Below are 57671 nucleotides of genomic sequence, written 5' to 3'. Positions count from 1 at the left end.
AGGGAGACGAAGTTCTCCATCGTCGGGCCCACGTTGGGCGCCACCAGCGAGAAGCCGTCCGCCGCGCCCGTCTCGTACCAGAGCTGCATCTCGTCGGCCACGTGCACGGGGTCGCCGGTGGAGATGAACTGCATGTTCGCCAGGCCGCCGACGTAGGAGCGGTAGGCGATCTGCTCCAGCGTCAGGCCCTCCTCGCGAGCGATGCGGACGAACATCGTCGCCATGCCGACGCTGGCCGAGCGGACCTCGGGCAGCTCGTCGAACGGCAGCGGCCCGGCCGGGTCGTACCCCGACAGGTCGTGCTCGAGGACGCGGGAGAGGTGCGCGATCGTGTCCGCGCCCTCGGCGTGGAAGTCGTCGAGCAGGTGGCGCAGCTCGTGGGCCTCGGCCGTGGTCTCGCCGATGAACGGCGCGATCCCCATGATGACCTTGATGCCGTCGGGGTCGCGGCCGTAGGCGGCGGCGCGGCGCTTGATGTCGGCGTAGTACTCGCGACCGTGCTCCACCGTCGTGCCGGCCGCGTAGATCGCGTCGGCCCAGCGGGCGGCCAGGTCGCGGCCCTCGGCCGACTGCCCGGCCTGGACGATGATCGGGCGCCCGTGCGCCGGCTTGGCGACGTCCAGCGTCGCCTCGAGGTCCAGGTGCTCACCGTGGAAGGAGACGCGCTCCCCCGGTCCGTCGCCGTCGGGAGCCGCGTCCCAGAGCCTTGTCACGACTTCGAGGTACTCGCGGTAGCGGGCGTAGCGCACCGGCCGCGGGTTCTCGTTGGCCAGCTGGTAGTTGCGAGCCATCTCGTCGCCCTGGGAGGCGACGAAGTTGAGGCCGATGCGCCCGCCCGAGAGGTTGCTCAGCGAGGCGCCGCGGCGCGCGACCTCGTAGGGGTCGGTGTAGCTGGTCGACATCGTCGCGATGAGGCCCAGGTGGGTCGTGCTCGCGGCCAGCGCGCCGGCCATCTCCATGGCGTCCAGGCGGGTCGTCGTCGTGCTCGTCGGGCCCCACGTGTGGACCGGGCTGTCGGCGAGGAAACCCTGGTCGAAGAACCCCTTCTCCGCCCACTCGCAGGCGTGCTGGTAGGCCGCCAGGTTCGGGATCTGCGAGACGTCCGCCTGCGGGTGCCGCCAGGCCCCCGAGTGCCGCCCGTACTCCGTCAGGTTGATGCTCAAGTGCATCGTTCTCGTGGTCACGTCGTCTCGATCCAGGCTCGCGGGGGTCGTGGTCCCGACGGTAGGAATCTGCTGTTACGCGTCCGACGTGGCGGGGTGAAGCGTCGATTGCGCCACCCGCGGACCTTGGGCACGTAACCCCCGCCACACCCCACGACCGCGGTCGCTGAAACGATGCCGTGACCGACGTCGTGAGGAGACACCCGTGGACTTCGAGACCTTGCGCTGGGAGCTGGACGAGGACGGCATCCTGCTCCTGACCCTGCACCGGCCCGAGCAGCTCAACGCCTTCGACCTGACGATGGCCCGCGAGCTGCTGGAGGCGTTCCGCGCCGTCAAGGCCGACGACGCCGTGCGCGCGGTGGTCGTCACCGGTGAGGGGCGGGCGTTCTGCGCCGGCATGGACCTCACCGGCGAGGGCAACGTCTTCGGCCTCGACGAGACGCTCTCCCCCACTGCCGCCGACCTGCGCGAGCACCTGACCGAGGAGCCCTGGGAGAGCGGGGTGCGCGACACCGGCGGCAAGCTGACGCTGGCGATCCACGACTGCGACAAGCCGGTGGTGGCGGCGATCAACGGCGCCGCCGTCGGCATCGGCGCCACGATGACGCTCGCGATGGACGTGCGGATGGCCGGCAGCCGGGCACGCATCGGGTTCGTCTTCGGCCGGCTCGGGATCGTGCCCGAGGCCGCGTCCTCGTACTTCCTGCCCCGCCTGATCGGCCTGCCGCGAGCACTGGAGCTGGTCTATTCGGCCGACGTGGTGGACGCCGACCACGCCCTGGAGGTGGGGCTGGTGCGGTCCGTGCACGAGCCCGAGGACCTGGTGCCGGCCGCCGTCGCCCTGGCCCGCTCCTTCGTCGTGGGGCGCTCGGCCGCCGCGGTCGCGATGACCCGTCGTCTGATGAACGCCGGAGCGGGCGCGACCCACCCGCTGGAGGCGCACCGCCGCGATAGCCTCGCGATGTGGCTGGCGTCCGTCGGTGACGGCAAGGAGGGTGTGGCCGCCTTCCTGGACAAGCGCGACCCCACCTTCACCGGGCGTGCCACCGACGTGCCCGACCTGGGCTGACCCGGGTCCACCGACCCTGCCGCCGGTGCTGAGGCCGGTGCCAGCATCGGCAGGGTGAGCCCCTCCGTCGGCACCGACGACCCGAACCTCGACGGCCCGAACCTCGACGACCGGCGCCCCGACCAAGGGGGCAGCACGCTGCTCACGCCCGCGCCCTGGGTGCGGGCGGCGCGCCGGGTGCGCGACCGGCTGCCCACCGTCGACCCGGCACCGGCCGTCGGTGCCCTTCTCGGCCTGTGGGCCTCGCTCACCCCCTCGCTCCTGCCGCTGGGCCCCGTCCTCCAGGCGCTCGTCTCGGCCGTGTGCGCGTTCCTCGGCTACGGCGCCGGGGCGCTCGTCGGCTGGGTCGTGCAGGGTGGTCGCTCGTGGGGCGGGCCTCAGGCGCGGCGCCTGGCCCGACCCTGGATCGCCGGCCTCGGCGCCCTCGGGACGCTGGTGGCGCTGGTGCTCGGCCACCGGTGGGACGACCGGCTGCGCGACGCGGTGGGCGTGCCACGCGACGGCGTCGGTGCCGACGTGAAGCAGGTGCTGCTCACCGCCGTGCTCCTCGTCCTCCTCGTCGCGGCCGCTCGGGGCGTGCGCCGCCTGGGGGCGTGGACGGCCACGCAGGTCGGACGAGTGCTGCCGCCGCGCCTCGCGCTGACCGTGGGCGCCGCCCTGGTCGCTTGGGTGCTGTGGGGCCTGGCCACCGGCGTGCTCGGCGGCGCGGTCGTCGGGGCGCTGGACCGCACCTTCGCCGGCATCAACGACGACTACACCTCCGACGTCGACGCCCCCGCGGCCACCGAGCTCTCCGGCAGCCCGGACTCCCTGGTGGCGTGGGAGGACCTCGGCCGCCAGGGCCGCGTCTTCGTCACCAACGCGCTGAGCACCGAGCAGGTCGCCGCGTTCACGGGCACCGACGCCGAGCAACCCGTGCGCGCCTACGTCGGGGCGCCGGCAGGCAGCGACGAGCAGGACCTCGCCGCTCAGGCGGACCTCGCCGTCGCCGAGCTCGTGCGCGCCGGCGGCTTCGACCGGGCCGTGCTCAACGTCGCCACCGGCACGGGGCGCGGCTGGGTCAACGAGGACCAGGCCCGCGCCCTGGAGCTGATGTGGGGCGGCGACACCGCCACCGTCAGCATCCAGTACTCCTACCTGCCGAGCTGGATGTCCTACCTGGTCGACCAGGAGCGCGCGCAGGACGCCGGCAGGCTGCTGTTCGACGCGGTCTACGCACACTGGGTGACGCTGCCGGCCGACGCCCGCCCGCTGCTGGTGGTCAGCGGCGAGAGCCTCGGCTCGTTCGGCGGTGAGGCCGCGTTCAGCGGCGCGCAGGACCTCGCCACCCGCACAGACGGCGCCCTGTTCGTGGGTCCGACCGCCAACAACCGGCTGTGGTCACGCTTCACCACCGAGCGGGACCCCGGCACGCCCGAGGTGCTGCCCACCTACGACGGCGGGACGGTCGTTCGCTTCGCCGACCAGGAGTCCGACTGGACCGACCCGGGGCCCTGGACGGGCACCCGGGTCGGCTACCTCCAGCACGCCAACGACCCCATCACCTGGTGGGACTGGTCGCTGGCGTTCTCGGAGCCCGACTGGGCCGAGGAGCCCGCCGGGCGCGACGTGCTCCCCGAGACCGGGTGGCTGCCCGTGGTCACGATGCTCCAGCTCGCCGCCGACCAGGTGGTGGCGACCGAGGTGCCCGACGGCCAGGGCCACGAGTTCGGCCAGGCGCCGGCCCGGGCCTGGGCGCAGGTGCTGCCGCCCGAGGGCTGGACCGCGACGGACACGGAGCGGCTCGTCGCGACCCTCGCCGACCTCGAGGGCGACCTGCTGGAGTGAGCAGGCCAGGACGTCAGGCCCCGAACGTCCAGGTGATCTCGTGCCGGTAGGTCTCCCCCGGCCGCAGCACCGCGGACCCGAAGTGAGGGTGGTGCGGGGTGTCGGGGAAGAGCTGGGGCTCCAGCGCGATCCCGTCGCCCTGACGCAGCAGGGTGCCGTCGCGGCGCGGGTGCCGACCGTCCAGGAAGTTGCCCGTGTAGACCTGCAGGCCCGGCCGGTCGCTCCCGATCGTCACGCGGGTGCCGGTCCGCGCGGACGTCAGCGTCGCCACCGTGCGCTGCCCGGTGCCGCGCACGACCAGGTTGTGGTCCAGCCCCTGGGCCGCGGCCACCTGCGGGTGGCCTGACCTGGCGACGTCCCCCAGGCGTGTGGGCTCCCGCAGGTCGAACGGGGTGCTCTCGACGGGCTCCACCGGGCCGAGAGGGATGCCGGTGGCGTCCACCGGCAGGTAGCCGTCGGCGGGCACCTCGAGCAGCAGGTCGTCCACGCCGTGGCCGTCGAGGTCGAGGTAGAGGTGGCTGGTGAGATTCACGAGGGTGGGGGCGTCCGCCTCGGCGCCGAGCACCAGGCGGACGGTCTCGCCGGCCACCTCGTAGCGGGCGGTGACGGCGAGCCGGCCGGGGAACCCCTGGTCCCCGTCCTCGCTGACCAGGCCCAGCTCGACGTGGTCCGGGCCGTGGGAGAGCACGTCCCACGTCCGGGTGTCGAAGCCGGCCGGCCCGCCGTGCAGGTGGTGCCCGCGGTCGGAGGTGCCCACCCGCACCGCGCGGCCGTCGAGGGTGAAGGTGCCGTCGGCGATGCGGTTGGCGTACCGGCCGACCACGGCGCCGAGGAAGTAGCCGCCGTCGGCGTACTCCTGCGCGCCGGCGTAGCCGAGGGTGACGTCGCGGCGCACCCCGTCCCCGCCCGTCACCTCGAGACGGCGGACGGCGGCCCCCAGGTCGAGCACCTCCACCAGCGGCCCCGGGGCCGCACCGATGACGTGGGCGCGCACCGGGCGGCCGTCGTCCAGGGTGCCGAGGAGCCTGCCCCGCGGGTCGGGCACGCTCACACCGCCCGCACGGCGGTGCGCTCGACCACGAGGGCGGCCGACCAGCTCTTCATGAACGCCTCGAAGCCGGCGACGTCGGCGCGGTCGGGCTCGAGCGCGGTCGGCTCGTCGCCGAGCACGTGGGCCAGCCACGCGGTCAGGTCGAGGTCGCGCCGCTCGCGGACGCCGTAGGCGGCCAGCAGGGCGATGCCCCAGGCACCGCCCTCGGTGGCGCCGTCGGCCACGCTGACCGGGGTGTCCAGCGCCGCGGCGAGCAGCCGCTGGGCGACGCCGGGGGTCGTGAACAGGCCGCCGTGGGCGAAGATCCGCCCGACCCGCACGCCCTCGCTCTCCGAGAGCACGTCCATCCCCCGCCGCAGCGTCGCGAACGCGGACGAGAGCTGCACACGCATGAAGGTCGCCAGGCTCAGGGTGCTGTCGGGCCGCCGCACGACGAGCGGGCGGCCCGCCTCGAGCCCGGTCACCGGCTCGCCCGAGAGGTAGTTGTAGGCGAGCAGGCCACCGCCGTCCGGCGCCCCGTCCAGGGCGGTGCGGACGACGGCATCGAAGACCGTGCCGGGGTCGGCCGCAGAACCGACGGCCGCCGCGACCTCGTGGAAGAGCCGCGCCCAGGCCTCCAGCTCGCTGGCGCCGTTGTTGCAGTGCACCATCGCGACCGGGTCGCCGGCCGGCGTCGTGACCAGGTCGATCTCGTGGTGCCGCCCGGCCAGCGCGCCCTCCAGCACGACCATCGTGAAGATGCTCGTCCCGGCGCTGACGTTGCCGGTGCCGGGCGCCACGGAGCGGGTGACGACCATCCCCGTGCCGGCGTCGCCCTCGGGCGGGCAGACGGCCGCGCCCGGCTCGAGCGTCCCGGTGGGGTCGAGGAAGCGGGCGCCGTCCTCGGTGAGGTGGCCGGCGGGCTCGCCGGCTCTCAGCACCCGCGGCAGGAGCGGCCGCAGGCCCCCGCGCACGGCGGAACCGGCCAGCAGGGCGTCGGTGCGCTCCAGGCGGGCGGCGTCCCAGTCCCCGTCGAGCACCGGGAACATGCCGCTGGCGTCGCCGACGCCGAGCACGCGCTCGCCGGTGAGCCGCTGGTGCACGAGGCCGGCGAGCGTGGTCAGGTGCGCGAGGCGTCCGAGGTGCTCCTCCTCGTCCAGCACCGCCTGGTAGAGGTGCGCGACGCTCCAGCGCAGCGGGATGTTCACCTCGAGCGCGTCGCTGAGGGTGGCGGCCGCCCGGTCGGTGTGGGTGTTGCGCCACGTGCGGAAGGGCGTGAGCAGCGCGCCGTCGGCGTCGAGGGCCAGGTAGCCGTGCATCATCGCCGAGACGCCACAGGCGGCGAGCCGGGTCAGCGGGGTCCCGTGGCGGCGCTCCACGTCGGCCGCCAGCGCGGCGTAGGCAGCGCGGACGCCGGCCACGACGTCGTCCAGGTCGTAGGTCCACAGGCCGTCGACGAACCGGTTCTCCCAGGCGTGCGAGCCGGTGGCGATCGTGGCCTGGTCGGGCCCGACGAGCACGGCCTTGATCCGGGTGGAGCCGAGCTCGATGCCGAGCACGGCCTCCCCCTCGCGCACGGCCCGGGCCGCGGTGCTCTCGCTCATCAGAGCCGCTCGGCGAGACGGTGGTAGGCCGCGTTCCAGCGCAGCTCGCGCTGGAAGCCCCGCGTGGTGGTGGACCCGTCGATCGCCACGAGCTCGGTGGCCACCGCGTCCGCGAAGTCCTCGAGCACCTCGCGGTCGACCGCGGTGGAGAGCACGGTGTGGTGGGGCGCGCCGGCCATCAGCCACGCCTCGGCGGAGGTGGAGAGCGAGGGACGCGGCTCCCAGACCGCGCACGCGACGGGCAGCCGCGGCAGGTCCTCGTCCGGCTGCACCAGGTCGACCTCGTTGAGCGTCAGCCGGAACCGGTCGCCCATGTCGGAGATGCCGACGACGATGCCGGGGCCGCTGTCGGCGACGAACCGCAGGCGCACCGGGTCCTCGCGTCCGCCGATGCCGAGCGGGTGGACCTCGAGGGTCGGGGTGGCGCTGGTGATGGTCGGGCAGACCTCGAGCATGTGGGCGCCGAGGATCTTCTCCGAGCCGGGCACCAGGTGGTACGTGTAGTCCTCCATGAACGAGGTGCCGCCGGGCAGGCCGGCGCCCATGCTCTTCACGGCGCGCAGCAGCACCGACGTCTTCCAGTCGCCCTCGCCGCCGAAGCCGTAGCCGTCGGCCATGAGTCGCTGGACGGCCAGCCCGGGCAGCTGCCGCAGGCCGCCGAGGTCCTCGAAGTTGGTGGTGAAGGCGCCGAAGCCGCCGTCGGTGAGGAACCGCCGCAGCCCCACCTCGACGCGGGCGCCGTAGCGCAGGGAGTCCTCGCGCTCGCCGCCCGGCAGCAGGGCCGGGTCGACGGTGTAGAGGTCGGCGTACTCCTTGACGAGCGCGTCGACGTCGGCGTCCTCCACCGCGTCCACCACGGCGACCAGGTCGTTGACGCCGTAGGTGTTGACCGAGACGCCGAAGCGCAGCTGGGCGTCGACCTTGTCGCCTTCGGTGACCGCGACGTCGCGCATGTTGTCGCCGAAGCGCGCCAGGCGCAGGTTCCGCAGCTCGTGCCGACCGAGCGCCGCACGGACCCAGGCCTCGACCCGGCGTCCGACCTCGGGCGAGGAGACGTGGCCGGCGACGGTCTTGCGGGCCACGCCGAGGCGCGACTGCACGTACCCGAACTCGCGGTCGCCGTGGGCGGCCTGGTTGAGGTTCATGAAGTCCATGTCGATGGTCGACCACGGCAGCTCCACGCCGTGCTGCGTGTGCAGGTGCAGCAGCGGCTTGGCCAGCGCGTCGAGCCCGGAGATCCACATCTTCGCCGGGGAGAAGGTGTGCATCCAGGCGATCACGCCGACGCAGTCGGGGTCGCTGTTGGCGGCGAGCATCTGCCGGTGGATGGAGCCGGCGTCGAGCAGGACGGGCTGCCAGACGACCTCGACGGGCAGGCCCGGGCGGGCCGCGAGCCGCTCGGCGATCTCGCGGGACTGGGCAGCGACCTGGTCGAGCGTCTCGGGGCCGTAGAGGCCCTGGCTGCCGGTGAGGAACCAGACCTGGGGGCGGGCGTCGTTCACGGGGTTCTCCTGATCGGGCCGGTCGCGGTCAGCGCTGGCCGTAGACGTTCTGGTAGCGGTCGAAGAGCGCGTCGACCGCCGACTGCTCGATGGGCACCGGCGTGCCGAGGGCCCGGGCGTGGTGGACGGTGCGCGCCACGTCCTCGCACATGACCGCGGCCTTGACGGCGGCCCTGGCGGTCGGACCCACGGTGAAGACGCCGTGGTTGCGCATGAGGACGGCGGGCGAGCGGCTGCCGCGCAGGGTCTCGACGATCCCGCGGCCGATGGAGTCGTCGCCGATGATCGCGAACGGGCCGACGGGGATCTCGCCGCCGAACTCGTCGGCGCACATGGTCAGCACGCAGGGCACCGGCTCGCCGCGGGCGGCCCAGGCGGTGGCGAAGGTCGAGTGCGTGTGCACCACGCCGCCCACGTGGGGCAGGTGCCGGTAGACGTAGGCCTGGGCCTCGGTGTCGGACGAGGGGGCGTGCTCGCCCTCCACGACGCGGCCGTCGAGGTCGCAGACGACCATGTTCTCGGGCGTGAGGTCGTCGTAGGCGACGCCACTGGGCTTGATCACCAGCAGGTCGTGGCCGGGCACGCGGGCCGAGACGTTGCCGGCCGTCCACACGACGAGGCCGTAGTCGGTGAGGTGCCGGTGCAGGCCGGCGACCTCGCGGCGCAGGCCCAGGACGGTGTCGACGACGTCGGCGGTGATGCTCATGCGGGCTGCCCTCGGGGTCTCGATGGGGTGCCGGGGTCCCTGGCACCGTGTGACGTGGCTCATTGTGAGCGCTAACATTTCACCGCGTCAAGAGCTCGCCTCCCGCATCTCGACGGATCAGGCCCGCGCAGCGGAGTCGCGCACGACCAGGTGCGGCACGAGCAGCGGCACCGGGGTCGGCGGCCGGCCCGTCCCGCCCTCGATGGCCTGGAGCGCGAGCCCGACAGCACGCTCCCCCAGCTCGCTGAACCGCTGGGCGACGGTCGTGAGCGCCGGCCAGGTGTAGGCCGCCTCGGGGCTGTCGTCGAAGCCGACGACGCTGAGGTCGTCCGGCAGGCTCAGACCGGCGTCGTGCAGGGCCTTGAGCAGCCCCATCGCGGTGGCGTCGTTGGCGGCGAAGACGGCGGTCACGTCGTCGCCGGCCGCGAGCAGGGCGCCCGCGGCGTGGCCACCGGCCGCCGACCAGTCCCCCGCGAGCTCCGGGCCGGGCTCGAGGTCGCGCTCGCGGTGCGCGGCCAGCCAGCCCTCGCGGCGCTGGACGGCCTCGGCCCAGTCGAGCGGGCCGGCGACGTGCGCGACGCGGCGGTGACCGAGGTCGAGCAGGTGCCCGACCGCGGCGCGTGCGCCCGCGACCTGGTCGATCCCGACGGCCAGGTGGTCGCCGGGCTCGACGCCCTGCACGAGGACGAGCGGCACCGGGAGGTCCATCGCGCGGGCCGCCTCGATCGCCGGACGGTGCGCGGCGGCCACGAGGACGGCCTCGACCGCCTGGTCGAGCAGCCGCTCGACCGCGACCCGGACGGTGCTCGGCGAGACCGTCTCCAGCCCGACCAACGAGACGTCGTAGCCGACCTCCCGGGCCGCGGCGTCGACCGATGCGGCGATCCGGCTCGGACCGTGCAGCGCCAGGTGGGCCGAGACCATCCCCAGCCGCGCCGAGCGGTTGGTGACCAGGGCGCGGGCGGCCGAGTTCCGCCGGTAGCCCAGCTCCTTCATCGCCTGCTCGACCCGCTCGCGGGTCTCCGGCCGCACGAGCGGGGACTTGTTCAGCACGCGGGAGACGGTCTGGTGCGAGACACCGACGTGCGCCGCCACGTCGGCCATGCTCGGCGAGGAACGGCGGGCGGGCATGGGGGTCAGCCTAGGGCTGGGAGGACGCGTCGGAGCGGCGGTGGCTCCGTAACCGATGACCGCCGCCGGAGGGTTGCCCGCGCACCGCTGGTCAGGCCTGCGGCGGTGCGGCGCTGTCGCGGACGACGACAGCCGGCCGCTCGTTCGAGAGCCGACCGACGTTGTCGGCGTCCTCGATCTCGGCGCCGAGCAGCTGCACGGCCCGCGAGCCCAGGCCGTGGAAGTCCTGCCGGACGGTGGTCAGCGACGGCGCCCAGAGCTCGGAGAGCGGGTGGTCGTCGAACCCGACGACGCTGACGTCCTCGGGCACCCGGCGGCCGGCGTCGTTGAGGCCGCGCACCACGCCCATGGCGATCTCGTCGTTGCCGCAGAACACCGCGGTGACGCCGTCGTCCTCGGCGAGCCGCCGCCCGACGGCGCGGCCGCTGGCCGGCTCCCACGTCGCGTCCAGCGTCTCGGGCACCTCCTTGCCGGCGCGCCGCAGGGCACGTCGCCAGCCGGTGGTGCGGCCGTCCTCGCGTCGTGACGGCGGCACCCGCACGTGGTGGACGGTGGCGTGGCCCAGGTCGAGGAGGTAGCCGGTCAGCTCCTCCGCGGCCCGGGTCTCGTCGAGCATCGCCTGGGAGACGCGGGTGTCGCGCAGCCCGCTGACGGCCACGACGGGCAGCTTGTCGACCAGGCGGTCCAGCACGGCGACGCCCGGCGGGTCGAACTTGAGCACGATGACGCCCACGATCGGCTGGGAGAGCACCTGGGAGACGACGCGATCCACCTCGGCCGGCTCGTCGGAGTCGATCACCGAGATGATCGTGCTCAGGCCCTCGCGCCGGCAGGTGTTCTCGATGCCCCGCAGCGTCTCGGCGTAGCCGTACTGGGAGGTGTTGCCCGAGACGACGGCGACGGCCTCGGGGCGGGCCGAGGCCAGTGCCCGCGCGGCGAAGCTGGGGCGGAAGTTCAGCTCCTTGACGGCGTCGAGCACGCGCTCGCGCTTGCTCTGGCTGACGTTCACGTTGCCGTTCAGCACCCGGGAGACCGTGGGCACGGAGACGGACGCCAGCCGAGCCACGTCCGCCATCGTCGGCGCCTTGGTGGCGGGCAGGGGCCTCGTGCTCATCGCGTTCCCCGCCTCGTCATTTGACCGCTCCACCCGTGACGCCGGAGATGATACGCCGCTGCGCGAGGGCGAAGACGACGAGCAGCGGCAGGCTCATGACGACGATGTAGGCGAAGATCAGCTCCCAGTTCTGCAGGTACAGCCCCGAGCTGGCCACCTGGTAGAGGTTCAGCGGCAGGGTGTCGATCCGGCCGCCGATCACGAACAGCGCGTAGAAGACGTCGTTCCAGATGTAGAGGCAGATGAGGATCGTGGCGGTGGCCAGCACCGGCCGCAGCAGCGGGAAGACGATCTGGAAGAACACCCGGACCGGCCCTGCCCCGTCGACTCGGGCGGCCTCCTCGAGCTCGGTGGGGATCGTCCGCACGAAGCCGGTGACGAAGAAGATCACCGTCGAGAGGTACATGCCGCAGTAGACGCCGATCATGCCCACGGCGGTGCCGGCGAGCCCGAGCTGGCGCAGGAGCAGCACGATGGTGACGACCGCCGGCGGCAGCACGATCCCGCTGATGCACAGTGCGTAGACGACGGCCAGGGGACGCGTCGCCCGCCGGGCCAGCACCCACGACGCCATGGACCCCAGGACCAGCACCACCAGCACCGAGGGCACCATCACCAGCAGGCTGCCGAGGAACGCGCTGACCATGTGCCCGTCCTGCACCACCGTCGCGACGTTCTCCCCCAGCTGCCAGCGCGAGGGCGCGGAGAGGTCCGGGTCGAGCGCCTCGGCGTGGGGCTTGGACGCGGTGGCCAGGATCAGCCAGAAGGGCACGCCCAGCAGCAGCGCGACCGCGCCCAGCGCCACGACGGGCTGGCCGAAGCGGGCCAGCGGGCCCGGACGCCGCGGGCCGGTGGGGCCGGCCGGGGCCGCGGGAGCACGCCCCGGGGACGGGGGCAGGGACACGGCGCTCACAGGACACGCTCCCGTCGACGGAGGAGGTAGATCACCGGAAAGGCGAGGACCGCGACGACGAGGAAGAGCGTGAGGCTCATCGTGGTCGCCTGGGCGAACAGGCCCTGCCCGAAGGTGCGGAAGATGAAGATGTTGAGCAGCTCGGTGCTGCCGCCGGGCCCGCCCTCGGTCGTGGCCTGGACGATGTCGAAGCCGTTCATGGAGCCCAGCAGCGCGGTGGCCACGTTGAACGTGACGGCCGGGGCGAGCAGCGGGAACTTGATCTGGCGGAAGACCTGCCACGAGGAGGCGCCGTCGAGCCGTGCGGCCTCGAGGACGTCCTCGCTGATGGTCTTGAGGCCGGCGAGGTAGATAAGCATCGACAGGCCCATCCACTTCCAGGCGTGGACGAGGGCCACGACGACGACCGTCCAGGTGGTGCTGCCGAGCCAGGCCACGCTCACCTCGCCCGGCAGGACGAAGGAGAGCATCGCGTTGAGGCCGCCGTCCGGCTTCAGCAGCGCCTGGAAGACGTAGCCGACCGCCAGGGCGGACATGATCACGGGCACGAAGAACGCGACCCGCGCGAAGCGGTTGACCCGGGTGTCCCGCTCCAGGAGCAGGGCCAGCAGCAGGCCGAAGAGGTTCTGGAAGACCGCCACCAGCGCCGCGTAGATCACGGTGATCCGCAGGTCGGAGATCAGCGAGCCGTTGCCCAGCAGGTCACGGAAGTTCTCGAGGCCGACGAAGCTGATCTCGGTCTTGAAGCTCGACCAGTCCGTGAACGCGTAGACGAAGTTGAAGACCGTCGGCGCGATGAAGAAGACACCGAGCAGCGCGAGGGCGGGCACGAGGAACCACAGCGGGTGGTCCGACCGGGACGCCGGGCGCCGTCGGGGCGTGTGCCCCGGGTCGGCCTCCGTGGCCGTGGGGCGTTCCAGGATGGTGGTCATGGGTGGTTCCTCCGGGGTGCCGCCCGCCCGGTGAGGGGCGGGCGGCACCGGTGTCGTGCTCGGTGGGTCAGAAGCCCTCGGCGCCCTGCGCCTTGGCCAGCTGGGCGAACTGCTCCTGGGTCGCCTCGGCGACCTGCACGGGCGGCTTGGTGCCCTGGATCATGTCCGCCAGGTTGATGTACAGGTCCGGGTTCGCGATGGCCAGGGCCTGCATCGAGCCGGCGGAGTCACCGAGGGAGGCGCTCACGTCGAGCAGGGCCTGCGGGACGCCGTCGGGCGTGGGCACGCCGGGCTCCAGCGAGACGGTGGAGTTGGCCTCGACGAAGTCGCCGTAGCCGTCGCCCAGCCAGTAGGAGAGCAGCTGCTTGGCGGCCGACTCCTGCGCCTCGTCCCCCGTGGCGAAGGCGACCATCGCGTTGCTCTGGTCGGGGATGAAGGTGCCGACGTTGCCCTCCGCGGAGATGGGGAAGAAGCCGATCTTCTGGTCCAGCTCGTCGGTGTCGGCCAGCTGCTGGAGCTGGCTGAAGAAGGAGTTCACCTGGACGACCATCGCGGCGTCGCCGTCCAGGAGCGCCTTGCCCTGGTCCTCGAAGGTGGCGGTCTTGATGTCGCTGTTGAACAGGCCCTCGTCGATGAGGTCGGAGTAGGTGTCGATCGCGCCCTGGATCGTGGGGTCGGTGAAGGACTCCTCACCGGCGTTCACGCGGTCCCACAGGCCGTCGTTGGCGGCCTCGGCGAGCTGCACCTGGACCCACCACTGGGTGGCCCAGCGGTCCGCGCCCATCTCGAAGAACGGGGTCTCGCCCTGCTTCTTCAGCTCGCGGCCGAGCTCGACGAAGGAGTCCCAGTCGGTCGGCAGGTCGGTGATGCCGGCCTTCTCGAAGACCTCCTTGTTGTAGTAGACGCCCTCGACGGCCGGGGTGCTGATCAAGGCGGCGTAGCGGGTGTCGTCGAGGATGCCGGTGATGTCGCGCAGCGCCGGGTCGTAGTCGTCGAGGAACGGCGCGTCGTCCAGCGGCAGCAGGTTGGTCCGCGCGTTCAGCGCGGTCAGCTGCGAGGCGGTGGGCTGCCAGAAGGCGAGGTCGGGCATGTCACCGGTGGCGACCTTGGTCTGGACGCCCTGCTCGTAGGGGTCGGGGATGGTGACCACCTCGACGTCGGCCCCGGTGAGGTCCTCGAAGCCGCTGATGACGGAGTCGGGGAGCTTGTTGGAGTTCTGGGCGGCCCAGATCGTGAGCGTGGTGCCGGACAGGTCGGCGTCCTGCGCGGGCCACTCGCCGGAGGACGAGGCCGCGCTGCCGGAGCCGGGGTCGGAGCACGCGGCACTGAGCAGCACGACCGCCACGGCTGCGACGCCGGCGACCCGGCGCTTGAGGTTCGTCTTCACTCTTTTCCTCCAGGGTTCTCATCAGACACGACGTCGTGGCCTGATGGCGATGGGTTCCCCCGGCCTTCGGCCCGGGGCTGGATGCGGAAGGTCCGCGCCGAGACCGGGACGTCGGTGGCGACGAGCGCCAGCTCGCCGGTCTCCGGGTCCCAGGTGCTGCCCCAGGCCGGGAGCCCGGCCGGGAACAGCGTCTGCACCTCGAGGTCCTGACCTCGCAGGTGCGGGAGAGAGAGGGTGTGGCTGCGCTCGCCGGCGCGGTGCCACACGTGCAGGGTGGTGCCCGCCCCGTCCTCGAGGGCGAGGCTGACCCAGGGGTCGTCCCAGCCCGGCAGGCCGCCGGGCCAGCGGGGGCGCGTGCTGGGCAGGTCCTTGCGCAGCCGCTTGGCCGCCTCGACCGCCTCGACCACGAGCGCCTGCTCGGCCGAGGTCATGCGGTTGAGGAAGCCGGAGAGGTAGAAGCGGCCGGCGAGACCCGTGACCAGGCAGAAGGCGCTCTCCTCGGGGCTCATGCCCGGCTGGGGGTAGGCCCAGCTCGCGGCCTGCTCGGGGAGCAGCGCCAGGGGCGCGGCGGCCGCGATCGGCGGGTAGCGCCACGGCTCCTGCTGGTCCGAGGTCGACTGGAGGGCCAGGCGGGAGAGCATCGCGGGGTCCATCCGCATCGCGCCGGACCCGCAGTTCTCCAGGACCAGGTCGGGGTGGCGGTCGAGGACGCCGTCGAGCCAGGCCAGGTGCGCGCGGTTGTGTGCGAGCAGCGCGTCGCCGGTGGAGTCGGCGTCGCGGTCCGGGCCGGTGGCCGGGTCGATGTTGTAGTCGAGCTTGAAGTAGCCGACGCCGAAGTCGGCGACCAGGCGGTCGACCACCGCGTCCAGGTGCGCGACCGCGGCGGGGTGCCGCAGGTCGAGGTGGTAGCGGTCGTGCTCCACGACGCGCACCCCGTGTCGGCTGAAGAAGGCCTCCTCCGGCAGGCGGTCGGCCACCGGGCTGCGCACGCCGACCACCTCGGGCTCGAGCCAGAGCCCGGGCACCATGCCGTGCGCGCGGATCGCGTCGGTGACCTCCGCGAGCCCGCCGGGGAACCGGGTCGTGGACGGCAGCCACTCGCCCACGCTGTCCCACCAGTCACCGGTCTCGTCGTACCAGCCGGCGTCGATGCAGAAGATCTCCGCACCTGCCTCGGCCGCGGCCGTGACCAGCGGCAGCAGCCGCTCGGTGGTGGGGTCGCCGTCGATGGTGTTCATGTAGTCGTTGAAGACCAGCGCGAGGCCCTGGTTGTCGGGGTGCGCCCGGCGGGACGCGCGGCGGTGCTCGGTCATCTCCCCCAGCGCGGCCTCCAGGTCGGCGCCCAGCGCGACCGAGACCGGGACGGTGGTGAAGGACTCGCCCGGCGCCAGGACGCGGGTCCAGCCGCTGTCCACGTCGGTGGGGCCGGCCAGCGCGAGCCAGCAGCCGTCGGTGTCCTGGCCCACCTCCCAGCGCCACGCGCCGTTGTGCTCGACCTGCCAGGCCCAGGTCAGGCCCAGCTCGGCGGAGACCAGCGCGCCGTAGGGCAGGTCCGCCCCGGTGGACCAGGTGCCGTGCGAGCGCTGCACGAACGAGCCGCGGGGGTCGTGGCCGGTGAGGCCCTCCTCGATGGCCGGCAGGAGGTCGGCCAGCGCGGTGGTGGCCCAGCGGCCCTCGCCGAGCCAGTCGTTGCGGCCCACCAGCACCCGCCAGTCGCCGACGACCGGAGCCGGGTCGCCACCCAGCCCGAGGGCCAGGGAGGTGACCGAGCGCAGCACGTGGGGGGCGGTGCCGGTGTTCGTCACGGTGGTCTCGACCCGCAGGGCCGCGGCCTCGCCGACGACGCGGAAGGTGGTGGTGACCTCGAGGCCGTCGGCGGCGGAGGCCTGGACGACGGCGCAGGTCTCGCCGCGGGCGGCACGGTCGGCCTCGCCACGCTCGCAGCGCACGGCGCGGAGCCGGGAGCCGAGGGCGGTGCCCGCCAGGCGGCTCGAGGCGGGCACGTGGCCGTGCGCCACCGTCAGCACCTCCGCCAGCGGGACGGGGTGGGCCACCGCGACGCGGCGTCCGTGCAGGACGACGGCGGAGACGGCGGCCGGGGCGTCCTGCCCCAGGTCGATCTCGAGCCGGAGGCTGTCGGTGCCCCACTGGACGGTGTCGATGACGGTTCTCCTCGGTCGGGCCGGTTGCTCGTGCAGCCCGCTCTGTGGTGGCAGTCACATCAAGATAGCGCTTTCAAGAAAATCTGCAAGCGCTATCAGAAATCAATTTCAGAGAGATCCGCAGCACGGCCCCGACCCGACAGATGTCAGGCCGGGGCCGTGGGTCCGCCCGTCGGGCGGGGGGCTGGAGAGGCTCAGACGACGCGGTCGCCCTCAGCCGTCTCCAGGTCCGCCCAGACGTCCTGGGCGCGGGGGCCGACGAAGCGGTCGGCGCCGGGGCCACCGGCGAGGTCGTCCACGTCGCCGCCGCCGGCGAGGAGGTCGTCCCCGCGTCCGGCAGCCAGGTCGTCCGGGCCGTCACCGCCGACGAGCACGTCGTCGCCTCCCCCGCCGCGCAGCACGTCCGCACCCGCACGTCCGAGCAGGACGTCGGGGCCCTCGGTGCCGGTCAGGACGTCCGCGCCGGGCCCGCCCACGTGCACCTGCACGACCTCGCGCACCGTCTGGTCATCGAGGACGGCGGTCACCCTGAGGGCGGCCGTGCCCGCGTCCTCACCGCGCGGCACCAGGGCGAGGGTCCGGCTGCGCCCCTCGCCTCGCGGCTGCAGCGGCTGCTGCTGGAGCACCGGGTCGCCGGCGGAGGCGACCGTCACCGTCGCGTCCTCGGCCCCGTCGCCGGTCAGGGCGACCCGGTAGGTGACCCGCTCGCCGGTGACCCGGCCGGCCTCGAGCCGCACGCCCAGCGGCGTCGGCTCCCGCACCGTGCTGGTGGCGACCACCGCCCGGGCGAGGGTGACGGTGTCCAGGTCCGGGCCGTAGGCCTCGTCGTTGCCCAGCACGAGGTCGCCGCCGACGGTCGTGAGGGTCACGGGCACGGAGGTGTCCCAGAAGCTCGACCACGAGTAGTTGTGCCGGAACGGCACCCGCGTGCTCGAGCCCCCGACCTCGTCGACGTCGAGGAACCGCGAGACGACCTGGGGGTTGTAGTTGATCCCGCTCACCCGCTCGGCGTTGGCGTAGCCGAACGTCAGCACGTAGTCGTCGGCACCCAGCGCCGTCGGCCGGGTCAGGGTGAGCGTGTTGCCCGGCCCGTTCCCGACGTCCACGACCTTGGTCACCGCGCCCGAGGCGTCCGCGGAGCCGTTGGACCCGACGTTCGCGGGGATCGTGCTCGCGTGGGCGTTGCCGGCGGCCTGCAGGTCCTCGGCCTCGAGGGCCAGGACGTCGGCGGTGTCGGCGTCCGCGGCCACCTGGTCGGGGCCGCGCAGGGTGGTCAGGTCGTCGAGCAGCACGCCGGCGTCGGAGGAGACCTGCACCTCGTGGACGCCCTCGGAGAGCCACGCCCGCACCGTGGTCGTCCACGTGCCGGCCCGCTCGGGGCTCGCGCGGTGGACGACCCGCCCGTCGAGGGTGACCGTCACGTCCGAGCCGCCCGTCGTGGCGTAGCGCAGCGCCAGGTCCTGGTAGCCGGCGCCCGCGTTGGCCGTGTAGAAGGTGGCGGTCCCGCCGTCGGCCAGCCGGGCCGTGCCGGCGGTGGCCGGGTCGGCCCAGTCGAGGTTCGCGCCGCCCGAGAGCCGTGCGTCCGTCGCGGGGTAGGTGGCCTGCTCGCCGGCGGTCACGTCGTAGAGGTCCATCCTGTCCAGCGTGATGTCGGCCCCGGGGAGGACGTCGGTGCCGTTGCGGCTGGCCCGCAGGGAGAGCGTGTGCTGCCCGGCGGTCAGCGGGAGGTCCACCAGGGCCGTGCCGCGATAGCTCCAGCCGAGGTTCGCGCCGTAGTGGACGAGGGTGGCGAGCTCGCCGTCCACGAAGAGGGCGTGCACGCCCGGCGCCTGGTTGGCCCCGCTGAGCACGCTCAGCCGGTAGTCGCCGGTGCTCGGCGCAGTGACGTCCCAGGTCACGGACGAGGCGGCGTTGTTGAACCCGCCCACGTCACGACCGGACGAGGCGGGCAGCTCCCAGGCGAAGTGGTTGTCGTGGGAGTAGACCGAGGCGCCGGCCACCGTGGCGTCCTCGGCCTCCGTGGAGTCGACGAGCGACGTGGAGACCGGCAGCGACGTGGCGGCCACCGGCGTGACCCGCACCTGGTAGGCGGTGGTGTCGAGCGAGTTCGGATGGTCACCGAGACCGCCCCGTCCACCACGTCGACGTCCTGGGCCAGCACCACGGGCGGCTCGAGGGTGTCGCCCTCCTTGCCGTTGAGACGAGCGGCCCGTACCTGCACGTGCAACCGTCCGCCGAACGTCACCGCGTCGACACCGGACACGTCGACGGTGATGTCCTGGGTGGAGCCGCCGACCAGCACCGTGGCCTCGCGGTCGTCACGGTCGACGGTGGCGATCGCCTGGAGGCTGCGCAGCCGGTTCAGCACCGGCGGCGTCACCTCGACGGTGTCGCTGCCGGCCAGGTCGCCGTACCACTTCAGCAGCCACCAGCCCGGGTTCGCGCCGTTGGTGCGCGAGGAGTTGTCGTCGAGGTTGCCGGCGTAGTTCCAGTAGGCGGTCTGCGCGTCGACCTTCTCGTCCTCGAGCACCGACATCCACTGGAGCAGGTAGGCCGGGGTGCCCATGTCGTTGCTCAGGCCGTACTCGGTGACGTTGACGGGGACCTCGGGCTCGCCGAGGCCGTCGAGGATGCCCCGATAGGTCGCCATGTTCGAGCGGAACTGGTCCAGCGACCAGTCCTGGAGCACGTGGAAGACGAAGACGTCGGGCATCTCGTCCTGGGCGGAGGCGTAGGTGAGGAGGTCGCGTGTGCGGTCCTCGTGCCAGACGGCGTCACCGGGCCCGCCGACCCGGGCGTGACCCAGGCCGTGCGCGGCGTAGACGTCCTGGATGACGTCGTAGGTGGCGGTCCAGTCGGCGAGGAACCGGTCGCGCATCGCGCCCCAGTCCTGGTACCACTGCCCGTCCGGCTCGTTGAACGGGATGAAGACGTACGCCTCCGGGTGCGCCGAGGTCGTGGCGACCTTCTCCACGGCCGTGCGGACCACGTCGAGGTAGTCCCAGCTGCCGTCGCCGTCCTCGTCACCCGGGCGCACGCCCCCGTGGTAGGGCCAGTCCGGGTAGTCGTCCTGGAGGTAGACGTACATGTCCTCCCCCGCGCCGGCGAAGAAGCTCCGCTCGACCTCGAGGGCGTCCCCGTTGGGGTGCTGCTCCCCGTCCGGGGACTTCTGCGAGACGTTGGTGATCCGCGCGCCGTTGACCACGGACTGCGAGGGCACCCCCTCGTCGCTGAGTGCGTACAGGCCACCGCTGGCCCCGCCGCGGAACGCGCCCGTCGCCTGCCCGAGGTCGACCTCGATGGTCTCGCCCCCGGCGGCCGCGGCGGGTCCGGCGGTGCCGACGACGCCGACGACGCCCAGCGCGCTCGCGGCCAGCGACCCGGCCACTGCCGACGCGACGAGCCCCCGGCGGCTGCCGACCCTGCGTTGCTGCTGTCTCATCCGTGCTCCCTGCTCCTCCGCCGTGCCCGGGTCGCCCCCGATGGCCGACCTGCGCCGGACCCGGCTTCTGCGCCGCCGCCGTCTGTGGCGTCGGTCACACGGAGATAGCGCTATCAGAAAGCGCTATCAAAAGGCAAGGAGCAAGGCCTGGGACCGGAACGCCGCCGTCGGCTGCAGAGCGCGCTCGTGGCGCCGACCACCGAGGGCGGGCGCGCGCCGCCGCGACACCGGGAGGGGCGGCGCCCGGAGGAGAAAATGTCGAAGGCCCGCTGGACTGGTGTCCAGCGGGCCTTCGGGTGCTGCGCGCCTGTAGGGATTCGAACCCCAAACCTTCTGATCCGTAGTCAGATGCTCTATCCGTTGAGCTACAGGCGCCCGTCTCATCGCTTGCGCGGTGCGACCAGAAGAGATTAGCGCAGGTCCCATCCAGGTCCCAATCGCGCCCGGCCACGGCGCCCGCCGCCCGCCGGCCACGGCTCGCGCAGCCTTCCGCCCCTCACTCCTCCAGCGTCCGGCAGCGCCGCTCGGGATGCCACCCAGAACGGGCCGGAAACGGGCATGACACCTGTCCCGCAACAGTGGCACGAGACATTGTGATCCACGTCTCCGGTCTTGGCTCGTTCTAATAGTCGGACGCTAATGTCCGCTGTATGGTCACCGGCACCCCGTACGGCGGTGAGACATCCGTGCGGGGAACGCACCGACCCCGCGTCGACGAAGCCGCGCGGAAGACGTCCCGCGGGCCCCCGGGCTCGCACCACGACGAGTCCGGACCCGGGCACGGACCGGGCAGGGCCCACGCTCCGGCGTGAGAAGGCGAGAGCACCAGATGACCGCGATCCTCGAGACCGAGGACACCACCGGCGCCACGCCGCTGGAGCAGGCCGCGCCGACCAGCCACCGCGGCATCCTGGACTTCGTGGCCGAGGTGGCCGCGCTGACCCAGCCCGACGAGATCCACTGGTGCACCGGCTCGGACCAGGAGTGGACCGAGCTCACCGACTTCCTCGTCTCGGTCGGCACGTTCACCCGCCTGAACCCGGAGCGGATGCCGAACAGCTTCCACGCCGCGTCCGACCCGATCGACGTCGCCCGCGTCGAGGACCGCACCTACATCTGCTCCGTGGCCGAGCGCGACGCCGGCCCCACCAACAACTGGATGGCGCCCGCCGAGATGAAGGCGCGCATGCGCGGCCTCTACGACGGCTGCATGCGCGGGCGCACCATGTACGTCATCCCGTTCGTCATGGGCCACCTCGACGCCGAGCGCCCGATGTTCGGCATCGAGGTCACCGACTCGGCCTACGTCACCGCCTCCATGCGGGTCATGTCCCGGATGGGCACCGACGTGCTGCGCCGGATGGAGGAGCTCGAGGCCGACTTCGTCCAAGCGGTCCACTCCGTGGGGCACCCGCTCGAGCCCGGCGAGGCCGACGTGGCGTGGCCGTGCAACGAGGTCAAGTACATCTCGCAGTTCCCCGAGGAGCGCGCGATCTGGTCCTTCGGCTCGGGCTACGGCGGCAACGCCCTGCTGGGCAAGAAGTGCTACGCCCTGCGCATCGCCTCCGCCATGGCGCGCGACGAGGGCTGGCTGGCCGAGCACATGCTCATCCTCAAGCTCACCAGCCCCGCCGGCTCGGTGAAGTACGTCGCCGCGGCCTTCCCCAGCGCGTGCGGCAAGACCAACCTCGCCATGCTCGAGCCGACCATCCCCGGGTGGAAGGTCGAGACGCTCGGGGACGACATCGCGTGGATGCGACGCGGCGAGGACGGACGCCTCTGGGCGGTGAACCCCGAGAACGGCTTCTTCGGCGTGGCACCGGGCACCAACTGGCACACCAACCCGAACGCCATGCGCACCATCGCCAAGGGCTCCTCGGTCTTCACCAACGTCGCGCTCACCGACGACGGCGACGTCTGGTGGGAGGGGCTGGAGAACCCGCCGGCCCACGCCACGTCGTGGAAGGGCGAGGACTGGTCCCCCGACAGCGAGGAGCTGTCGTCCCACGCCAACAGCCGCTACTGCACCCCGATCCGCCAGTGCGACATCCTCGCGCCCGAGTTCGACGACCCGCGGGGGGTGCCGATCGACGCCATCCTCTTCGGCGGACGCCGGCGCACCACCGTCCCCCTGGTCTTCGAGTCGCGCGACTGGAACCACGGCACGTTCCTCGGCGCCACCCTCTCCTCCGAGACCACGGCGGCCGCCACCGGCGCGGTCGGCGTCGTGCGGCGCGACCCCATGGCGATGCTGCCGTTCATCGGCTACAACGCCGGCGACTACTTCGGCCACTGGGTCGACATGGGCAAGCACGCGGACGCCGCCAAGATGCCGCGCATCTTCTACGTGAACTGGTTCCGCCGCGCCCGCCTCGAGGACGGCGGCGACGGCGGCTTCCTGTGGCCCGGCTTCGGCGAGAACAGCCGCGTGCTCAAGTGGGTGGTCGAGCGGATCGAGGGCGAGGCCGCTGCGGTGGAGACGCCCATCGGGCACGTGCCGACGCCGGAGTCCCTCGACACCGACGGTCTCGAGATGACCGCCGCCGAGCTCGAGGCCGCCCTGGCCGTGGACGCCGACGAGTGGCGTGCGGAGCTGCCGCAGATCGAGGAGTGGTTCGCGAGGTTCGGCGACGACCTGCCCAGCGTGCTGCGCGACGAGCTGGAGGGCCTGCGGGCCCGCCTGGGTGCGTGAGGCTTCCCCCCGCCCTTCACGCACCATCCCCATCGCGACCCCGGACGGCAACGGCGCCGTCCGGGGTCGTGGCGCGTCCATGCGTCGAGTCGTTCCACCGTGGGTAGGAGTCCTCTGTGGGAACATGCGACGCGTGGGGCGTCGCCGCCTGCCGTCCCACGTCCCCGACCCACCAGGAGCGCGAAGTGACGACCCTCGGCCCGGAGGAGCGCGCGCTGTTCGAGTCGGCCGGCGTCCCGCTCTACGAGGACGTGCTGGCCGCCGGCGGCATGGCCGTGGACGACGTCCGCCTCGGCGAGGGTTCCTCCGAGCAGCGCGCCTTCGAGCTCCTCGTCGAGCTCGGGCTGCTGCGCCTGGATGCCGACAACCAGCGCTGGCACGCCGACGACCCCGCCACGGTGCAGTCCCGCGTCGTGGCACCCATGAACGTGGAGTCGACCCGCCTGCTGACGGAGTCGACCGAGTGGGCCCGCGCCTTCACCGGCATCGGCCAGGCGTGGCGCCGCACCCCGCACGCCGACGGGCCGGGCCCGGTCACCTACCTGCGCGACGGCGCGATCGGGCGGTTCCTCACCGCCATGGTGGCCGACGCGGAGAGCGAGATCCTCACCGCGCAGCCCCAGGCGGGACGCGACGCGCAGACCCTGGCCGCCGCGGTGCTGCGCGACACGGCGGCCCTCGAGCGCGGCGTCTCGCTGCGCACGCTCTACCAGCACTCCGCCCGCCGCTCGACCGTCACCTCCCAGTACGTGCAGGAGGTCACCGAGCGCGGCGCCGAGGTGCGGACGTTGGACGAGTTCTTCAACCGGATGATCGTGGCCGACCGTCGCGTCGCCGTGATCCCGAACGGGGAGGACCTCCGCGTCGCCGTCGCGGTGCGGGAGCCGTCCGTCGTCGCCTACCTCGTCGACGTCTTCGAGCGCTCCTGGGAGCGCGGCCGGCCCTTCACCAACAAGGAGACCGGCACGATGCGGACGATCGCGGGCGAGCAGCGCGCGATGACGATCCGGATGCTGATCGAGGGCCACGCCGACCCGGCAGCCGCCAAGCGGCTGGGCGTCTCCCCGCGCACGTACGCGGGCTACGTGGCCGACCTCAAGACCGAGTTCGACGCCGAGACCCGCTTCCAGCTCGGCTGGAAGATGGGCCGGCTGGGCCTCACCGGCGAGGACGACGACCCCGAGCCGGGCACCACCGGACGCGACTGAGCCGGACGCGACTGAGCCGGACGCGACCGACGAGAACGCGACTGAGCCGCACCCGCCGAGGGAGGGTGCGGCTCAGCCCGTCCGGAGGAGGCCCCGCCGAGGGGCGAGCGTCCTCCGGAAAGAGGACACCCCGGCACACCTGCTCTGCGAGGGAGAGCGGGGGGACCGGGGCGTACTCACCTGAAAGCGCACAGGCGCCGGAATCAACCCGACGCCTGGTGCTCCGAGATCCTGGGCCTCGGTCCACGCCCGAGAGGCGGACCGACGACCCCGGAAGTCACTTGACGATCTTGCAGTACCCGCCGCAGCCCCAGCTGGTGTCGACGGCCTGAGCGGGAGCAGTGGTCACGGCGGCCAGGCCGAGACCGAGGGCGGCGGTAGCAACGACGATGCCGGCCTTGCGAACGATCTTCATGATGCGTGGTCCTCTCGTGTCCTCAATGGGGGGGAATCACGACAAGAGTGCGGCCGCAGGTGTCGGCTTGGCGATGTTTCTGGTGCCTCATGTCTGTGCAGTGCAGAAACTTGCAACATGGGCCGGGACCTGCGGAAACGTCCCAGGGAGGGGATCGATGCAGGGCGTCCCTGCACCGTAGCGAGACCGCGCTCACCCTTCCAGTCCTTGCCCGGGCGTGTCCTGTTCCTGGGCACGGTTCGGTGCACGTGCGTTCCACACGTCCGGCCGCGGCCGACCGGCGCGGCACGCCCGGGCAGGCCGGCGGGCCTCCGGAACGACGAGACCGGCCCGGCCCCCGATCTCTCGGGGGCCGGGCCGGTCCTGCTGCGACTTCGTCGCTCGGGCCCGTGGTGGGCCCCACTGCGGAGGCGGAGGGATTTGAACCCTCGATGGGGTTGTAGCCCCAAACCCGCTTAGCAGGCGGGCGCCATAGACCTGACTAGGCGACGCCTCCTCGCGCACGACGAGGTTACCGTCCCGACACGGATGGTGCCGAATCAGGTCCCCCCGGGCGGCCCGTCGGCCGTCATCCGGCGGGTCAGCGGGCGGGTCAGCGCCGCCCGAGGCGGGTGATCATCTCGGTCACGAACAGCTCGCGGTCGTAGGCCAGCGCAGCGACCGGGATGCGGGTGGTCCGCCCGTCCTGGAGGTGCAGGCCGAGCACCGCGACGCCCTGCGGGGTGGACGTGGAGACCCGCTCGACCTCCTGCCAGGTGGCTGCCCGCTCCCCGACGCCACGGACGACGCCGACGCGGTACCCCGCCTCGTCCACGCGCACGACCCAGGCGCGCGCGAACAGCCACCACGCGAGCACGGCCGAGACGACCACGCCGACGGCCGCCACCACGCCGACGACCCACCCCGGCACGGGGGTGAGGGCGACGACCAGGAGCGTGGCGAGGGTCAGCAGCGCGGTCAGCACGAGCGCCACGCCGGTGAGCCGCAGCGCGATGGCCGGCGCGAGCCGGTACGTGTGGGGCGTCGGTGCCGGGGGCGTCTGCTGCTCGCTCACGCGCTCATCCTCCCGGACGCCGGCGGGCGGCCGCGACGCGGGTCGAGCCGCCCCGTAGGATGCGCGGGTCCGCGGGCGCGCCTGGCACGCCGGCGGCACGGAGGGGTGCCGGAGTGGCCGATCGGAACCGCCTTGAAAGCGGTCGTGGGGAGACCCACCGCGGGTTCGAATCCCGCCCCCTCTGCCACACGGGCTCGGGACCGGGTGGGGGACCCGGCAGCGCTCAGGAGAGCGTGACCAGCGGGTCGCCCTCCTGGACGACGTCCCCCGGGGAGACCTTGATGGCCTTCACCGTGCCGGCGGTCTCGGTGAGGACGGGGATCTCCATCTTCATCGACTCCAGCAGCACCACGGTGTCGCCCGCGGCGACCTTCTGACCGACCTCGACGGGCACGGACAGCACGTTGGCCACCATCTCGGCGAGGATCTCGTTGACGTGTTCACGCGGCACGTCGCTCACCGTAGCCGTTACCGGCGCGTACCCCGGCCCCGGGGCGCGGCCCTCAGCGCAGCGGGCGGGTGCGCCGCGGCTCCGGGCGGACGGCGGCGGCCTCCTCGGCCCGGCGCGAGCCGCGGCCGCCCTTGGGGCCGGTGAGCGCCAGGTCGAGCCGGATCACCAGGAAGCCGATGACGAGCCCGACGACGAGCCCGTAGAGGGTGGAGAGGCCGGCCTCGGAGAGCGAGACCCGTGCGTGCGCCAGCGCCCCGGCGACGGGCGCGGTGGCGGCCACGCCGAACGCGCACATCCACCAGCCCTGCCGGCGGCGGGCCCGCATGTGGCAGCCCCAGGCGAGCGCCGGCACGCCGAGGATGGTCTCCAGGGGCCGCGGGAAGGCCCCGAGGTGCAGCCGGGTCCAGCGGACCGCGTCCAGCAGGTCGGAGACCATCGCCCCCGGACCGTAGCGGCGCAGCGCCTCGGCGTAGGCCACGCCCACGACCAGCACCACCGAGCCGGAGACGACGGCCACGAGGCCGCGGCGGCCCAGGCCGTGCAGGCCGGCGGCCAGGCCGCGCACCAGCACCAGGGCGCCGACCAGCGACAGGCCCAGCACGAGGTAGTCGAACCGCGGCACCGAGAGGCCCGGGCCCCAGCCGACCACGGCGAACGAGCCGACGGTCGCGACCAGCAGCGCGATCGCGGCCTCGCGGGCCGCGTCCAGCACGCTCTTGGCCGGCACGGTCACGAGCACGCCGAGCAGGGCGGCCACGACCGCGGTCATCACGGCGGCCCCGTTGCGCAGGACCGGTTCGTCCAGCCACCACGTGGCGCCACCGATCAGCGCGGCCAGCGTGCCGAAGACGAGGGGACGACCGCCGGTACGGGCCGCGAGCGCCCACGAGTAGGCGGAGGTCATCACGAGCGAGCCGAGGGTCCCGAGCCACGCCGGCCCCACGGGCACGACCGTGGCGACGAGGCAGCCCAGCGCACCCAGCACGAGCACCCACCAGCCGGTGACCGGCACGCGGGAGGCGGCCAGGCGGCGGTACCACGACGGACGGCGGGGCGCGTCCTCGTCCTCCTCGGCCACCAGGCCGGCACCCGACACGGGGTCGGACGCAGGATCGGACGCGGGATCGGACGCGGGATCGGAGCTGCTCGCGGCGTCGACCGGGACCGGGCGCGGCGCCGCGTCCGGGACGGAGCGCGTGGGGCCCGGCTCCTCGACGCGCGGTGGGAGCGGCGCGGGAGCGATCGGCTCCGGCTGGGCCGCCACCCCGACGGAGGCTGCGGCGGTGTCGGCGGCACCGGGCCCGAGGCCGACAGCGCCGGGCACGACGCCCGTGCCCGTGGCGGCCGGGGCGCCCCCGGTCACGCCGGAGACCTCCGGCAGGGACGGCCTGGCAGCACGGCTGCCACCGAGGGGTCGCTCGACTCGCGCGCGGCCGAAGCGACGTGGCTTCTCGGCGCGCCGACGGGGTGCGGCTCGACGGGACACGACCAGCCAGGTTACAGGCGACGGTTGCTCAGCGACGGGTTGGTGCGACGTGCCTCGGCGAGCCTGACGGCGTCCACCTCGGCCCGCAGCACCGTGGGCCCTTCCCCGGCCTCGGCGAGCACGTCGCCGAGCGGGTCCACGACCAGGGAGTGACCGCTGTAGCGGGGCCCGGGCTGGCCGCAGGCGAGCACGTGCACCGTGTTCTCGATGGCCCGGGCCCGCACGAGGGTGCGCCAGTGGTCGACCTTGCGGTCTCCGGCCACCCAGGCGGCGGGCACGACGAGCGCCTCGGCGCCGGCGTCGACCAGTCTCCGCGCGAGCTCGGGGAAGCGGAGGTCGTAGCAGGTCATCAGGCCCACGCGGACGCCGCCGACCTCGACGACGGCGGGCTCGTCGAGCGGCCCGGCGGTCAGCCGGTCGGACTCGCGGTAGCCGAAGGAGTCGTAGAGATGGATCTTGCGGTACTCGGCCGTGGCTCCGCCCCGGACCAGCAGCGTGTTGTACGGGCGCGCCGGGTCGGGCGAGGTCTCGATCATCCCCGCGACCACCGTGGTGCCGCGCGCCGCCGCCACCCGCGCCAGCTCGGTGCCGAAGGGCCCGTCGACGGCCTCGGCGAAGGGGGCGACGTCGGAGCCGGCCGCACCGAAGTCGCGGGCGAAGACCTCGGGGAGCACGACCAGGTCGGCGTCGTCGGGGACGAGGTCCGCCAGCCGTCCTCGGTTCTCGGCGGGCTCCAGCCCGGCGGCCTCCTGCACCAGCGCCACCCGCAGCACGGGGGCGGGCGCACCGGTGCCGTCGACGGTGCCTGCGGTCGCTGCTGCGCTCATGGGCCCCACTGTGCCAGGCGGGCGGGTCGCGTTCACGGTCGTGCCAGGCTGACCCCGTGGACTCCTCGCCGCCCTGCTCCGCCTCCTTCTCCGCCTCTTTCTCCGCCCCCTTCTCCGCGCTGGTGCTCGCGGGCGGACGCGGCAGCCGGCTGGGCGGGCGGGACAAGGGAGCGCTGGCCGGCGAGGACGGTCGCACGCTGCTCCAGCGCGCCCTGGCCGCGGTGGCCGGGGCGCACCGCGTGGTGGTGGTCGGCGAGCCCGACCCGGCCGCCCTGCCCCCGGGCACGCTGGTCGCCCGCGAGGACCCGCCGCTGGGCGGCCCGGCGGCCGCCACCCTGGCGGGGCTCGACCGGCTCGAGGCGCCCGACGCCGCCGGCTGGGTCCTGGTGCTGGCCGTGGACATGCCGCACGTGCACGCCGGCACGGTGGCCCGGCTGCTCGAGGCCGCCGCGACCTCCGGCACCGACGGCGCGCGCCTGCTCGACCCCGACGGCCGCCACCCGCTCGCGCTGGTCGTGGACGGACGCCGTCTGGCCGCCGTCCGACCCGACGCGGGCGACCCGCGGGCGGCCGACGGGCTGCCCCTGCGCCGCCTGCTGGCGCCGCTCGACCTCACGGCGGTGCCCACCGCGGGCGCCGAGCACCACGACGTCGACACCCCCGACGACCTGGCCGCCTGGCGTGCCGACGGGTAAAGGCGGCCACGAACCGGCTGTGGGTTCGCCCGACCTGCTTGCGGTGCAAGCGGTGACCTGCGCAGATTGGTCCCTGTGAACCTCCACGACTGGATCGACGAGCTCTGCGACGCCCTCGACCTCGACGCCGAGATCGACGAGGGCCTCGTGCTGGACATGACCCGCGTCGTCGCGCACGGCGTCGAGCGCCCCGCCGCGCCGATCAGCGCCTACCTGCTCGGCCTGGCCGCCGGCTCGAAGGGGCTGCTCGCCAAGCCGGAGGAGATCGAGGCGCTGGTCGAGAAGACCGTCGCGCTCGCCGAGGGGTGGGACCGCCCCGGCGGCGCGGAGCAGGACACCGAGGACGAGGCGGAGGAGCTCGAGGAGTCCGAGGTCGACGAGGAGGAGTGACGCACCGCAGGGGTGACCGGCGCGGCCGGCCCGCCCCTACGGTGGGGGCATGCGTGCCGTCGTCGCCACCGAGCCCGGAGGGCCCGAGGTCCTCAACGTCACCGACCTGCCGGACCCCGAGCCGGGCGAGGGCGAGGTCGTCCTCGACGTCGTCGCCGCCGGGCTGAACCGCGCGGACCTGCTCCAGCGGCAGGGCTTCTACCCGCCGCCGCCGGGCGCCTCCGAGGTGATCGGCATGGAGGTCTCCGGCCGCGTCTCGGCCGTCGGCGAGGGGGTCTCCGGCATCGAGGTCGGGGACGAGGCGTGCGCGCTGCTCGCGGGAGGCGGCTACGCCACGAAGGTCGCCGTGCCGGCCGGTCAGCTGCTGCCGGTGCCCCCGGGCGTGGACCTGGTGACGGCCGCCGCGCTGCCCGAGGTGGCCGCGACCGTCTACTCCAACCTCGTGCTCACCGCCGGGATGCGCAACGGGGACACCCTGCTCGTGCACGGCGGGTCCGGCGGCATCGGCTCGTTCGCGATCCAGCTGGCCGTCGCCTCCGGAGTCCGGGTGATCACCACCGCCGGCACCGCCGAGAAGCGGGCGTTCTGCCGCGACCTCGGCGCCGACGTGGTCGTCGACTACCACGAGGAGGACTTCGTCGAGGTCGTCCGCGAGGCCACCGACGGCGCGGGGGTGGACGTCGTCCTCGACAACATGGGCGCGAAGTACCTGATGCGCAACGTCGAGGTCCTGGCGCTGGACGGACGGCTCGTCGTCATCGGCATGCAGGGCGGCACCAAGGCCGAGCTGGACCTCAACGCCCTGCTGCGCAAGCGTGCCGGCGTGATCGCCACCAACCTGCGCGGCCGGTCCGTGGCCGAGAAGACCGAGATCTGCGCCGGCCTGGTCAAGGACGTGTGGCCGCTGGTCGCCGCCGGCACCGTGCGTCCGATCGTGGAGGGGACCTTCCCCCTCGAGCAGGCCGTCGACGCGCACCGCCTCATGACCGAGGGCAGCCACACCGGCAAGATCCTGCTCACCACCTGAGCGGCCGACCGAGCGCCCACCCAGGGTCCACACGAGCGGCCCGGACGGGCGAGCGCTGCCAGGGCGGGGCTGCCTAGGCTGGAGCCATGAGCGAGAGCGACGCCGACCAGCAGCCCCAGCAGGCCCAGGAGCCCGGCGAGCAGCACGTGGTCATCGTGGGCCCCGACGGCCAGCCCATGGCCACCGTCCCGGCCTCCGCGCTGCGCGGCGTCACCGCCGCCGGGCAGGCCCCGGCCGACGGCGAGAGCGACGACGAGGACGGGGACGAGGGCCGCAACCTCGCCGACCTGGTCGAGCAGCCCGCCAAGGTGATGCGGATCGGCACGATGATCCGCCAGCTCCTCGAGGAGGTGAAGGCGGCCCCGCTGGACGAGGCGAGCCGCCAGCGCCTCAAGGAGATCCACCAGGCCTCCATCACCGAGCTCGAGGCCGGCCTGGCCCCCGAGCTCGTGGAGGAGCTGCGCCGCCTCTCGCTGCCCTTCACCGAGGACGCGATCCCCTCCGAGCGTGAGCTGCGGATCGCCCAGGCCCAGCTCGTGGGCTGGCTCGAGGGCCTCTTCCACGGCATCCAGACCGCCATCTACGCCCAGCAGATGGCCGCCCGCGCCCAGATGGACCAGATGCGTCGCGGGCTGCCGCCGGGCCCGATGCCGGGCGGGCCGACCGGCGCCACCGGGGGCGGCCCGGAGCAGGGCGACGAGCACCACCGCAGCGGCGGCATGTACCTCTGAGGCTCCCCGGGCGCGTCGCGCCCGGGTGGGTCAGTGCCGCACGAAGCGGCGCAGGAGGCCGAGGCCGAGCAGGCCGACCAGGGCCATCGCGGCGCCCGGCGCGGCGATCCGCGCGAGGCTGCGCGGCTGGGTGACCTCGAGCGTGGTGAAGGTGGCGGCCTCGGGCTCGGCGGCCACGGGCGGGCGCGGGTTGGGGTAGATCTCGGAGATCTTCTCGTCCACGGCCGCCGTGAGCGGGGTGGTGCCGCCGTCGCCGGTGGCGACAAAGGTGCCGCCGTCGGTGGTGACGACGAACAGGAACGTCTCGCCCACGGCGAGCCGCCCCAGGTCGCAGCCGGTGCGGGTGCCGCCCTCGGTGACCACGGTGGCCTGCGTGCTGTCGACGCGGCTCTCGCCCTTGTAGACCAGGTCGACCTCGACCTCGTGGGTGATCTTGTTGCCCCGGCGCACGGGCAGCGGCTGCACCTCCAGCGAGGTGACGGTGCCGGAGAAGACCGCGGTCGCCTGGCGCACCTGCGTGCCGAGCGGCAGGTCGGCGCAGGTGTCCTTCGGCGCGGCGGAGGCCGCGGTGGCGGGCAGCACCACGAGGCTCGCGGCGAGCGCCAGCAGCACCGCGAGCGCGCCGAGGGGGCGCGCGAGGGCGGTAGGCAGGTGGCTCAGCACCCCTCCAGGGTGGCAGGTCACAGGTCGAACACTCCAGCCAGGACCTGGGCGACCCCGTCGTGGTCGTGCCCCGGAGCCACGTGGTCGGCGGCCTCGACGACGCTCGGGTGCGCGTCCGCCATGGCGTAGGAGGTGCCGGCCCAGCGGAGCATCTGGAGGTCGTTGGGCATGTCGCCGAAGGCGATCACCTCGTCCGGCTCCACCCCCAGGTCGGAGCAGAGCAGCGCCAGCGTCGTCGCCTTCGTGACGCCCGCGGCGCTCACCTCGAGCAGGGTGGTCGAGGACGACCAGGTGATGGTGAGGCTGCCGCCGGTCGCCTCCTCGGCGAGGTCCCAGAACTCCTGGGGGCCGAGCTCCTCGTGCCGGGCCAGCAGCTTCAGGGCCTGCGAGCCGGGCTCGTCGGTGAGCAGGTCGGCCATGGGGGCGCGGCGTGCGGTCTCGGGCAGCGGGAACCGCTCGACGAAGTCGGGTTCCACGTCCAGACCGCGCTGGCTCTCCACGCCGAACACGGTGCCGGGCACGGCGGCCCGCAGGGCCTCGCACCAGTCCAGCGCGGCGCGGGCCGGGATGCCGCGCACGGTGGTCGGCCGGTCGCGGCTGACGTCCCAGATCATCGCGCCGTTGGAGACCACGGCCAGGCCGTGGCTGCCCACGTGCCCGAAGACCTCACGGGCCCAGCGCAGCGGTCGGCCGGTCACGAACACCACCGGCACGTCGCGCTCGTCGAGGGCGAGCAGCACGTCCCGGGTGTAGACCGAGACCATCCCGTCGACGTCGCACAGGGTGCCGTCCAGGTCCGTGGCCACGAGGCGAGGGGTGCTCACGAGGCACCAGCATCCCGCACGGCGGCCGCGGGCGGAACCGGCCGGAGCATCACGAGGTGGCCGTCCTCGTCGGAGCCGCGCAGGCCCGTGAAGCCGCACCGGGCCAGCACCTTCAGCGAGGCGGCGTTCTCGGGGCGGACGGCGGCGCGCAGCCGCACCCCGCCCGGCAACGCCCCGGAGGCACCGAGCGCGTCGACGGCCGCCGTCAGGCCGGCCAGCGCCTCGGAGGCGAAGCCGTAGCCGTGCGCCTCGTCCACGAGGCCGTAGCCGACCTCGGTCTCGAGCACCGCGTCGCCGGCGTGCGGCTCGGGCGGGCCGAAGCAGCCGATCGAGCCCAGCACCGTGCGGCCGCGCACGATGCTGCGCGGCCCCCAGCCGTCGCCCTCGACCCAGAGCACCGCCGCGTCCTGGTCGTCGCGCCGCGGGAAGTCGGGGTGCCAGTCGGGGTGGCGGCGTCCCGCACGCAGCGCCGCCACGTCCTGGGCCGACCACAGCGGCAGCGCCAGCCGCTCCGTGCGCAGCACGGGGTCGGGCGCGGGGGTGCTCAGAAGTACCGCCCGATCTCGGTCGCGGCGCCGTCCTCGGTGACCGGGTGGGTCACCGCGTCGGCGGCCTCGACCACCTCGGGCACCGCCTGGCCCATCGCCACGCCGCGCCCGGCCCAGGCGAGCATCTCCAGGTCGTTGCGCCCGTCGCCGATGGCCAGCGTGTCGGCCGGGTCGACCCCGAGGTCGCGGGCCACCTCGTCGAGCCCGGAGGCCTTGGAGATGCCGGTGGGCGCCAGGTCGAGCCAGGCCGTCCAGCCGACGACGTAGTCGGTGCCGTGCAGGCCCAGGCGTCGGCCCAGGTCCACGAAGTCCTGTGCGGTCGCCTCGGGGTCACGCACGATGACGCGGCTGACCGGGGCGGCCACGATCTCCTCGACCGGGGTGATGGTCTGCGTGCCCGAGAGCTCGCCGTCGGGGAACGGCGCGGAGACCCGGTAGCCCTCGCCGCCGCGGTCCTCGACCGCGACGACCGCGTTCGGGTGCTCGCGCAGCACCGCCGCCACCGCGTCCGCGGCGTCGAAGGTGTGCTCGTGGGTCACCTCCATCGGCGGGTAGCGGAAGACCACCGCACCGTTGGACGCCACGACCCAGACCGGCTCGTCGGCGCCCAGGCCGAGCATGTCGGCGACCGGCGTCATGCCGTGCGGGGAGCGGCCCGAGGCCAGGACGACGTGGCAGCCGGCGTCCATGGCGCGGCGGACGGCGGCCCGCACCGGCTCGGTGACCTCGGCGTGGGTCTGGCCGGAGCCCTCGATCCACGACAGCAGGGTGCCGTCGATGTCGAGCGCGATCAGGCCCGGGCGCCAGCCGGGGGCCGGGTCCGGGCCCACGGCCGGGAGCGGACGCTGCGCGACGGGAGACTCGCTCACGCCTGCACCGCGTCGGCGGTGGCCGGGTGGACGGGGGTCAGCACCTCGAGCCCACCCAGGTAGGGCTGGAGCGCCTGCGGCACCCGCACCGAGCCGTCGGCCTGCTGGTGCTGCTCGAGCAGGGCGATGATCGGCCGGTTCACCGAGCACAGCGTGCCGTTGAGGGTGGCGATCGGGCCGGTGCTGGTGCCGCCCTCGTCCTTGGCGAAGCGACCGCGGGTGTCGAGGCGACGGGTCTGGAAGTCGGTGCAGTTCGAGGTCGAGGTGACCTCGCGGTACCGCTCCTGGCTCGGGATCCAGGCCTCGCAGTCGAACTTGCGGAAGGCCGAGAGACCGAGGTCGCCGGCGGCGACGTCGATGACCCGGTAGGAGAGCTCGAGGGCGTCGAGGAACTCCCGCTCCCACGCCAGCAGGCGCTCGTGCTCGGCCGGCGCCTCCTCCAGCGTGGTGTAGACGAACATCTCGACCTTGTCGAACCAGTGCACGCGGAAGATGCCGCGGGTGTCCTTGCCGTGGCTGCCGGCCTCCTTGCGGAAGCAGGGGCTGACCGCGGCGTAGCGGAACGGCAGCGCGTCCGCGTCCAGGATCTCCTCGGAGTGGTAGGCGGCCATCGGCACCTCGGAGGTGCCGACGAGGTACATGTCCTGCCCCTCGATCCGGTACACGTCGTCGGCGGCCTGGCCGAGGAAGCCGGTGCCCTCCATCGCCTTCGGCTTGACCAGCGACGGCGGGACGACCTCGATGAAGCCGTTGGCCTGCGCCATGTCGAGCGCCATCGCGATCAGCGCGCGGTGCAGGCGGGCACCGATGCCGGTGAAGAAGTAGAAGCGCGAGCCCGAGACCTTGGCACCGCGCTCGAGGTCGATCGCGGCGTGCATGCGGCCCAGCTCGACGTGGTCGCGCGGGGTGAAGCCCTCGGCGGCGAAGTCACGGATCTCGCCGACGGTCTCCAGCAGCGCGAAGTCCTCCTCGCCACCGGCCGGGGTGGGCTCGGCGGTGAGGTTCGGCATCGAGGAGAGGCACTCGTTCCAGGTCTCCTCGGCCTCCTTCTGGGCGGCCTCCGCAGCCTTCACCTCGGCGGCGAGCGCCTTGGTGCGGGCCAGCAGCTCGGCCTTCTCGTCCCCCTTGGCCTGGGCGACCTGCTTGCCCATCGACTTCTGCTCGGCGCGCTTGGACTCGAACTCGGCGATGGCGGCACGGCGGGCGGCGTCCGCGGCCAGGGAGCGGTCGACCACCTCGTCGGAGAGGCCGCGCTTGGCGAGCGAGGCACGGACGCGGTCGGGGTCGTCGCGCAGGACCTTGGGGTCGATCATGCCCCCGAGGCTAGCCGCCGGAGCCGTCACCGCTCACCTCGGATTCCCCAGGCCGCGCCGCGCCTGTGGAGAACGGTGCGCCCGACACCACGCGGCGCACGGGCCCGGGGACGTGCGCACGCCGCCGCGGACCTCGGCATACTCGTCCCCGTGGCCGCTCCCCTGACCGCTCCCCCGACCGCTCCCCTGGCCCCCCGCCAGCGTCTGCGGATCGGTGCGTGGGGCCTCGCCTGCTGGGTCGTCCTGGCCCTGGTGGGGCTGTTCCAGGGGCAGGGCTGGCCGCCGGTGACCTGGCTGGACTCGCTCGCCGCCGGCGCCGGCGACACCGTGTGGGTCTCCCCGGACGACGAGGCGATGTTCCGGGTCCTGCTCACCATCGAGGACGTCTTCTCCCCCTCGGGCATCACCACGATGGTCGTGCTGCTCGCGATCGCCCTCCTGGCGCTGGGCCGCGGCCGGCTGGCGATCATCACCGTCATCACCCCGCTCGTGGTGGGCCGGCTGACCTCGCTGCTCAAGGTGACCTACGGCCGCGAGCGGCCGGCGTGGCAGAACACCGACGGGTTCCTGGAGTCCGGCTCCTTCCCGTCCGGCCACGCCTCTGGCACCGGGGCGCTCGTGGCGCTGCTGGCCCTCGTGGTGCTGGTCGCGGTGCCGTCGGTCCTCGGCCGGCGGGTGCTGCTGGGCGTGCTGGCCGTCATCCAGGTCGTGGTCTGCCTCGACCGGGTGCTGCTCGGGCGGCACTACCCCTCCGACACCGTGGCCGGCACCTTGCTGGGCGTCGGCGCCGTGCTCGTGGCGGTCGCGCTCTACCCGCCGCAGGGCGGCACCCGCCGCGGCGAGACCCCCACCCCCGGCACCCAGGACGAGGCGGGCGAGCCGGTCGCGCAGGGGCGGCCGCTGGCCGTCGTCCTGAACCCGGTGAAGGTCTCCGACCCCGACGCCTTCGTGGAGATGGTCGCCGGCATGGCCGCGACCCGCGGCTGGGCCCCGCCCCGCGTCTACCTGACCACGGTCGAGGACCCCGGCCACGGCATGACCCGGGCCGCCCTGCGCGACGGCGCCGAGCTGGTGCTGGTCTGCGGCGGCGACGGCACCGTGCGCGAGGTGTGCGCGACCATGGCGGGCACCGGCGTGCCCGTGGGCATCGTGCCGGCCGGCACCGGCAACCTGCTGGCCCGCAACCTCGACATCCCGCTGTACCGGCGCCCCGCGCTGGAGTGCGCGCTGGGCGGGGAGACCAAGGCGGTCGACCTGGTCGCGGTGCGCGGGGACGGCCTGGAGGAGACGCACTTCCTCGTCATGGCCGGCATGGGGCTGGACGCGGCGATCATGGAGAGCGTCAACGAGGAGTTCAAGGCCCGCGTCGGCTGGCTGGCCTACGTCTTCTCCGGCATCAAGGCCTCGATGTTCCCCACCATCAAGCTGGAGATCTCCGTGGACGGCGGGGAGTTCACCACCCACCGCGCCCGGATGGCCGTGGTGGGCAACGTCGGCTACCTCACCGCCGGCATGCCGCTGCTGCCCGACGCCACCATCGACGACGGCCGGCTCGACGTCGTGCTGCTCTACCCGCGCGGCCTGCTGTCGTGGGTGCCGCTGGCCGCGCGCGTGCTGCTGCGCCAGCGGCACACCGACGACCTGGTGAACCGGATGACCGGCCGCACCATCACCCTGCGCTCGGCCAGCGCGGTGCCGCGCCAGCTCGACGGCGACCCGTGCGGCGAAGGTCGCGAGCTCGAGATGACCTGCCTGCCGGGTGAGCTCCTGGTGCGGGTGCCCGGGGAGCGCGTCACCCCCTGGGCGGTCGCGGCCAAGGTGAACGCCCGGCTGACCGCCGGCGCCTCGACCCCCTCCTGACCAGCGCCGACGCCGCGCTCAGCCGATCGGGTCCGGCTCGCGCCGGTCCACCTCGAAGCGGTCGAGCGCGAGGACGTCCTCCTCGTGGTCGGCGTTGGAGGTGAGCAGGCTGACCCCGACGTAGGTGAGGGCGCCGACGGCGAAGGACAGGAGCGTGGCCCACCCGTCCATCCCGATCCCGACGACGTCGTTGCTCACGTAGAGCAGGTCGTTGGGCACCCCGTAGAGCGTCGGGGTGAGCACCAGCAGGACGGCGCGGACCACGAAGCCGACCCCGCACGCGGCGAGCGTGCCGGCGGTGGTGCCCCGCCGCCAGAAGACGCCCACGATGAACGGGACGGCCAGGCAGGCGAGCATCAGGTCGAACGCGAGGGTCAGCAGGATGCCGGTCTGGGAGACACGGATGGCCAGCAGCACGCCGATCGCGACGACCGGGAGCATGGCCACGCGCGTCCAGCGCAGCAGCGGGTCGTGGTGGCCGGGCTCCACCTCGCGGCGGATGCCGACGATGTTGCGCACGGCCACGGCGGACGTGGCCAGGATGGCGCCGGAGGCGGTGGAGAACGAGGCGGCGACGATGCCGGAGAGGGTCAGCACGGCGAGGATCGCGGGGGCCGGTCCGTCGAGAAGCTGGTAGACGATCGGGCCGTTCGCGGCGTCCAGCCCCAGCACCGAGGACGCGGTGAGCGCGATCAGCGCCCAGAGCGTGCCGATCACCGCGGTGGCGCCGGCGCCGATGAAGCAGGCCTTCTGCGCGGCCTCGGGCGACCTGGCGGCGAAGATGCGCTGCATGAAGTCGATGGCCACCAGGTCGCCGATGCCGAGGCTGATCAGCGTCGCCCAGTTGATCGGCGCGCCGAGCTCGCTGCTGGTCAGCTGCTCGAGGTCGAACGGGCCCATGCCCGGAGCGATCTCGATGCCGTAGGAGACGGCGACCCAGCCGAACAGGGCGAGGGTGCCCACCACGGTGATGACGGCCTGGATGACGGCGGTGTACGCGTCCGAGTAGAGACCCCCACCGATCGTGTAGGCGAGGATGAGCACCACGGCGAGCACCACGCCCACCTGGTAGCCCAGCGGGGTGAAGTACTCGAAGAGGAAGCCCATCGCCACGAGGTTGCCGGCGAGCAGGATCGTGAAGGCGAAGATCATCAGCACCGAGGCGACCACCTCGACACGGCGGCCGTAGCGCTTGGCGAAGAAGTCGCCGAGGGTGAACAGGCCCATGCGGTTCATGGGCTTGGCCAGGAACAGGCCCGCCAGCAGCAGGCAGAGGGCGAGACCGAGCGCCAGCGAGGCACCGGCCCAGAAGCCGAACGTGCCCGTGAGGTCGGTGTTGCCGACCGTGGCGTTGGAGTCGACGGCGGCGGTGGTCAGCGCGACCGCCACGAGCGGCACGCCGAGGGACCTGCCGGCGACGAGGTAGTTGGCCGAGTCGCCGTCGACCTTGCGGGCGACCGCGATGCCGACGACGAGCACGAGCAGGACCGTGAGGGCTACTCCGGTGATGATCATGGGCTGGGCTCCTGGCTGGAGGACGTCGCCGGAAGCGGCCTCGACGCGCCCGGGGCTCGACGGTGAGCCCGGCGCCTTTTCGATCGAGCGACCGGCGTGGTGCGTCCCATTGCGCCGCCCGGATGTTTCGTCGGGCGTACGCGGCAGGCAACAGGTCTGTTAATTCGGTCGTTCGATCGAAATAACGGCTACGGAACGAGGGCGGCACCCGCCTCGCGCGCGGCGGCGACGGCGTCGGCGTCCAGGCCCACGACTCGCAACGCCGCGTCGGCGATCCGGTCGGTGACCTCGCGACCCGGCGCCACGCCGGCGTCCCGGCGCCGCAGGATCACCGACTCGACCAGGCCGAAGACCAGGTCGGCGAGCTCCCCGGCACCCTCGGCCACCCCCTGCTCCGCCACCAGTGCGGCGACCAGCCCGGCGTAGACGCCCGCGAGGCGGTCGCGCTGGGCGTGGAACGACGCGAACCGCTCGTCGCCCAGCTCGGGCAGCAGGTAGAGCGAGCCCAGGTTGGTCTCGCCGGAGGCCAGCAGCCGGGCGTCGTAGGCGCACAGCGCCCACAGTCGGGCCGCCGCCGTCCCCTCGGCGCCGGCGAGGCCGTCCGCGTAGGCCACCGACGGCTCGACGGTGCGCAGCAGGAGCGCCAGCAGGATCGCGTGCTTGCCGCCGAAGTGGTGGTACATCGTGGCCTGGGAGATGCCGGCACCCTGTGCGATCGCGTAGGTGGACGTCGAGCCGAAGCCGACCTCGCTGAACTGCTTCGCCGCCGAGACGAGGATGTCCTCCTCCGTGCCCAGACCGCTGACCGACGAGGCCTTGCGAGGCCGTCCGCGCCGTCGCGGCTTCTCCTCCGCCTGCTGCTCACCCACCCCCGCAACCTATCCGGCACCCCACGTGCGGTGTGTCAGCAACCGGCCCCGGCCACCTCGGCCGGTCACGCACCGCGCCTCGCTCGAGCACCGCCCGACCGGGCACCGCAACGCGGAGTTAACACGTCGGTGACGCCGTCGAACCACACGCGGCGCAGAGTTTCTGTCGATCAACCGAAAAGCCACTGGAGGAGCCTCGATGAGCAGCACCGCGACCACAGCCGGCGCCCGGTCCCACGCCCGGGCCCAGGAGGGGACCGTCGTCGAGACGATGCCCACCGTGCCCGCCGCGCGCACGACCAGCCCCCTGCCCGACCAGGTCGCGAGCAGCGACGTCGTGTGGTCCGAGCGGATCGCCGGCGGCGGCTACGGCCATCGCGTCCTGGAGCGCGGCACCCACCTGCGGCTGACCGACCTCACCGGCGACGCGTGCGCCTCGGTGCTCCTCCACTCGGCCACCTCACCGTGGGAGCGGCTCAACGTCGCCGACACGGTGAAGGTGCAGTGGCAGGTCTACTCCGGGACGGGCCAGCTGCTCCTCTCCGACCAGGCCCGCGTCCTGGCCAGCCTGGTGGACGACACCAGCGGCCACCACGACGCCGTCTTCGGCACGACCACCCAGGCCGCCAACGCCGCGCGCTACGGCGACGGCTCTCCGCAGGGCCCCACCCCGGCCGGCCGCGAGCTGTTCGTCCTCGGCGCCACCAAGAACGGCCTCGGCCGCCGCGACCTGCCCGGCTGCGTCTCCTTCTTCCAGGGCGTGCGCGTGGACGAGGCGGGGCGCGGCGTCTGGCAGGGGTCGGCCGGCGCCGGGGCGAGCGTCACGCTCCGCCTGGAGATGCCCGCGATCCTGCTGCTCGCCAACACCGCCCACCCGCTGGACCCGCGCCAGGAGTTCACCAGCGGCCCGCTCGACGTCCTCGCGTGGCGCGGAGCACCCACCGCGCCCGACGACGACCTCTGGTCCGCCTCCCCCGAGGGCCGCCGCGCCTTCGAGAACACCCTCGACCACCTGAAGGGACGTGGCCTCGCATGAGCACGACCACCGACCCGGGCACGCTGACCCCCCGCGACGCCCACACCCCCGCGACCCTGACCGGCGGGCACCTCGCCGGCCTGACCGAGACCCACCGCGAGCTCGTCGCCGCCCGGGCACCGTGGTCCCGCGTGCTGCGCGCCGGTGAGGTCCTCACGATCGTGGACGTCGACGGCAACCAGGCCGTCGACTTCCTCGCGTTCGCCTGGCCGGACACCGCCCGCGCCTACTCCGCGCAGGCCACCCTGGCCGCGGCCGGCGGGGTCTTCCTCACCACCGGCTCGGTCCTCCTCGACAACGAGGGGGGCCCGCTGCTCACCGTGGTCGCCGACGAGGTCGGCCGCCACGACACCCTCGGTGGCGCCTGCAGCCAGGAGTCCAACACCCTGCGCTACGGCCACCACACCCGCGCCCAGCACGCCTGCGCCGACAACTTCATGAACGAGGCCTCGCGCTACGGCCTGGGCAAGCGCGACCACGTCTCCAACGTCAACTGGTACATGAACGTGCCGGTCGACCCCGACGGCGCGCTCGGCATCGTCGACGGCATCTCCGCCCCCGGGCTGAGCCTCGCGCTGCGCGCCGAGACCGACACCCTCGTGCTGGTCTCCAACTGCCCGCAGGTCAACAACCCGTGCAACGGCTTCGACCCCAGCCGCGCCGAGATGGTCGTCCACTCCCCCGAGGCGGGTGCCCGATGAGCGCCACCACGACACCTGCCACGACACCCGCCACGACACCGGGCACCCTGCTCGTCGCCAACCGCGGCGAGATCGCCTGCCGGGTCATCCGTGCCGCGAAGGCGGCCGGCTGGCGCACCGTGGCCGTCTTCTCCGAGGCCGACCGCGGCGCCGCCCACGTCCACCTCGCGGACGAGGCGGTGCTGCTCGGCCCGACCCCGCCGAGCCAGTCCTACCTGGACGTCGACGCGGTGCTCGCCGCGGCGAAGGCGACCGGTGCCACCGCGGTCCACCCCGGCTACGGCTTCCTCTCCGAGGACGCCGGCTTCGCCGAGCGGCTGGAGTCCGAGGGCCTCACGTTCGTCGGGCCGACCCCCGACGTCCTGCGCACCTTCGGCGCCAAGCACACCGCCCGCGAGGCCGCGACGGCCGCCGGCGTCCCCGTGTTCGCGGGCACCGGCATCCTCGCCGACGCGGACGAGGCCGTCGCCGAGGTCGAGGCGGTCGGCTACCCCGTCATGCTCAAGGCGACCGGCGGGGGCGGTGGCATCGGGATGACCGTCTGCCGCACCCCGGAGGAGCTGCGGGCGGGGTTCGCGTCCGTCACCCGGATGGCCCGAGCCAGCTTCGGCTCGGCCGGCGTCTTCGCCGAGCGCTACGTCGAGCGGGCCCGGCACGTGGAGGTCCAGGTCTTCGGTGACGGCACGGGCCGCGTCCTCACCCTCGGCGACCGCGACTGCTCGCTCCAGCGCCGGCACCAGAAGGTGCTCGAGGAGGCCCCCGCGCCGGACCTCCCGGACGACGTCCGCGAGACCCTGCGCACCGCCGCCCGCGACCTCGCCGCCTCGGTGGCCTACCGCTCCGCCGGCACGGTGGAGTTCGTCTACGACGCCGAGCGCGGCGAGGCGTCCTTCCTGGAGGTCAACGCCCGGCTCCAGGTCGAGCACCCGGTCACCGAGCAGGTCACCGGTGTCGACCTCGTCGGCTGGATGCTGCGCCTGGCCGCCGGTGACACGGCCTTCGTGGACGAGGCTCTCGCCGCGCACCCCGACGGCGCCGTGCCGGTGGTCGGCCACGCCGTCGAGGCGCGCGTCTACGCAGAGGACCCGGCCGCCGACTTCCGCCCGTCCGCCGGCCTCCTCACCGGTGTCACCCACCCGGCCGCGTCTGCGGACGTCCGCGTCGACGGGTGGGTCGAGACCGGCACCGAGGTCTCCACCGCCTACGACCCGCTGCTCGCGAAGGTGATCGCCACCGCCGGCGACCGGCCCGCCGCCTGGGCCCGCCTGCGCGACGCGCTGGAGGAGACCCGGGTCGACGGCATCGAGGTCAATCTCGGCCTCCTGCGCGCGGTCTGCGACCTCGACGCCGTCGCCGACGTCCGGCACACCACCCACACCCTCGACGGCTTCGGCGACCCCGAGCCGCGGATCACGGTCGAACGCCCGGGCCTGATGACCACCGTCCAGGACGCCGAGGGCCGGCGCGGCCTGTGGCAGGTCGGCGTGCCGCCGTCCGGGGCCATGGACGCCCGCTCGCTGCGACTGGGCAACCTCGCCCTCGGCAACGACGAGGACGCGGCCGGCCTGGAGTGCACCGCCACCGGTCCCGCGCTGCGCTTCACCCACGACACCCTCGTCTGCGTCACCGGGGCACCCGCGCCGGTGCGCGTCGACGGCGTCGAGGCGCCGATGTGGGAGCCCGTGCTCGTGCCTGCCGGTGGCCTCCTCGACGTCGGGGACGCCGGCGCCGGACTGCGCACGTACGTGGCGCTCGCGGGTGGCCTCGACGTGCCGGAGTACCTGGGCTCGCGCGCCACCTTCACCCTGGGCGGGTTCGGCGGCCACGGTGGCCGGGCGCTGCGTCCGGGCGACGTCCTGCGCACCGCCGCGCCCGAGCGGGAGCCCGCCGGTCCGGTGGACCCCGCGCTGCGCCCGACGTTCGGGAAGCACTGGGACCTCACCGTCACCGAGGGCCCCCACGGCGCACCGGAGTTCTTCACCCGCGCCGACATGGAGACCCTGTTCGCCACTCGCTACGGCGTGCACTTCAACTCCGCGCGCACGGGTGTCCGGCTCGTCGGGCCGAAGCCGCAGTGGGCACGTCAGGACGGCGGCGAGGCCGGTCTGCACCCCTCGAACATCCACGACAACGCCTACTCGGTGGGTGCCCTGGACTTCACCGGGGACACCCCGATCCTGCTCGGCCCGGACGGCCCGAGCCTGGGTGGCTTCGTCTGCCCCGTGACGGTGGTCAGCGCCGACCGGTGGAAGCTCGGCCAGCTGCGGCCGGGCGACACCGTCTCGTTCGTGCCGGTCCGCCTGGAGGCGGCCCCGTCGCCCCGCTCGCTCGTCCTGCCGTCCCCGACCCGGCCGCGGACGGGCGGGGACGGCGACGACGGCGTGCTGCTGCGTCGCCACGCACGAGGCCCGGGCGCCCCGGACGTCGTGTACCGGCGCTCGGGGGACGACAACGTGCTGGTCGAGTACGGCGACCTCGTGCTGGATCTCGGCCTGCGGGCCCGGGTGCACGCGCTGCACACCGCTCTCGCCGAGCAGCGTGTCGCGGGCGTCCTCGACCTGACGCCAGGCATCCGCTCGCTCCAGGTGCACGTGGACCCCGACGTCCTGCCGGTTCCCCGGCTGCTGGGCCTGCTCACCGAGCTGGAGGACGGGCTCCCCGCCGTCTCCGAGCTCGTCGTGCCCAGCCGCCAGGTGCGGCTGCCGCTCTCCTGGGACGACCCCGCGACCCGCGAGGCGATCGCCCGCTACATGGCCGGCGTGCGTGACGACGCGCCCTGGTGCCCGTGGAACATCGAGTTCATCCGCCGGGTCAACGGCCTGGAGAGCGTCGCGGACGTCTACGACACCGTCTTCGCCGCCGACTACCTCGTGCTCGGCCTGGGCGACGTCTACCTCGGCGCCCCCGTCGCCACACCGCTCGACCCGCGGCACCGGCTCGTCACCACGAAGTACAACCCGGCCCGCACCTGGACGGCGGAGAACTCCGTCGGCATCGGCGGCGCCTACCTGTGCATCTACGGCATGGAGGGGCCGGGCGGGTACCAGTTCGTCGGCCGCACCACGCAGGTGTGGAGCAGCCACCGCACCAACGCGCTGTTCGAGCCCGGCAGCCCGTGGCTGCTGCGCTTCTTCGACCGGATCTCCTGGTACCCGGTCGAGCCCGAGGAGCTGATGGACCTGCGCGCGGACATGGCCGCCGGTCGGGGCTCGCTCGACGTCACCGACGGGGAGTTCTCCCTCGCCGAGCACGAGCGGTTCCTGGCCGACAACGCTGCCTCGATACAGGAGTTCCGGGAACGTCAGGCGACCGCGTTCGGCGCCGAGCGCAGCGCCTGGGAGGCCGCCGGCGAGTTCGACCGTGCCGAGGCCGCGGCGGAGGCCGCCGTCCCGGAGCCCGTCGACGTCGAGGTGCCCGAGGGCGGCGCGCGGGTGGACGCGCCGTTCGTGGCCAACGTGTGGAAGGTCGACGTGGCCGAGGGCGACGTCGTGGAGGAGGGAGCAGTGCTCGTGCGACTGGAGGCGATGAAGATGGAGAGCCACGTGACGGCACCCGCGGCCGGACGGGTGGTCGCCGTGACCGCCACCCCGGGCACCCAGGTGGCACCGGGCGACGCGCTGGTCGTCCTGGCGGCCCTGGACGGCGCGGAGGTGTCGGCATGAGCCGGGTCGGCGACGCGTTCGCCGCCCTCGAGGTGGCGCAGCGCCCGGAGGTGTTCCTGTTCGTCCGCGACCGCGAGGTCGTGGAGGCCGAGGCCGCCTCCGCGCAGGGCCCCCTGGCCGGGCTCCTGCTCGCGGTGAAGAACAACGTGGACGTGGCGGGCACGCCCACCACGGCCGCCTGCCCGACCTTCGCGGACGGGCCCGCCGACGCCGACGCCCAGGCCGTCGCACGGCTGCGTGCGGCCGGTGCCACCGTGCTCGGCTCGACCAACCTCGACCAGTTCGCCACCGGGCTCGTCGGCCAGCGCAGCCCGCACGGCGGGGTCCGCGACGCCCGGCGTCCGTCCTACGTCTCGGGTGGTTCGTCGTCCGGGTCGGCGGTGTCGGTCGCGCTCGGTCTGGCCGACGTCGCCATCGGCACCGACACGGCCGGGTCCGGTCGCGTGCCCGCGATGTTCCAGGGCCTGGTCGGCATCAAGCCCACGCTCGGGGTCGCCGCCGTCGAGGGCGTCCTGCCCGCCTGCCGCTCCTGGGACGCGGTGACGATCTTCGCTCGCGACCTCGACACCGCTGCCACGGCGATGGGGGCGATGGCGGGCGGACCGGGCACCCGGGCGTGGCCCTCCGACGTGCGGCTGGCCGCGCCGACGCGGCCGCGGGTCGCCGTCCCCGAGACCCTGGTGCGGATGGAGCCGGCCTGGGTCGCGGCGTTCGACGACGCGATCGCCCGGCTCGAGGCCGGCGGTGCCGACGTCGTGAAGGTCCCCTTCCAGGACTTCCTGGACGCCGCGCTCCTCCTCTACGACGGCGCGCTGGTCGCCGAGCGGCACGGGGCCGTCGGCGACTTCGTGGACGCCCACCTCGACGACTGCGACCCCACCGTCGGCGGCATCGTCTCCCGGGCCGGGGAGGTCAGCGGCTCGGCGTACGTTCGCGACACCGCCCGCCTCGAGGAGCTCAGGGCCCGGGCGATGGGCCTCGTCGAGGGCTGCGACGTCCTCGTCGTGCCCACCGCCCCCGGCCACCCCACGCAGGCGGCGCTGGCCGCCGCGCCGGTCGCGGTGAACTCCTGGGTGGGCACCTACACGAACTTCGCCAACCTCTTCGACCTGTGCGGCGTCGCGGTGCCGACGGGCACGGTGGTCGAGGAGGACGGCTCGGTCGCGCAGACGGGCGTGACGGTCCTCGGCCGGGCGTTCGAGGACGCCGTCGCGCTCGACGTGGCACGCCGCATGGCCGTGCTGCCGCCGTCCGTGGCGCTGCCGGGTGCGGCACCGGCGCTGCCGGACCCGGGTCCGTGGCCGCTGCTCGCCGGCGCGGAGGCCACGCGCCTGCTGGTCGTCGGGGCCCACCTGCCCGGCCAGCCGCTCGCCCACGAGCTGGAGGCCCTCGGCGCCCGCTGGGTGGGTCCGGCCACCACCGCTGCGTCCTACCGCCTGCTCGCCCTCGACACGACGCCGCCCAAGCCCGGGCTGGTGCGGGAGGCCGAGGGCGGGGCGGCGATCGAGGGCGGTCTCTGGGAGCTCTCCCCCGCCGCCCTCGGTCGCTTCCTCGCGGCCCTCCCGGCCCCCATGAGCCTCGGCTCGGTGGAGCTCGCGGACGGCAGCTGCGTGACCGGGTTCGGCGTCGCCGCCGACGCCGCGGCCGCCGGCAAGGACATCACGTCCTTCGGCGGCTGGCCGGCCTACCTCGCCGCCCGCTGACCCCGTCCCGCCGAGTCGGCAGCAGCTTGCTGCCGACTCGGCGGTGCCTCAGTGCGAGGAGACGAAGTCCCTCTGCCGAACGAGGAACAGCACGGCGACGGCGGCGACGGCCGCACCGACGGAACCGATGAGCAGGATGTGGTTGAGCGCGTCGACGACGGCGGTGGTGCCCACGTTGAGCACCAGGTCGTAGGCGGCCGAGCCGTCTCCGCCGTTCTGCTCGGCGGCCGACTGCGCGGCCGACGCGGCGACCTGCACCTGGCCGGAGGACAGCGCCGCGGAGAGACCGTCCACCGCCGCGTCCGGCACCTGGCCGCTCAGGTCGGAGGTGACCGCGTCCGAGACCTGGTGGCTGAAGATCGAGCCCAGCGCCGCGATGCCCGTGGCGATGCCGACCTGGCGGAAGGTCGAGTTCACGCCGGAGGCCATGCCGGAGCGGTCCGGGGTGACGACGCCGACGGCCGTGGAGGCCAGCGGCGGGTTGACCATGCCGATGCCGAAGCCGGCGATGACCATGCCGGCGATCAGGTGGGTCCAGGCGGAGTCGGCGTCGAGGCCGGTCATGAGGAACAGGCCGACGGCGACGAGCACGAAGCCCGGGAACATCAGCCACTTCACGGGGACGTGGCTGGAGAGTCGTCCTGCGACGACCGCGCAGACGAACGATGCGCCGGAGAGGAAGAGGAACCGCACGCCCGTGCCGACGGCGGAGTAGCCGAGCACCGACTGCACGTAGATGACCAGGTAGGTCAGCAGCGAGAAGACCGTGGCGGAGATGGCGAACGCGGCGACGAGGCCACCGACGAAGGTGGGCTTGCGCAGGAGCGTGAGGTCGAACATCGGGTGCGCGAGGCGCGCCTGGCTGACCAGGAAGACCACCAGCAGGACGGCGGCGACCACCAGCGAGACCACGACCTGCGTCTCGCCCCAGCCGGACTCGCCGGCCTCGATCAGGCCGAAGACCAGCGCGGCCAGCGCCACGGAGAACGTGATGAACCCGAACCAGTCGGGGCCGCCGGCGCGGGGGTCCTTGGACTCCTGGACCCGGGCGAGGGTGACGACGAGCGCGACCAGGCACAGCGGCACGTTGACGAAGAAGATCCACCGCCAGGACAGCCCGGAGGTGAGCACGCCGCCGAGCACCGGGCCGATGGCCACGGCCACGCCGGTGGTGGCGCCGAAGGCACCGAAGGCCACGCCCCGGTCCTTGCCGCGGAAGGCGCTGGCCAGCAGGGCGAGGGCGGTGGCGAACATGGCGGCGCCGCCGATGCCCTGGAAGGCGCGGGCCAGGCAGAGGAAGAGGACGTCGGTCGCGAAGCCGCAGGCCAGCGAGCCGACGGTGAACAGCACCAGGCCGATCGCGAAGACGCGACGGCGGCCGTAGAGGTCGGCCAGGGAGCCGGCCGTCAGCAGCAGCGCGGCCAGGGAGAGGGCGTAGGCGTCGATGACCCACTGGAGGTCGGAGAGCCCGGCGTCGAGCGCCGTGGCGATGTCGGGGAGCGCGACGTTCACGATGGTGATGTCGAGCAGCAGCATGAAGACGCCGAGACAGACGGCGGCGAGGGTCCACCACTTGGTGTCGGACCCGGCGGGCGCGCTGGCCGCGGTGGTCTCGGGGGCGGGCGAGGACATGGGAGCTCCTGCGTCGTTGCGAGGGGGTGGTCGCTGAGGATGAGGGACGGGCGAAACCGTCACGGGCTGAACTATCTGCTGCGCTACGATACGCTCGGAGAGCAGATCGTCAACACCTGAACGATCTGGTGCGGGACGAACGAGAGGGGGATCACGCGTGGGGCTCGACTGCCACGTGGCCGCGGGCCGCGAGCTGCTGCCCGAGCTGGCCGCGCTGCCGGGGCACGTCCTCTGGCGCGCCGCCGGACGCACCCAGCTGATCCTCGACGCCACTCTCCCGAGCGACGCCGGCATCCAGGCCTACGCGGTGCTCCGGGTCCTCGGCGACGGCGTGCCCCGCAGCCAGCAGGCCCTGGCGCTGGCCGTCTCCACCAGCCGCACCACCCTCGGCAAGGTCGCGGCCGGGCTGGTCTCCCGCGGTCTCGTCGAGCGCGTGCGCAACCCCGACGACCGCCGCTCCTACCTGCTCACCCGCACCGACGCCGGTGCCGAGGCGGCCGAGGAGTGGGCCCCCTCCGTCGAGGCGGCCGACGCCGCCGTCCGGGCCCCCTTCAGCGCGGACGAGGCCGACGACCTCACCGCCCTCCTCGCCCGACTCCTGGTGGCGGACGACGGCACCGCCGCCGCCCCCGAGCTGCGGACCTTCCCCGGGTTCCTGATCGTGCGTGCCCACACGGCCGTCGGACCCCGGTTCTCCGCGGGCCTCGCGCCGCTGGGCATCGAGCCCCGGCACATCGGCTCGCTCGTGGCCGTGCGCGCCCGCGGACCGATGCCGCAGACCGAGCTCGCCGGCTACCTCGGCCTCAGCCCGGCGTCCGTCGTGGGCATCGTGGACGAGCTGGAGCAGCGCGGCCTCGTGGAGCGCCGACGCAGCACCACCGACCGGCGCGCGCACGAGCTGCACCTGACCGGCGAGGCCCCCGCCGTCATCGACCGCGCTCGCACCCTGGCCGACGCGGTGGTCGAGGTGGTCTGCGCCGACCTGGCCGCCGACGAGCTCGAGCGCCTGCTGGGCTACCTGCGCCGGGTCGTCACCGACGCCTGAGACGACCCGCTCAGGCGGGCGCACGAGCAGGCGCACAGGCAGCGCCCGCGTGGTGAACCGTCTCGGGTCGGTCCTCCGCGCGGGCGCTGAGGCGAACCTAGAGCGGTCCGCAACGCCTCCGCAGCAGAATCGGCCCCGTGGTGGTGGCAGCACCCGTACGGACGGCACCAGCGGGTGGCCCCTCGTGCCGGCCGGGTTGTGACCTCGTCCACCCACCTGGTCGGAAGAGGTGGCGGACCTCCCGGGTTGGACCTCGTGCACGACGCACCCCTGCGACCCGGAGGAGACTTCCGTCCGATGAGCCAGCTCTTCGCCCCCCTCACCCTGCGTGGCACCGAGATCAGCAACCGCGCCTGGATGGCGCCGATGTGCCAGTACTCCGCCGCTGCCGAGGGCCCCGACGTGGGCGCCCCCAACGACTGGCACCTCGCCCACTACGGCGCGCGGGCCGCGGGCGGCCCGGGCGCGATCATCGTCGAGGCCACCGGTGTGCTGCCCGAGGGGCGCATCACCGGGTGGGACCTCGGCATCTGGGACGACGCGCAGGTGCCCGCCCACCGCCGGCTCACCGCCGCCATGGAGGCGCAGGGCGTCGTGCCCGGCATCCAGCTCGCGCACGCCGGCCGCAAGGCCAGCACCGCCAAGCCGTGGGACGGCGGCTCGGGGCTCTTCGAGGGCCCGGCCGCCTGGCAGGTCGTGGCGCCCTCGGCGATCCCCTTCACCGAGGGCTACCCCCAGCCGGCCGCCCTGGACGAGGCCGGCATCGCCCGCGTCGTCGAGGGCTTCGCGGACGCGGCGCGGCGCGCGCTCGAGGCCGGCTACCGGCTGATCGAGCTGCACGCCGCCCACGGCTACCTGCTGCACCAGTTCCTCTCCCCGCTCTCCAACCACCGCACCGACGGCTACGGCGGCTCCCTGGAGAACCGGACCCGTCTCGCGGTCGAGGTGGCCGAGGCCGTCCGCGCCGTGCTGCCCGACGACGTCCCGCTGGTCACCCGGGTCTCCGCGACCGACTGGGCCGAGGGCGAGGGCTGGACGGCCGAGGACACCGTGCACCTCGCCAAGCAGCTCGCCGGTGTCGGCGTCGACGCGCTGCACGTCTCCACCGGTGGCAACCTGCCGACCGCGCAGATCCCCGTCGGGCCGGGCTACCAGGTGCCGTTCGCGCGGAAGGTCCGCGAGGAGGCGGGCATCCCCACCATCGCCGTCGGGATGATCACCGAGCCGCTGCAGGCCGAGCAGCTGCTGGCCGACGGTGCGGCGGACGTCGTCGCGCTGGCCCGCCCGCTGCTGGCCGACCCGATGTGGGTGCGCCGCGCCGCCACGGTGCTGCGCAGCGACTCCCCGCTCCCCGACCAGTACGCCCGGGCCGCCTCCTTCCTCTGACGGCCCGCCGGAGGGGGGATACGACCCACCACATTCGTGGTTCCGCGCGACCGAAACCACGCATGTGGTGGGTCGTACCCCGTCCACCGCGCCCATCATGTGAGGGGCATTGACCGACGAGCTCGCCGCTCACGGTGTCGCAGCCCGATGGGTCGCCGAGTCCCGTCGGCCGAGCTCCGCGGACACCGCCCTGGGCTCACCCGAGCAGTGCCTCAAGTTCGGCGATCGATGTCTGGGTGTCCACGTGGAGCACTGCTTGCCAACCTGCGGCTCGGGCGCCGTCGACGCACAGCTGCTTGTCGTCGAGGAACACGATCTCCTCCGGTTCGACCGAGAGCTTCGCGGCGGTCAGGTCATAGACGGCACGGTCCGGCTTCCGCAGTCCTACCTCATGGGAGTAGATCAGCACGTCGGTCACGTCCTCGAAGCCCCAGACAGCCTCCTGCTCGCGGGCTCCGGGTCCCGAGTTCGAGAGGATCCCTACCTTCAACCCGCGTCCGCGCAGACCGGCGAACCACTCGAACAGCGGTCGGTCAAGGATGCCGACGTACCAACGCCAGTAGTCGCGCTCCCACTCGATTGCCTGGACCTCGGTGAGGCTGAGGCGCTCACCGAGGTGATCGAGGACCTGCTCCATCGTCACCTGACCAACCACGGCGTCACCCGGGATCGAGTCGAGGGCTGCGTCGAGCCGCTCGACCGCGATGCCGTGTCGCTGGCACCACGGATCAGGAAAGGCGCTGTCGTCGTTGATCTCCAGCACCCCACCGATGTCGAACACGACTGCGCGGACGGTCACGTTCCTATCCTGCCCGGTTCAGCGAGGCCATCCGCGTTGCTGGGTCAGTAACCACGGGGGCCGTCGACCAGCTCATGCAGCATCGGGTCGACGCGCCACCCGTCGTGGTCCTTGCCATCGGTGATCGGTCGCGGGTCGGGCACGCCGAGGAAGCTCCGCCGGTGGTCGGGGTACGACCCACCACATTCGTGGTTCCGCGCGCCCGAAACCACGAATGTGGTGGGTCGTACCCCGTCCACCGCGCGCATGATGGGCGGCGTGGACTGGACGACGGGGCTGGTGGTCGCCGGCGTGCTGGCGGGGCTGTGGGCGGTGTCGGTGCTGGTGATGGTGCTGCTGGCCGACCGGCTGCCCGACGGCCTGCTCAAGCAGGTCGCCGAGTTCCTCCCGGCGTGCGTGACGACGGCGCGGCGGCTGCGGCGACACCCCGACGTGCCGCGGCGGGCCAAGGTCGCGCTGGGCGTGGCCGTGGTGTGGGTGCTCAGCCCGATCGACCTGCTGCCGGAGTTCCTGCCGGTGATCGGTCCGCTCGACGACGTCGTGGCGGTCGTGCTGCTGCTGCGGTACGCGGCACGCAGCATCCCCCGCCCCGTCCTGCTGGAGGCGTGGCCGACCGACCCGGCGCTGCTCGAGCGGCTGCTGGGCCGCGCCCGGTGACGGCCGGGAGGGAATAGCTCAGGGCCGCGCGCCCGCCAGCGCCTCGGCCTCCTCGGGCGAGAGCTGCTGCTCGCAGGTCCACCCGGTGACCGCCTTGGCGTAGGTGCGGGCGTCCGAGCGCCCGTGGATCGAGGTGAGCAGGACGCCGTCGCCGCCGTCGTCCACGAGCGCCAGGGACCACGACAGGTGCCCGCCCATGTCGCCGAAGGCGTCGTAGCGGACGACGGCCAGGTGCCGCAGCGCGTCGGCGTTCTCGGCCCGCAGCGCGGCGACCTCGGCGCGCAGGCCGGCCACGTCGGTCGGCAGCTCCACCCGCGGGTCCCGCGCGCGCAGCCCGGCCGTGCGGGCCGAGCGCCGCGCCGCGACCACCGCCAGGGACAGCGCCACCACGGCCAGCAGGAAGCCTGCGACCGCCAGCACGACCACCACCGCGGACACCACGCTCGTCGACATGGCCGCGAATCTAGACTGGGCGGGTGGCTGAATCGCGACGCATCGCCTACCAGGGAGAGCCGGGAGCGAACTCCCACATCGTGTGCGCGGAGCACTACCCCGACTTCGAGGCGGTGCCCTGCGCCTCGTTCGAGGACGTGTTCGCGACCGTGGAGTCGGGCAACGCCGACCTGGCGATGATCCCGATCGACAACTCCCTGGCCGGCCGCGTGGCCGACATCCACCACTTCCTGCCGGGCTCGAGCCTGCACATCGTGGCCGAGCACTTCCTGCGGATCAGGTTCGACCTGGTGGCGGTGCCGGGGGCGACGCTGGGGTCGATCAAGACGGTGCACAGCCACGTCCACGCCCTGGGCCAGTGCCGCCGGGTGATCCGCGAGCTGGGCCTGGAGCCGGTGATCGCCGGCGACACCGCGGGTGCCGCGCGCGAGGTCGCCGACGAGCGCGACCCCTCGATGGCCGCCATCTCCCCGCCCATGGCCGCGGACCTCTACGGCCTCCAGGTGCTGCGCAAGGACGTCGAGGACGAGGACCACAACACCACCCGCTTCGTGGTGCTGGCGCCCCGCCCGCAGCGCCCGCCGGTGGGCGCGGGCCCCGTGGTCACGAGCTTCATCTTCAACGTCAAGAACCTGCCCGCGGCGCTCTACAAGGCGCTCGGCGGCTTCGCCACCAACGGCGTGAACATGACCAAGCTGGAGAGCTACATGGTGGACGGCGAGTTCACCGCCACCCAGTTCCTCGCCGAGGTCGACGGGCACCCGGACGAGGCGGGGCTGGCGCGCGCGCTGGAGGAGCTCACGTTCTTCACCACCGAGGTGAAGCTGCTGGGCGTCTACCCCGCGAGCCCGTTCCGGCTCGAGAACCGGGCCTGAGCGACTCGGGCCTGAGGGGCGCGCCCTCACCGACCCGTCAGGGTCGGCGCTCGTCCTGCGGGGCGCCGACCTCGTCGTCCGCGGCCGTGGTGTCGGCGGCGTCGGCGTGGCCGACGGGAGCGGTGGGCGCGAACGGGTCCGGCCGTCGACGCGGCTCGAACGGGTCGTAGGGCTGCTCCGCCCAGGCGGTGCCGGGAACGTCCGGTGCCGCGGCAGCACGTGCTCCGGTGGCACGAGTCGCGCGTGGCTCGCGGTCGGAGCGGAACCGCAGGCCCGTGAACGGGTCCTCCCCGCGGGCGTGGAAGCCGCGAAAGCGCGCCAGCAGCTCCAGCAGGGCACGCTCGTGCGGCGTGCCCGCGGTCGAGGGCCGCCACGACATCAGCAGCACGACCTGGAGCCAGTTGCGCAGGTCCACCTCGTCGACCGCGACGGTGTAGCTGCACGCGGCGTCGGCGACGAAGGTGAGTCGCGCCGTGCGCCGCTCCCACTGGAGTCGTCCGCCGGTCACGCGACCGACCTCGACAGCAAGATCCCCCTGCACCGCAATCCCCCCTGAATTGCCGGCCGCACTGCTGCGTGCCTGTCTCCGTTGTACCGGACGAACCCCGCCCGCGACAGTGCGACCCTCCAGGGGGACGTGCTCGGGAGCACGCTCGTGTTTTCCGCGTCGGTCGGGCACGGGGCGGAGGTCCGGGGGCGGAGGTCCGGGGCGGGGGCGGTTACCGTTCCGAGGTGCACGACCCGCTCCCCACCGACCAGGCCACTGACCAGGCCACCGACCAGGCCACCGACTCCCGCACCCTCGACGTCGGCTTCGCCCGCCTCGACCTCGACCGGGCCGCCCGCACCGGTGACCCCGAGGTGGTCCTCGGCCAGGGCAAGACGCCGGAGCAGGTCGCGAGCATCATGGCCGCGCTGCACGAGGCGCACCCGGAGCAGGCCGTGCTGGCGACCCGGCTCGACGACGCCGCCCGCGCCCACCTGGCGCAGGCGCTGCCCGCGGCCGAGCTGCACCACGAGGCGCGCTGCGCCACGCTCGGCCCGCTGCCGCCGGCCCGCGGCACCGTCACCGTCGTCGCGGCCGGTACCTCCGACGGCCCGGTGGCCGCCGAGGCCGCGCTGGTGGCCCGCGTCCACGGGGCGCACGTCGAGCGCATCACGGACGTCGGCGTGGCCGGCCTGCACCGCCTGCTGGCGGTCCGCGAGCGGCTGGAGGAGGCGGACTGCCTCGTCGTGGTCGCCGGGATGGAGGGCGCGCTGCCCTCGGTCGTGGCCGGCCTGGTCGGGGTCCCGCTCGTGGCCGTGCCGACGTCCGTGGGCTACGGCGCCTCGCTCGGCGGCATCACCGCCCTGCTCGCGATGCTCAACTCGTGCGCCCCGGGCGTGAGCGTGGTCAACATCGACAACGGCTACGGCGCGGCCGTGCACGCGGCCCGCGTGGCCCGGCAGTCCGCGGGAGCGCAGGCGTGAGCGCCGCGCCCGGCCGCGACGTCCCCGGTCGTGACGCCCCCGGCCGCGACGTCTGGGTCGACGCCACCGCCGGCGCCAGCGGCGACATGCTGCTCGGCGCGCTGGTCGGGGCCGGCGTGCCGCTCGAGGTGATCGCCGAGGCCGTCGACGCGGTGACGCCCGAGCCCGTCGGCCTCTCGGTGCAGCGCGTGGTGCGCTGCGGGCTGGCCGCCACGAAGGTGCACGTCGACGTCGCCGACTCCACCCACCACCGCACCTGGCGCGACATCCGCACGCTGCTCACCGAGGCGGACCTCGAGGAGCCCGTGCGTCGCCGCGCGGTCGCCGTGTTCCACGGCCTCGCCGTCGCCGAGGCGTCCGTGCACGGCACCGAGCCCGACGACGTGCACTTCCACGAGGTCGGCGCGCTGGACTCCATCGCCGACGTCGTCGGTGCCTGCGCGGGGCTGGTCCACCTCCTGGGGGACGACGGCCGGCTGACCGTCTCCCCCGTCTCCGTCGGGTCGGGCCGCGTGCGGGCCGCGCACGGCTCCCTGCCCGTGCCGGTGCCGGCGGTGGCCGCGCTGCTGCGCGGCGTCCCCTCCTCCGCCGGCCCCAAGGGCAGCGAGGGCGAACTGTGCACGCCCACCGGCGCCGCGCTGCTCACCGTCCTGGCCGACGCGCACGGGCCGCAGCCGGCGATGGTGGTCGCCGAGATCGGGCTGGGCGCGGGCGACCGGGACCCCTCGACCCACCCCAACGTGGTGCGCGTGCTGGCCGGCGAGCCGAAGGTCGGCGACGGGTCCAGCTCGACCGACGTCGTCCTCGAGGCCAACGTCGACGACCTCGACCCGCGCGTGTGGCCCTCCGTGCTCGCCGCGCTGCTCGAGGAGGGCGCCTCGGACGCCTGGCTCACGCCGATCCTGATGAAGAAGGGCCGCCCCGCGCACACGCTGTCCGTGCTGTGCCGGGCCGAGCTGGCCCCCGAGCTGCGGCGCACGATCTTCGTCCAGACCTCCACCATCGGCGTGCGCCAGCACGACGTGCTCAAGCACGCGCTCCCCCGCGAGGTCGTCACGGTCAGCGTGGGCGGCGAGGAGATCAGCGTGAAGGCCGCCCGCCTGGACGGCCGGGTCGTCACCGTGCAGCCGGAGCACGACGACGTCGCGGGCGTCGCCGAGACGCTCGGACGCCCCGTGCTCGACGTGCTCGCCGACGCCACCGCGGCCGCGCGGCGGCTCCTGCTCCCCGACCCGGACGCGGTGCACACCTACCGCTGAGCCCCCCTCGGTGGTCGAGGTGCGACGAGCCCTGGCGAGGAGCCTCGAGACCGCCGCACGCGACCGCAGCCCCGCGACCCCGACGGGGTGGACGCCGTTCGGTCGGGCCGGGTCCTAGGCTGCCGCCATGACCGCTCCTCACTACGCCGACTCCGAGGTCGGGCGCCTGCGCACCGTGATGCTGCACCGCCCCGGCGACGAGCTGCGCCGGCTGACCCCGCGCAACAACGACCGGCTGCTCTTCGACGGCGTGCCGTGGGTCGACCGGGCCCAGGAGGAGCACGACGCGTTCGCCGAGGCGCTGCGCGCCAAGGACGTCGAGGTCCTCTACCTGACGCAGCTGCTGACCGAGACGCTCGACGACGAGATCGCCCGCAACCACGCGATCACCTCGGCGCTCTCGGGCCTGCACCTGGGCGACACCCTGCGCACCTACCTCGCCGGGTTCCTGCACGACGCCTCGCCCGAGGAGCTCACCGCCTACCTCACCGCCGGCATCCGCAACGACGAGGTGCGCGGCGGGTTCGGCCTGGTCACCTCCCTGCTGGACCGCCACGACTTCCTCGTCGACCCGCTGCCCAACCTGCTGTTCACCCGCGACTCCAGCGTGTGGGTGCGCGACCGCGCCACCGTCACCTCGCTGGCGATGCCGGCGCGGGCCCGCGAGACGCAGCTGACCGAGCTGATCTACACCGAGCACCCGCGGTTCAAGGGCACCCGCAAGATCCACGGCTGGCACCAGGAGCACGTCGAGGGCGGCGACGTCCTGCTGCTGGCGCCCGGCGTCATCGCGGTCGGCGTGGGCGAGCGGTCCACCCCTGCCGGCGTCGAGCGGTTCGCGCGCCAGGTCTTCCACGCCGAGCTGGCCCACACCGTCCTCGCGGTGCCGATCGCCCAGGAGCGGGCGACCATGCACCTGGACACCATCTGCACCCTCGTCGACGTCGACAAGGTGGTCATGTACCCCAACGTCGCCGACACCCTCGAGGCCTGGACGGTCACGCTGGACGAGGCGGGCGACGAGGCCTCGCTCAGCCTGTCCGTGACCGGCCCCCGCCCGTTCCTCGAGGCCGCGGCGGACGCGATGGGCATCGAGCGGCTCATCCGCATCGACACCGGCCTCGACCCCGTCGAGGCCGAGCGTGAGCAGTGGGACGACGGCAACAACACCCTGGCCCTCGCGCCCCGGGTCGCGGTCGCCTACGAGCGCAACGACCAGACCAACGCCCGCCTCGAGGAGGCCGGCATCGAGGTCGTCCGCATCGCCGGCTCCGAGCTGGGCTCCGGCCGTGGCGGCCCCCGCTGCATGAGCTGCCCGATCTCCCGGGAGCCCCTCGCCTGAGCCGCTTCCGCGGATAGTCCCTGACCCGGATAGTCCCTGCCGTTGCGCAGGTCCCGACCGGGGTGGATTCAGCCTGTCGTCGCAACAGGTGGATCTGACTCGCCCGACAGTAGTGCGTCGAGTTCCTCCGCGGGGGTGCGCCACTTCAGTGTCTTGCGAGGACGGGCGTTGAGCTCGGCGGCGATCTGATCGAGCATCCCGGGTCCGTAGAACGAGAGGTCCTCGCTCT

Annotated in this window: 49 protein-coding genes, 3 tRNA genes and 1 pseudogene (1 of these 53 running past the window's edge); 21 read left to right on the top strand and 32 right to left on the bottom strand. The window is 73.7% G+C overall.

The window, feature by feature from the left end; all coding sequences use genetic code 11:
* On the bottom strand, positions 1 to 1163 hold the 5' portion of the coding sequence (locus M8330_RS12585; protein ID WP_250827608.1) for an NtaA/DmoA family FMN-dependent monooxygenase. The gene continues 139 nt to the left of window position 1, outside the view; the window shows 1163 of its 1302 coding nt (coding positions 1-1163); the start codon lies at positions 1161 to 1163; its stop codon lies off the left edge, out of view.
* 205 nt (positions 1164 to 1368) lie between these two features.
* Here M8330_RS12585 and M8330_RS12580 point away from each other — a divergent pair, with 205 nt between their 5' ends.
* Together M8330_RS12580 and M8330_RS12575 are read left to right on the top strand one after the other, a co-directional pair.
* On the top strand, positions 1369 to 2235 hold the full coding sequence (locus M8330_RS12580; RefSeq protein ID WP_250827607.1) for a crotonase/enoyl-CoA hydratase family protein: 867 nt from the start codon (positions 1369 to 1371) through the stop codon (positions 2233 to 2235).
* Between the two features lie 54 nt (positions 2236 to 2289).
* Complete coding sequence (locus tag M8330_RS12575; RefSeq protein WP_250827606.1) at positions 2290 to 4062, top strand: alpha/beta hydrolase; 1773 nt, start codon at positions 2290 to 2292, stop codon at positions 4060 to 4062.
* A gap of 13 nt (positions 4063 to 4075) precedes the next feature.
* Here M8330_RS12575 and M8330_RS12570 read toward each other — a convergent pair whose 3' ends face one another.
* The 13 genes from M8330_RS12570 to M8330_RS12510 all read right to left on the bottom strand — a co-directional run bounded on the left by M8330_RS12570 (position 4076) and on the right by M8330_RS12510 (position 20360).
* Positions 4076 to 5107 carry an aldose epimerase family protein gene (locus tag M8330_RS12570; RefSeq protein ID WP_250827605.1) on the bottom strand — a complete coding sequence of 344 codons (1032 nt, stop codon included), beginning with the start codon at positions 5105 to 5107 and terminating at the stop codon, positions 4076 to 4078.
* Between the two features lie 2 nt (positions 5108 to 5109).
* Complete coding sequence (locus M8330_RS12565) at positions 5110 to 6696, bottom strand: FGGY-family carbohydrate kinase (protein ID WP_250827604.1); 1587 nt, start codon at positions 6694 to 6696, stop codon at positions 5110 to 5112.
* Complete coding sequence (gene araA / locus M8330_RS12560) at positions 6696 to 8198, bottom strand: L-arabinose isomerase (protein ID WP_250827603.1); 1503 nt, start codon at positions 8196 to 8198, stop codon at positions 6696 to 6698. The genes M8330_RS12565 and araA overlap by 1 nt, the downstream gene beginning before the upstream one ends.
* A 28-nt stretch (positions 8199 to 8226) precedes the next feature.
* The gene (locus M8330_RS12555; RefSeq protein ID WP_250053523.1) at positions 8227 to 8904 is read right to left on the bottom strand and encodes an L-ribulose-5-phosphate 4-epimerase; all 678 of its coding nucleotides are present in this window, start codon (positions 8902 to 8904) and stop codon (positions 8227 to 8229) included.
* 117 nt (positions 8905 to 9021) lie between these two features.
* Entirely contained in the window at positions 9022 to 10035 is a 1014-nt protein-coding gene (locus M8330_RS12550) for a LacI family DNA-binding transcriptional regulator (RefSeq protein ID WP_250827602.1), read from the bottom strand.
* Positions 10036 to 10126: 91 nt separating this feature from the next.
* A complete protein-coding gene (locus M8330_RS12545) occupies positions 10127 to 11149 on the bottom strand; it encodes a LacI family DNA-binding transcriptional regulator (RefSeq protein ID WP_250827601.1) in 1023 nt (340 codons plus the stop codon).
* Between the two features lie 16 nt (positions 11150 to 11165).
* Positions 11166 to 12062, bottom strand: a complete 897-nt coding sequence (locus M8330_RS12540; protein ID WP_250827600.1) for a carbohydrate ABC transporter permease — start codon at positions 12060 to 12062, stop codon at positions 11166 to 11168.
* On the bottom strand, positions 12059 to 12994 hold the full coding sequence (locus M8330_RS12535) for a carbohydrate ABC transporter permease (RefSeq protein WP_250053498.1): 936 nt from the start codon (positions 12992 to 12994) through the stop codon (positions 12059 to 12061). The genes M8330_RS12540 and M8330_RS12535 overlap by 4 nt, the downstream gene beginning before the upstream one ends.
* A 67-nt stretch (positions 12995 to 13061) precedes the next feature.
* Complete coding sequence (locus M8330_RS12530) at positions 13062 to 14381, bottom strand: ABC transporter substrate-binding protein (protein ID WP_250827599.1); 1320 nt, start codon at positions 14379 to 14381, stop codon at positions 13062 to 13064.
* Complete coding sequence (locus tag M8330_RS22465; RefSeq protein WP_250827598.1) at positions 14378 to 16435, bottom strand: glycoside hydrolase family 36 protein; 2058 nt, start codon at positions 16433 to 16435, stop codon at positions 14378 to 14380. The genes M8330_RS12530 and M8330_RS22465 overlap by 4 nt, the downstream gene beginning before the upstream one ends.
* 302 nt (positions 16436 to 16737) lie before the next feature.
* Positions 16738 to 18543, bottom strand: coding sequence for a hypothetical protein (locus tag M8330_RS12520; RefSeq protein WP_372490209.1), 1806 nt, complete (start codon positions 18541 to 18543; stop codon positions 16738 to 16740).
* Positions 18438 to 19985: a hypothetical protein gene (locus M8330_RS12515; RefSeq protein ID WP_250827597.1), complete on the bottom strand. Its 1548-nt coding sequence runs from the start codon at positions 19983 to 19985 to the stop codon at positions 18438 to 18440. The genes M8330_RS12520 and M8330_RS12515 overlap by 106 nt, the downstream gene beginning before the upstream one ends.
* A 302-nt stretch (positions 19986 to 20287) precedes the next feature.
* Positions 20288 to 20360 (bottom strand) — tRNA-Arg (locus M8330_RS12510).
* A gap of 454 nt (positions 20361 to 20814) precedes the next feature.
* On the opposite strand from M8330_RS12510, the gene M8330_RS12505 reads away from it, so the two are divergent.
* The gene (locus M8330_RS12505; RefSeq protein WP_250827596.1) at positions 20815 to 22677 is read left to right on the top strand and encodes a phosphoenolpyruvate carboxykinase (GTP); all 1863 of its coding nucleotides are present in this window, start codon (positions 20815 to 20817) and stop codon (positions 22675 to 22677) included.
* Positions 22678 to 22862: 185 nt separating this feature from the next.
* The gene (locus M8330_RS12500) at positions 22863 to 23885 is read left to right on the top strand and encodes a LuxR family transcriptional regulator (protein ID WP_250827595.1); all 1023 of its coding nucleotides are present in this window, start codon (positions 22863 to 22865) and stop codon (positions 23883 to 23885) included.
* 277 nt (positions 23886 to 24162) lie between these two features.
* Here M8330_RS12500 and M8330_RS12495 read toward each other — a convergent pair whose 3' ends face one another.
* From M8330_RS12495 to M8330_RS12485, 3 genes are all read right to left on the bottom strand, one after another.
* The gene (locus M8330_RS12495) at positions 24163 to 24300 is read right to left on the bottom strand and encodes a hypothetical protein (protein WP_250827594.1); all 138 of its coding nucleotides are present in this window, start codon (positions 24298 to 24300) and stop codon (positions 24163 to 24165) included.
* A 405-nt stretch (positions 24301 to 24705) separates the two neighbouring features.
* Positions 24706 to 24796 (bottom strand) — tRNA-Ser (locus M8330_RS12490).
* Between the two features lie 96 nt (positions 24797 to 24892).
* Positions 24893 to 25354, bottom strand: a complete 462-nt coding sequence (locus M8330_RS12485; protein ID WP_250827593.1) for a hypothetical protein — start codon at positions 25352 to 25354, stop codon at positions 24893 to 24895.
* A gap of 99 nt (positions 25355 to 25453) precedes the next feature.
* On the opposite strand from M8330_RS12485, the gene M8330_RS12480 reads away from it, so the two are divergent.
* Positions 25454 to 25541 (top strand) — tRNA-Ser (locus M8330_RS12480).
* Positions 25542 to 25577: 36 nt separating this feature from the next.
* Here M8330_RS12480 and M8330_RS12475 read toward each other — a convergent pair.
* The 3 genes from M8330_RS12475 to M8330_RS12465 form a co-directional block, all read right to left on the bottom strand.
* On the bottom strand, positions 25578 to 25805 hold the full coding sequence (locus tag M8330_RS12475; RefSeq protein WP_250827592.1) for a biotin/lipoyl-binding carrier protein: 228 nt from the start codon (positions 25803 to 25805) through the stop codon (positions 25578 to 25580).
* 52 nt (positions 25806 to 25857) lie between these two features.
* On the bottom strand, positions 25858 to 27168 hold the full coding sequence (locus tag M8330_RS12470) for a hypothetical protein (RefSeq protein ID WP_250827591.1): 1311 nt from the start codon (positions 27166 to 27168) through the stop codon (positions 25858 to 25860).
* 134 nt (positions 27169 to 27302) lie between these two features.
* The gene (locus tag M8330_RS12465; RefSeq protein WP_250827590.1) at positions 27303 to 28118 is read right to left on the bottom strand and encodes a carbon-nitrogen hydrolase family protein; all 816 of its coding nucleotides are present in this window, start codon (positions 28116 to 28118) and stop codon (positions 27303 to 27305) included.
* A 56-nt stretch (positions 28119 to 28174) separates the two neighbouring features.
* Here M8330_RS12465 and mobA point away from each other — a divergent pair, with 56 nt between their 5' ends.
* The 4 genes from mobA (at position 28175) to M8330_RS12445 (ending at position 30961) form a co-directional block, all read left to right on the top strand.
* Positions 28175 to 28813 (top strand): molybdenum cofactor guanylyltransferase, encoded by a 639-nt coding sequence (gene mobA, locus M8330_RS12460; RefSeq protein ID WP_250827589.1) that lies wholly within the window; start codon positions 28175 to 28177, stop codon positions 28811 to 28813.
* Between the two features lie 75 nt (positions 28814 to 28888).
* Complete coding sequence (locus M8330_RS12455) at positions 28889 to 29203, top strand: DUF6457 domain-containing protein (RefSeq protein ID WP_250053480.1); 315 nt, start codon at positions 28889 to 28891, stop codon at positions 29201 to 29203.
* A 49-nt stretch (positions 29204 to 29252) separates the two neighbouring features.
* Positions 29253 to 30230, top strand: coding sequence for an NAD(P)H-quinone oxidoreductase (locus M8330_RS12450; protein WP_250827588.1), 978 nt, complete (start codon positions 29253 to 29255; stop codon positions 30228 to 30230).
* A gap of 86 nt (positions 30231 to 30316) precedes the next feature.
* Positions 30317 to 30961, top strand: coding sequence for a bacterial proteasome activator family protein (locus M8330_RS12445; RefSeq protein ID WP_250827587.1), 645 nt, complete (start codon positions 30317 to 30319; stop codon positions 30959 to 30961).
* A gap of 30 nt (positions 30962 to 30991) precedes the next feature.
* Here M8330_RS12445 and M8330_RS12440 read toward each other — a convergent pair whose 3' ends face one another.
* The 5 genes from M8330_RS12440 to serS are packed head-to-tail and all read right to left on the bottom strand — an operon-like array spanning position 30992 to position 35178.
* Entirely contained in the window at positions 30992 to 31624 is a 633-nt protein-coding gene (locus M8330_RS12440; RefSeq protein WP_250827586.1) for a hypothetical protein, read from the bottom strand.
* Positions 31625 to 31641: 17 nt separating this feature from the next.
* Positions 31642 to 32448: an HAD family hydrolase gene (locus M8330_RS12435; RefSeq protein WP_250827585.1), complete on the bottom strand. Its 807-nt coding sequence runs from the start codon at positions 32446 to 32448 to the stop codon at positions 31642 to 31644.
* Complete coding sequence (locus M8330_RS12430; protein ID WP_250827584.1) at positions 32445 to 32972, bottom strand: GNAT family N-acetyltransferase; 528 nt, start codon at positions 32970 to 32972, stop codon at positions 32445 to 32447. The genes M8330_RS12435 and M8330_RS12430 overlap by 4 nt, the downstream gene beginning before the upstream one ends.
* A 20-nt stretch (positions 32973 to 32992) precedes the next feature.
* Positions 32993 to 33865 (bottom strand): HAD family hydrolase, encoded by an 873-nt coding sequence (locus tag M8330_RS12425; protein WP_250827583.1) that lies wholly within the window; start codon positions 33863 to 33865, stop codon positions 32993 to 32995.
* The gene (gene serS, locus M8330_RS12420; protein WP_250827582.1) at positions 33862 to 35178 is read right to left on the bottom strand and encodes a serine--tRNA ligase; all 1317 of its coding nucleotides are present in this window, start codon (positions 35176 to 35178) and stop codon (positions 33862 to 33864) included. Before serS ends, M8330_RS12425 begins: the two co-directional genes overlap by 4 nt.
* A 150-nt stretch (positions 35179 to 35328) precedes the next feature.
* Here serS and M8330_RS12415 point away from each other — a divergent pair, with 150 nt between their 5' ends.
* Entirely contained in the window at positions 35329 to 37038 is a 1710-nt protein-coding gene (locus M8330_RS12415) for a bifunctional phosphatase PAP2/diacylglycerol kinase family protein (RefSeq protein WP_250827581.1), read from the top strand.
* Between the two features lie 18 nt (positions 37039 to 37056).
* Here the strand turns inward: M8330_RS12415 and M8330_RS12410 are convergent, their stop codons facing one another.
* Positions 37057 to 38553, bottom strand: a complete 1497-nt coding sequence (locus tag M8330_RS12410) for a sodium:solute symporter family transporter (RefSeq protein ID WP_250053464.1) — start codon at positions 38551 to 38553, stop codon at positions 37057 to 37059.
* 188 nt (positions 38554 to 38741) lie between these two features.
* Positions 38742 to 39422 (bottom strand): TetR/AcrR family transcriptional regulator, encoded by a 681-nt coding sequence (locus M8330_RS12405; protein WP_250053462.1) that lies wholly within the window; start codon positions 39420 to 39422, stop codon positions 38742 to 38744.
* 199 nt (positions 39423 to 39621) lie between these two features.
* Between M8330_RS12405 and M8330_RS12400 the strand changes: the two genes are divergently transcribed.
* The 4 genes from M8330_RS12400 to atzF are packed head-to-tail and all read left to right on the top strand — an operon-like array spanning position 39622 to position 46524.
* Positions 39622 to 40458 (top strand): urea amidolyase associated protein UAAP1, encoded by an 837-nt coding sequence (locus tag M8330_RS12400; protein ID WP_250827580.1) that lies wholly within the window; start codon positions 39622 to 39624, stop codon positions 40456 to 40458.
* Positions 40455 to 41159, top strand: coding sequence for an urea amidolyase associated protein UAAP2 (locus M8330_RS12395; RefSeq protein ID WP_250827579.1), 705 nt, complete (start codon positions 40455 to 40457; stop codon positions 41157 to 41159). Before M8330_RS12400 ends, M8330_RS12395 begins: the two co-directional genes overlap by 4 nt.
* Entirely contained in the window at positions 41156 to 44821 is a 3666-nt protein-coding gene (gene uca, locus M8330_RS12390) for an urea carboxylase (protein WP_250827578.1), read from the top strand. Before M8330_RS12395 ends, uca begins: the two co-directional genes overlap by 4 nt.
* Entirely contained in the window at positions 44818 to 46524 is a 1707-nt protein-coding gene (gene atzF / locus M8330_RS12385) for an allophanate hydrolase (protein ID WP_250053454.1), read from the top strand. Before uca ends, atzF begins: the two co-directional genes overlap by 4 nt.
* Positions 46525 to 46572: 48 nt before the next feature.
* On the opposite strand, the gene M8330_RS12380 is transcribed toward atzF, so the two are convergent.
* On the bottom strand, positions 46573 to 48156 hold the full coding sequence (locus tag M8330_RS12380; RefSeq protein ID WP_250827577.1) for an MFS transporter: 1584 nt from the start codon (positions 48154 to 48156) through the stop codon (positions 46573 to 46575).
* Between the two features lie 157 nt (positions 48157 to 48313).
* Here M8330_RS12380 and M8330_RS12375 point away from each other — a divergent pair, with 157 nt between their 5' ends.
* Positions 48314 to 49201 carry a MarR family winged helix-turn-helix transcriptional regulator gene (locus tag M8330_RS12375; RefSeq protein WP_250827576.1) on the top strand — a complete coding sequence of 296 codons (888 nt, stop codon included), beginning with the start codon at positions 48314 to 48316 and terminating at the stop codon, positions 49199 to 49201.
* Between the two features lie 297 nt (positions 49202 to 49498).
* Positions 49499 to 50587, top strand: coding sequence for an NADH:flavin oxidoreductase/NADH oxidase (locus tag M8330_RS12370; RefSeq protein ID WP_250827575.1), 1089 nt, complete (start codon positions 49499 to 49501; stop codon positions 50585 to 50587).
* A 196-nt stretch (positions 50588 to 50783) separates the two neighbouring features.
* On the opposite strand, the gene M8330_RS12365 is transcribed toward M8330_RS12370, so the two are convergent.
* Entirely contained in the window at positions 50784 to 51386 is a 603-nt protein-coding gene (locus tag M8330_RS12365; protein ID WP_250827574.1) for an HAD-IA family hydrolase, read from the bottom strand.
* A gap of 258 nt (positions 51387 to 51644) precedes the next feature.
* Between M8330_RS12365 and M8330_RS12360 the strand changes: the two genes are divergently transcribed.
* A complete protein-coding gene (locus M8330_RS12360) occupies positions 51645 to 52043 on the top strand; it encodes a YkvA family protein (RefSeq protein ID WP_250827573.1) in 399 nt (132 codons plus the stop codon).
* Between the two features lie 18 nt (positions 52044 to 52061).
* On the opposite strand, the gene M8330_RS12355 is transcribed toward M8330_RS12360, so the two are convergent.
* Complete coding sequence (locus tag M8330_RS12355) at positions 52062 to 52496, bottom strand: DUF4446 family protein (protein ID WP_250827572.1); 435 nt, start codon at positions 52494 to 52496, stop codon at positions 52062 to 52064.
* 23 nt (positions 52497 to 52519) lie between these two features.
* Between M8330_RS12355 and M8330_RS12350 the strand changes: the two genes are divergently transcribed.
* Positions 52520 to 53371 carry a prephenate dehydratase gene (locus tag M8330_RS12350; protein WP_250827571.1) on the top strand — a complete coding sequence of 284 codons (852 nt, stop codon included), beginning with the start codon at positions 52520 to 52522 and terminating at the stop codon, positions 53369 to 53371.
* 37 nt (positions 53372 to 53408) lie between these two features.
* Here the strand turns inward: M8330_RS12350 and M8330_RS12345 are convergent, their stop codons facing one another.
* Positions 53409 to 53879: a hypothetical protein gene (locus M8330_RS12345; protein WP_250827570.1), complete on the bottom strand. Its 471-nt coding sequence runs from the start codon at positions 53877 to 53879 to the stop codon at positions 53409 to 53411.
* A 224-nt stretch (positions 53880 to 54103) separates the two neighbouring features.
* On the opposite strand from M8330_RS12345, the gene larB reads away from it, so the two are divergent.
* The 3 genes from larB to M8330_RS12330 all read left to right on the top strand — a co-directional run bounded on the left by larB (position 54104) and on the right by M8330_RS12330 (position 57442).
* Positions 54104 to 54841, top strand: coding sequence for a nickel pincer cofactor biosynthesis protein LarB (gene larB, locus M8330_RS12340; protein WP_250827569.1), 738 nt, complete (start codon positions 54104 to 54106; stop codon positions 54839 to 54841).
* Positions 54838 to 56100, top strand: a complete 1263-nt coding sequence (gene larC, locus M8330_RS12335; RefSeq protein ID WP_250827568.1) for a nickel pincer cofactor biosynthesis protein LarC — start codon at positions 54838 to 54840, stop codon at positions 56098 to 56100. The genes larB and larC overlap by 4 nt, the downstream gene beginning before the upstream one ends.
* 127 nt (positions 56101 to 56227) lie before the next feature.
* Positions 56228 to 57442, top strand: a complete 1215-nt coding sequence (locus M8330_RS12330) for an arginine deiminase (RefSeq protein ID WP_250053439.1) — start codon at positions 56228 to 56230, stop codon at positions 57440 to 57442.
* 68 nt (positions 57443 to 57510) lie between these two features.
* On the opposite strand, the pseudogene M8330_RS22830 reads toward M8330_RS12330, so the two are convergent.
* A pseudogene (locus M8330_RS22830) lies at positions 57511 to 57671 on the bottom strand (IS30 family transposase); the annotation flags it as partial.

Origin of the sequence: Nocardioides bruguierae (assembly GCF_023656415.1) — a bacterium.
Lineage (GTDB): Bacteria > Actinomycetota > Actinomycetes > Propionibacteriales > Nocardioidaceae > Nocardioides > Nocardioides bruguierae.
This window is presented reverse-complemented; position numbering and strand designations above follow the sequence as displayed.

What these genes read in the sequence shown, in the direction of transcription:
- M8330_RS12330 (WP_250053439.1), top strand. Translation starts at nt 56,228, where the DNA reads ATGACCGCTCCTCACTACGCCGACTCCGAGGTCGGGCGCCTGCGCACC.
- M8330_RS12550 (WP_250827602.1), bottom strand. Translation starts at nt 10,035, where the DNA reads ATGCCCGCCCGCCGTTCCTCGCCGAGCATGGCCGACGTGGCGGCGCAC.
- M8330_RS12355 (WP_250827572.1), bottom strand. Translation starts at nt 52,496, where the DNA reads ATGTCGACGAGCGTGGTGTCCGCGGTGGTGGTCGTGCTGGCGGTCGCA.
- M8330_RS12505 (WP_250827596.1), top strand. Translation starts at nt 20,815, where the DNA reads ATGACCGCGATCCTCGAGACCGAGGACACCACCGGCGCCACGCCGCTG.
- atzF (WP_250053454.1), top strand. Translation starts at nt 44,818, where the DNA reads ATGAGCCGGGTCGGCGACGCGTTCGCCGCCCTCGAGGTGGCGCAGCGC.
- M8330_RS12565 (WP_250827604.1), bottom strand. Translation starts at nt 6,696, where the DNA reads ATGAGCGAGAGCACCGCGGCCCGGGCCGTGCGCGAGGGGGAGGCCGTG.
- M8330_RS12450 (WP_250827588.1), top strand. Translation starts at nt 29,253, where the DNA reads ATGCGTGCCGTCGTCGCCACCGAGCCCGGAGGGCCCGAGGTCCTCAAC.
- M8330_RS12370 (WP_250827575.1), top strand. Translation starts at nt 49,499, where the DNA reads ATGAGCCAGCTCTTCGCCCCCCTCACCCTGCGTGGCACCGAGATCAGC.
- M8330_RS12395 (WP_250827579.1), top strand. Translation starts at nt 40,455, where the DNA reads ATGAGCACGACCACCGACCCGGGCACGCTGACCCCCCGCGACGCCCAC.
- M8330_RS12410 (WP_250053464.1), bottom strand. Translation starts at nt 38,553, where the DNA reads ATGATCATCACCGGAGTAGCCCTCACGGTCCTGCTCGTGCTCGTCGTC.
- M8330_RS12545 (WP_250827601.1), bottom strand. Translation starts at nt 11,149, where the DNA reads ATGAGCACGAGGCCCCTGCCCGCCACCAAGGCGCCGACGATGGCGGAC.
- M8330_RS12515 (WP_250827597.1), bottom strand. Translation starts at nt 19,985, where the DNA reads ATGAGACAGCAGCAACGCAGGGTCGGCAGCCGCCGGGGGCTCGTCGCG.
- serS (WP_250827582.1), bottom strand. Translation starts at nt 35,178, where the DNA reads ATGATCGACCCCAAGGTCCTGCGCGACGACCCCGACCGCGTCCGTGCC.
- M8330_RS12445 (WP_250827587.1), top strand. Translation starts at nt 30,317, where the DNA reads ATGAGCGAGAGCGACGCCGACCAGCAGCCCCAGCAGGCCCAGGAGCCC.
- M8330_RS12380 (WP_250827577.1), bottom strand. Translation starts at nt 48,156, where the DNA reads ATGTCCTCGCCCGCCCCCGAGACCACCGCGGCCAGCGCGCCCGCCGGG.
- M8330_RS12400 (WP_250827580.1), top strand. Translation starts at nt 39,622, where the DNA reads ATGAGCAGCACCGCGACCACAGCCGGCGCCCGGTCCCACGCCCGGGCC.
- M8330_RS12535 (WP_250053498.1), bottom strand. Translation starts at nt 12,994, where the DNA reads ATGACCACCATCCTGGAACGCCCCACGGCCACGGAGGCCGACCCGGGG.
- M8330_RS12555 (WP_250053523.1), bottom strand. Translation starts at nt 8,904, where the DNA reads ATGAGCATCACCGCCGACGTCGTCGACACCGTCCTGGGCCTGCGCCGC.
- uca (WP_250827578.1), top strand. Translation starts at nt 41,156, where the DNA reads ATGAGCGCCACCACGACACCTGCCACGACACCCGCCACGACACCGGGC.
- M8330_RS12465 (WP_250827590.1), bottom strand. Translation starts at nt 28,118, where the DNA reads ATGAGCGCAGCAGCGACCGCAGGCACCGTCGACGGCACCGGTGCGCCC.
- M8330_RS12495 (WP_250827594.1), bottom strand. Translation starts at nt 24,300, where the DNA reads ATGAAGATCGTTCGCAAGGCCGGCATCGTCGTTGCTACCGCCGCCCTC.